The organism is Stutzerimonas stutzeri, assembly GCF_002890895.1.
Lineage (GTDB): Bacteria > Pseudomonadota > Gammaproteobacteria > Pseudomonadales > Pseudomonadaceae > Stutzerimonas > Stutzerimonas stutzeri_AB.
Genome location: NZ_POUL01000010.1, coordinates 112031 through 160363, shown reverse-complemented (window position 1 = coordinate 160363; position 48333 = coordinate 112031). Strand labels below are relative to the sequence as shown.

45 protein-coding genes and 1 pseudogene (1 of these 46 running past the window's edge) are annotated in these 48333 nt (G+C 61.2%); 19 read left to right on the top strand and 27 right to left on the bottom strand.

The features are described 5' to 3' along the window. Positions 1-108 (top strand): annotated as a pseudogene (locus CXK96_RS21025) (IS110 family transposase); the annotation flags it as partial. 102 nt (positions 109-210) lie between these two features. On the opposite strand, the gene CXK96_RS17465 reads toward CXK96_RS21025, so the two are convergent. From CXK96_RS17465 to pnuC, 3 genes are all read right to left on the bottom strand, one after another. Further along, a complete protein-coding gene (locus CXK96_RS17465) occupies positions 211-735 on the bottom strand; it encodes an AAA family ATPase (protein ID WP_102837702.1) in 525 nt (174 codons plus the stop codon). Between the two features lie 57 nt (positions 736-792). Continuing rightward, entirely contained in the window at positions 793-2628 is a 1836-nt protein-coding gene (locus CXK96_RS17460; protein ID WP_102837701.1) for an ABC transporter ATP-binding protein, read from the bottom strand. A 374-nt stretch (positions 2629-3002) separates the two neighbouring features. Further along, positions 3003-3590 carry a nicotinamide riboside transporter PnuC gene (gene pnuC / locus CXK96_RS17455; RefSeq protein ID WP_102837700.1) on the bottom strand — a complete coding sequence of 196 codons (588 nt, stop codon included), beginning with the start codon at positions 3588-3590 and terminating at the stop codon, positions 3003-3005. Positions 3591-3898: 308 nt separating this feature from the next. Here pnuC and CXK96_RS17450 point away from each other — a divergent pair, with 308 nt between their 5' ends. Then, complete coding sequence (locus CXK96_RS17450; RefSeq protein WP_102837699.1) at positions 3899-5080, top strand: patatin-like phospholipase family protein; 1182 nt, start codon at positions 3899-3901, stop codon at positions 5078-5080. A gap of 155 nt (positions 5081-5235) precedes the next feature. On the opposite strand, the gene CXK96_RS17445 is transcribed toward CXK96_RS17450, so the two are convergent. From CXK96_RS17445 to CXK96_RS17410, 8 genes are all read right to left on the bottom strand, one after another. Next, complete coding sequence (locus tag CXK96_RS17445; protein ID WP_102837698.1) at positions 5236-5802, bottom strand: DUF1993 domain-containing protein; 567 nt, start codon at positions 5800-5802, stop codon at positions 5236-5238. 110 nt (positions 5803-5912) lie between these two features. Further along, positions 5913-6296 carry an ACT domain-containing protein gene (locus tag CXK96_RS17440; protein ID WP_102837697.1) on the bottom strand — a complete coding sequence of 128 codons (384 nt, stop codon included), beginning with the start codon at positions 6294-6296 and terminating at the stop codon, positions 5913-5915. A 420-nt stretch (positions 6297-6716) separates the two neighbouring features. After that, a complete protein-coding gene (locus CXK96_RS17435) occupies positions 6717-8483 on the bottom strand; it encodes an ATP-dependent nuclease (RefSeq protein WP_102837696.1) in 1767 nt (588 codons plus the stop codon). 44 nt (positions 8484-8527) lie between these two features. Continuing rightward, complete coding sequence (locus CXK96_RS21020; RefSeq protein WP_256061705.1) at positions 8528-8695, bottom strand: 3'-5' exonuclease; 168 nt, start codon at positions 8693-8695, stop codon at positions 8528-8530. Between the two features lie 606 nt (positions 8696-9301). Further along, positions 9302-10300 carry an NAD(P)H-quinone oxidoreductase gene (locus CXK96_RS17425; protein WP_102837695.1) on the bottom strand — a complete coding sequence of 333 codons (999 nt, stop codon included), beginning with the start codon at positions 10298-10300 and terminating at the stop codon, positions 9302-9304. 281 nt (positions 10301-10581) lie between these two features. Beyond that, on the bottom strand, positions 10582-12627 hold the full coding sequence (locus CXK96_RS17420) for an ATP-binding protein (protein WP_102837694.1): 2046 nt from the start codon (positions 12625-12627) through the stop codon (positions 10582-10584). A 184-nt stretch (positions 12628-12811) separates the two neighbouring features. Next, the gene (locus CXK96_RS17415; RefSeq protein WP_064481111.1) at positions 12812-13006 is read right to left on the bottom strand and encodes a DUF2934 domain-containing protein; all 195 of its coding nucleotides are present in this window, start codon (positions 13004-13006) and stop codon (positions 12812-12814) included. Positions 13007-13163: 157 nt separating this feature from the next. After that, the gene (locus CXK96_RS17410; RefSeq protein WP_256061706.1) at positions 13164-15257 is read right to left on the bottom strand and encodes a hybrid sensor histidine kinase/response regulator; all 2094 of its coding nucleotides are present in this window, start codon (positions 15255-15257) and stop codon (positions 13164-13166) included. A gap of 379 nt (positions 15258-15636) precedes the next feature. On the opposite strand from CXK96_RS17410, the gene CXK96_RS17405 reads away from it, so the two are divergent. Then, on the top strand, positions 15637-17427 hold the full coding sequence (locus CXK96_RS17405) for a sensor domain-containing phosphodiesterase (protein ID WP_102837693.1): 1791 nt from the start codon (positions 15637-15639) through the stop codon (positions 17425-17427). A gap of 82 nt (positions 17428-17509) precedes the next feature. On the opposite strand, the gene CXK96_RS17400 is transcribed toward CXK96_RS17405, so the two are convergent. The 4 genes from CXK96_RS17400 to pbpG form a co-directional block, all read right to left on the bottom strand. After that, on the bottom strand, positions 17510-17692 hold the full coding sequence (locus CXK96_RS17400) for a hypothetical protein (RefSeq protein ID WP_102837692.1): 183 nt from the start codon (positions 17690-17692) through the stop codon (positions 17510-17512). A gap of 64 nt (positions 17693-17756) precedes the next feature. Further along, positions 17757-18371, bottom strand: a complete 615-nt coding sequence (locus CXK96_RS17395) for a DUF4157 domain-containing protein (RefSeq protein WP_272888607.1) — start codon at positions 18369-18371, stop codon at positions 17757-17759. Positions 18372-18495: 124 nt separating this feature from the next. Further along, entirely contained in the window at positions 18496-20565 is a 2070-nt protein-coding gene (gene treS, locus CXK96_RS17390; protein ID WP_102837690.1) for a maltose alpha-D-glucosyltransferase, read from the bottom strand. A 254-nt stretch (positions 20566-20819) separates the two neighbouring features. After that, entirely contained in the window at positions 20820-21761 is a 942-nt protein-coding gene (pbpG, locus tag CXK96_RS17385) for a D-alanyl-D-alanine endopeptidase (protein ID WP_102837712.1), read from the bottom strand. A 419-nt stretch (positions 21762-22180) separates the two neighbouring features. On the opposite strand from pbpG, the gene CXK96_RS17375 reads away from it, so the two are divergent. Together CXK96_RS17375 and CXK96_RS17370 are read left to right on the top strand one after the other, a co-directional pair. Beyond that, a complete protein-coding gene (locus CXK96_RS17375; RefSeq protein ID WP_102837688.1) occupies positions 22181-22492 on the top strand; it encodes a glycine zipper domain-containing protein in 312 nt (103 codons plus the stop codon). Between the two features lie 15 nt (positions 22493-22507). Further along, a complete protein-coding gene (locus CXK96_RS17370) occupies positions 22508-23119 on the top strand; it encodes an NAD(P)-dependent oxidoreductase (protein WP_102837687.1) in 612 nt (203 codons plus the stop codon). Positions 23120-23131: 12 nt separating this feature from the next. Here the strand turns inward: CXK96_RS17370 and aroE are convergent, their stop codons facing one another. Next, positions 23132-23950, bottom strand: coding sequence for a shikimate dehydrogenase (gene aroE / locus CXK96_RS17365; protein ID WP_102837686.1), 819 nt, complete (start codon positions 23948-23950; stop codon positions 23132-23134). Between the two features lie 79 nt (positions 23951-24029). Further along, positions 24030-24947: an oxygen-dependent coproporphyrinogen oxidase gene (gene hemF / locus CXK96_RS17360; protein WP_102837685.1), complete on the bottom strand. Its 918-nt coding sequence runs from the start codon at positions 24945-24947 to the stop codon at positions 24030-24032. Positions 24948-25100: 153 nt separating this feature from the next. On the opposite strand from hemF, the gene CXK96_RS17355 reads away from it, so the two are divergent. After that, positions 25101-26078 (top strand): quinone oxidoreductase family protein, encoded by a 978-nt coding sequence (locus CXK96_RS17355; protein ID WP_102837684.1) that lies wholly within the window; start codon positions 25101-25103, stop codon positions 26076-26078. A gap of 34 nt (positions 26079-26112) precedes the next feature. Here the strand turns inward: CXK96_RS17355 and CXK96_RS17350 are convergent, their stop codons facing one another. The 3 genes from CXK96_RS17350 to CXK96_RS17340 all read right to left on the bottom strand — a co-directional run bounded on the left by CXK96_RS17350 (position 26113) and on the right by CXK96_RS17340 (position 28937). Then, positions 26113-26670, bottom strand: coding sequence for an L-threonylcarbamoyladenylate synthase (locus CXK96_RS17350; protein ID WP_102837683.1), 558 nt, complete (start codon positions 26668-26670; stop codon positions 26113-26115). Positions 26671-26733: 63 nt separating this feature from the next. Then, the gene (gene dprA, locus CXK96_RS17345) at positions 26734-27825 is read right to left on the bottom strand and encodes a DNA-processing protein DprA (RefSeq protein ID WP_102837682.1); all 1092 of its coding nucleotides are present in this window, start codon (positions 27823-27825) and stop codon (positions 26734-26736) included. 86 nt (positions 27826-27911) lie between these two features. Beyond that, positions 27912-28937, bottom strand: coding sequence for a LysM peptidoglycan-binding domain-containing protein (locus CXK96_RS17340; protein WP_102837681.1), 1026 nt, complete (start codon positions 28935-28937; stop codon positions 27912-27914). A gap of 148 nt (positions 28938-29085) precedes the next feature. Here CXK96_RS17340 and def point away from each other — a divergent pair, with 148 nt between their 5' ends. The 4 genes from def (at position 29086) to trkA (ending at position 33350) form a co-directional block, all read left to right on the top strand. Continuing rightward, positions 29086-29592, top strand: coding sequence for a peptide deformylase (gene def / locus CXK96_RS17335; protein ID WP_102837680.1), 507 nt, complete (start codon positions 29086-29088; stop codon positions 29590-29592). A 42-nt stretch (positions 29593-29634) separates the two neighbouring features. Then, positions 29635-30576, top strand: a complete 942-nt coding sequence (gene fmt, locus CXK96_RS17330) for a methionyl-tRNA formyltransferase (protein ID WP_102837679.1) — start codon at positions 29635-29637, stop codon at positions 30574-30576. Positions 30577-30581: 5 nt separating this feature from the next. After that, a complete protein-coding gene (gene rsmB, locus CXK96_RS17325) occupies positions 30582-31904 on the top strand; it encodes a 16S rRNA (cytosine(967)-C(5))-methyltransferase RsmB (RefSeq protein WP_102837711.1) in 1323 nt (440 codons plus the stop codon). A gap of 72 nt (positions 31905-31976) precedes the next feature. Continuing rightward, entirely contained in the window at positions 31977-33350 is a 1374-nt protein-coding gene (trkA, locus tag CXK96_RS17320; protein ID WP_102837678.1) for a Trk system potassium transporter TrkA, read from the top strand. A 65-nt stretch (positions 33351-33415) separates the two neighbouring features. On the opposite strand, the gene CXK96_RS17315 is transcribed toward trkA, so the two are convergent. Together CXK96_RS17315 and CXK96_RS17310 are read right to left on the bottom strand one after the other, a co-directional pair. Then, positions 33416-34069 (bottom strand): 7-cyano-7-deazaguanine/7-aminomethyl-7-deazaguanine transporter, encoded by a 654-nt coding sequence (locus CXK96_RS17315; RefSeq protein WP_102837677.1) that lies wholly within the window; start codon positions 34067-34069, stop codon positions 33416-33418. A 196-nt stretch (positions 34070-34265) separates the two neighbouring features. Then, positions 34266-35675 (bottom strand): PLP-dependent aminotransferase family protein, encoded by a 1410-nt coding sequence (locus CXK96_RS17310; protein ID WP_102837676.1) that lies wholly within the window; start codon positions 35673-35675, stop codon positions 34266-34268. Between the two features lie 247 nt (positions 35676-35922). Here CXK96_RS17310 and ehuB point away from each other — a divergent pair, with 247 nt between their 5' ends. From ehuB to CXK96_RS17285, 5 genes are all read left to right on the top strand, one after another. Then, positions 35923-36777, top strand: a complete 855-nt coding sequence (gene ehuB / locus CXK96_RS17305; protein ID WP_102837675.1) for an ectoine/hydroxyectoine ABC transporter substrate-binding protein EhuB — start codon at positions 35923-35925, stop codon at positions 36775-36777. Positions 36778-37019: 242 nt separating this feature from the next. After that, positions 37020-37679: an ectoine/hydroxyectoine ABC transporter permease subunit EhuC gene (ehuC, locus tag CXK96_RS17300; protein ID WP_102837674.1), complete on the top strand. Its 660-nt coding sequence runs from the start codon at positions 37020-37022 to the stop codon at positions 37677-37679. Next, the gene (gene ehuD, locus CXK96_RS17295) at positions 37676-38335 is read left to right on the top strand and encodes an ectoine/hydroxyectoine ABC transporter permease subunit EhuD (RefSeq protein ID WP_102837673.1); all 660 of its coding nucleotides are present in this window, start codon (positions 37676-37678) and stop codon (positions 38333-38335) included. Before ehuC ends, ehuD begins: the two co-directional genes overlap by 4 nt. Further along, positions 38332-39165: an ectoine/hydroxyectoine ABC transporter ATP-binding protein EhuA gene (ehuA, locus tag CXK96_RS17290; RefSeq protein WP_102837672.1), complete on the top strand. Its 834-nt coding sequence runs from the start codon at positions 38332-38334 to the stop codon at positions 39163-39165. The genes ehuD and ehuA overlap by 4 nt, the downstream gene beginning before the upstream one ends. 65 nt (positions 39166-39230) lie before the next feature. Continuing rightward, the gene (locus CXK96_RS17285) at positions 39231-39548 is read left to right on the top strand and encodes a tetratricopeptide repeat protein (RefSeq protein ID WP_102837671.1); all 318 of its coding nucleotides are present in this window, start codon (positions 39231-39233) and stop codon (positions 39546-39548) included. A 32-nt stretch (positions 39549-39580) separates the two neighbouring features. Here CXK96_RS17285 and CXK96_RS17280 read toward each other — a convergent pair whose 3' ends face one another. The 3 genes from CXK96_RS17280 to CXK96_RS17270 form a co-directional block, all read right to left on the bottom strand. Then, a complete protein-coding gene (locus tag CXK96_RS17280; protein ID WP_102837670.1) occupies positions 39581-39856 on the bottom strand; it encodes a PilZ domain-containing protein in 276 nt (91 codons plus the stop codon). 28 nt (positions 39857-39884) lie between these two features. After that, complete coding sequence (locus tag CXK96_RS17275; RefSeq protein ID WP_102837669.1) at positions 39885-40772, bottom strand: lysophospholipid acyltransferase; 888 nt, start codon at positions 40770-40772, stop codon at positions 39885-39887. Between the two features lie 72 nt (positions 40773-40844). Next, on the bottom strand, positions 40845-41411 hold the full coding sequence (locus tag CXK96_RS17270) for a DNA-3-methyladenine glycosylase I (protein ID WP_102837668.1): 567 nt from the start codon (positions 41409-41411) through the stop codon (positions 40845-40847). Between the two features lie 140 nt (positions 41412-41551). Between CXK96_RS17270 and glyQ the strand changes: the two genes are divergently transcribed. Genes glyQ through CXK96_RS17250 form a run of 4 tightly spaced genes read left to right on the top strand, consistent with a single transcriptional unit; the run spans position 41552 to position 45831 of the window. Beyond that, positions 41552-42499, top strand: a complete 948-nt coding sequence (glyQ, locus tag CXK96_RS17265) for a glycine--tRNA ligase subunit alpha (protein WP_102837667.1) — start codon at positions 41552-41554, stop codon at positions 42497-42499. Next, on the top strand, positions 42496-44550 hold the full coding sequence (glyS, locus tag CXK96_RS17260; protein WP_102837666.1) for a glycine--tRNA ligase subunit beta: 2055 nt from the start codon (positions 42496-42498) through the stop codon (positions 44548-44550). The genes glyQ and glyS overlap by 4 nt, the downstream gene beginning before the upstream one ends. A 4-nt stretch (positions 44551-44554) precedes the next feature. Beyond that, positions 44555-45097 carry a D-glycero-beta-D-manno-heptose 1,7-bisphosphate 7-phosphatase gene (gene gmhB, locus CXK96_RS17255; protein ID WP_102837710.1) on the top strand — a complete coding sequence of 181 codons (543 nt, stop codon included), beginning with the start codon at positions 44555-44557 and terminating at the stop codon, positions 45095-45097. Further along, positions 45094-45831 carry a lysophospholipid acyltransferase family protein gene (locus CXK96_RS17250; RefSeq protein ID WP_102837665.1) on the top strand — a complete coding sequence of 246 codons (738 nt, stop codon included), beginning with the start codon at positions 45094-45096 and terminating at the stop codon, positions 45829-45831. The genes gmhB and CXK96_RS17250 overlap by 4 nt, the downstream gene beginning before the upstream one ends. 68 nt (positions 45832-45899) lie before the next feature. On the opposite strand, the gene ahpF is transcribed toward CXK96_RS17250, so the two are convergent. Beyond that, complete coding sequence (gene ahpF, locus CXK96_RS17245) at positions 45900-47465, bottom strand: alkyl hydroperoxide reductase subunit F (protein WP_102837664.1); 1566 nt, start codon at positions 47463-47465, stop codon at positions 45900-45902. Positions 47466-47681: 216 nt separating this feature from the next. Beyond that, positions 47682-48333, bottom strand: partial view of a DNA topoisomerase (ATP-hydrolyzing) subunit B gene (gene gyrB / locus CXK96_RS17240; protein ID WP_102837663.1) — the 3' portion only. It continues 1763 nt past the right edge of the window; the window shows 652 of its 2415 coding nt (coding positions 1764-2415); the start codon falls outside the window, past its right edge; its stop codon occupies positions 47682-47684.

Genomic DNA, 48333 nt, shown 5'->3' with positions numbered 1-48333 from the left:
TCCGGAAAACAAATCGTCTGTGCAGCGATGCGCAAGCTGCTGCACATCGCCTATGGGGTACTTAAATCGGGCCAGCGTTTCGACCCTCAACTGGCCCTTGCTCGGTAATGGGGAAGACGGTATCTACAACCGTAGGAGTGGATCACGCCTCACCAGTCCACCCTACGCCCCACGTCAGCGGTCATTTACCCGCGCTTCCTTGTGTATTGATCATTGCGCCAACAGCGCCTGGGCCTGAGCGATCGCCTGCTGCTCGCGGCTGGCCCAATCCCCGCCAATCTCCACGAAGGGTTGCTCGTTCCGCTGGAGCCAGCCCCGGCAAGCGTCATGAAAGCGCAGACGCTCGACAGGCTCCGGTTGGCAACGCTGGCCGTCTGCGTGCCATACGGCCCCTTCGGGCGAAAGCAGCAGGTGCTGGTCATAACGGCGGGCGAGCAGTTCATCTTCCAGCCACGCCGGGCAATCATCGAACAGCGTCCGGCTCCAGAGCATGTTGCTCAGCAGGTGAGTATCGAGGATTAGCAGCGCCGGGCGCTGACCTCGCGCGGCGTCTTCCCAGCCCAATTGCCCGCGGGCGATGGCCGGGATGTCGGCGAGGCAGGTATCGCGCTGTTCGCGGTCGATGAAATGCCGAACATACTCGCCCACCACCATGCCGCCGAAGCGCTGCTGCAGGCGCGCGGCGAGCCAGCTCTTGCCGGTCGATTCGGCGCCGGTGAGCACCAGCACCTTCATTGGCCCCGCGCCCCTCGCCTGTCTGGTGTTCCCGTTCATCTGCCCCTACCGTCCCGTTCAATCCACACCCACAAAGCCGCCGGTCTGATGCTGCCACAGCCTCGCATAGAGGCCGCCGCGCGCGATCAACTCGGCGTGGGTGCCGGTCTCGATCACCTGCCCCCCATCAATCACTACCAGCCGGTCCATGCGCGCGATGGTCGAGAGTCGGTGCGCGATGGCGATCACCGTCTTGCCCTCCATCAGCGTATCCAGGCTCTCCTGAATCGCCGCTTCGACTTCCGAATCCAGTGCTGAGGTGGCTTCGTCCAACACCAGAATCGGCGCATCCTTGAGCAGGACGCGGGCAATGGCGATGCGTTGACGCTGGCCGCCGGAGAGCTTCACGCCGCGCTCGCCGACCGTGGCCTCGAAACCCAGGCCGCCTTGGCTGTCGTCCAGCGTTTTGATGAACTCGTCCGCGCGGGCCTTGTGCGCGGCGCCCCAGAGGTCTTCTTCGGTGGCGTCGGGCTTGCCGTAACGCAGGTTGTCGCGGATGGAGCGATGCAGCAGCGAGGTGTCCTGGGTGACCACGCCGATGTTGGCGCGCAAGCTTTCCTGGCTGACCTCGGCGACGTTCTGCCCGTCGATGAGGATGCGGCCGCTCTCCAGGTCATAGAGGCGCAGCAGCAGATTGACCAGCGTGGACTTGCCGGCACCCGACGGCCCGACCAGGCCGATCTTCTCGCCGGGGGTAATGTCGATGGAGAGCCCGCTGATCACGCCGCCCTGCTTGCCGTAGTGGAAATGCACGTCCTCAAAACGCACACCGCCCTGCTCCACCGCTAGCGGCTTGGCGTCCTCACGGTCGAGCACGTGGCGCGGCTGGACGATGGTCTGCATGCCGTCCTGCACGGTGCCGACGTTCTCGAAAATGCCGTTGACCACCCACATGATCCATTCGGCCATGTTGTTGATGCGGATCACCAGGCCCAGCGCCAGGGCGATGGCGCCGGTGCTGATTAGCGCCTCGCTCCACAGCCACAGCGCCAGCGCGCCGGTGCCGACGATCAGCAGACCGTTCATGCAGGTGATCAGAAAATCCAGGCTAGTGATGGTGCGCGACTGCAGGCGGAACTTGCCGAGCAACTCCTGCATGGCCTCGCGGGCATAGCTTTCTTCTTCCTTGGAATGAGCGAACAGCTTGAGCGTGGCGACGTTGCTGTAACCGTCCACCACCCTTCCCATCACCTTCGAGCGCGCCGCGGAAGCAGCCGCCGAGCGCGCCCGGATGCGCGGCACGAAGTACCAGAGCGCCGCGCTGTACCCAATGATCCACAGCGCCAACGGCACGATCAGCCGCAGGTCGGCGGCGGCAAACAGGTACAGCGCGCTACCGGCGTAAACCACCACGTGCCAGAGCGCGTCGATCACCTGCATGGCCGAATCACGCAGCGACGGCCCGGTCTGCATGATGCGCTGGGCAATGCGCCCGGCGAAATCGTTCTGGAAGAAGTTCAGGCTCTGCTTGAGCACGTAGCGGTGGTTCTGCCAGCGGATCAGATTGGTCAGCCCCGGGTTGATGGCCTGATGGGTGAGCAGGTTGTGCAGGCCGAAGACCAAGGGCCGGATGATCATAGCCACCACCGCCATCCACAGCAGCTCATTGCGGTGTTCGGCGAAAAAACTCCGCGCATCGCCCGTGGTCTGCGCCATGTCGATCAACTGGCCAAGAAAGCTGAACAGCGCCACTTCGATCAACGCCGCAAAGAAGCCGACCACCAGTACAGCAGTCATCAATGGCCAGACCTGCTTCAGATAATGCGCATAGAACCGCAGCATGCCCGCAGGCGGCTCGACGTCCGGGCTGGGCTTGAAGACATCGATCAGGTTTTCGAAGCGGCTGAACAACATGGGGCACGGTCTGCTGTGGCGAGTGGGCGGGGTTGTTGCTGACAGGGGCATGTCGATCTTTTAGAGCGGCAACTGGGGTCTAGCTGAGCGTGGGTCGAGGCGCTCTGAAACGCGGGTTTTGCTGATGCAGCGTAGCAGTATCCGAAGTGCCTGGCGGCACCTTGGTCGGAACGAGCCTCGTGCCGAACGTGGACAGGCCTGCCAATTTAGACGTGCAAGAAGAGCTTAAAGTGCGCCGGCCAGCCTGGGACTAGTTGGGCCTATTCATCAGGTCTACGACACCGGGGCCGCCGGCCCTTATCCGTACGGTGGGCTTCAGCCCACCACCCTCGGCCCAACACCGTTCCGGTGGGCTAAAAGCCCACCCTACATCGTTAACTGTCTGCGGGCGCCGCGTGATCATGAACCGCGGCCCTCGCCTGCCGCCACTCGCGCAGGCCCATTACCGCCAGCAGGGTGAAAAAGCCGTACAACCCCGCGGTGAGCCAGTATTCCTGAAAGGCAAAGAACCCCACGTAGAGCGAGTCCACCACAATCCACAACACCCAGCACTGCCAGCGCTTGAGCGCCATCCACAGCTGCGCGAGCAGGCTGAAGGCCGTGAGTGTCGCATCCGGCCAGGGGTACGCCGCTTCGGTAACCGTCGCCATCAACAAACCCAACCCGACACTCCCCAGTGCCGCCACAGCGAGCCCAACGCCTACCTCTCTCGCTGTCGCCCCCACCACCGGCCGCCCTCCCTCACCGTTGCTGCCCCGCGTCCACTGCCACCAGCCATACAGCTGCATGGCGGCGAACACCCCGTTGAGCAGCACCTGCGAATACAACCGCACCTCGAAAAAGAACCAGGCATACAGCGACACCATCACCAACCCGATGGGCCAGCAAAGCGGGTTCTGCCGCACCGTAAGCCAGACGGAAAGGACGCCGAGGGCGGAGGCGATGAGTTCGAGGGAGGTCATGGGGTGGAGGTCAGAAGCAGCTACGGGGCGGGCATGATACGGCAAGCATGCGGAACGGTTCGAAGCGCACCGGGTGAGTGGGAATGGCTGGGCTATTCAGTTCAGGTTCACAAATATTGGTCAGCCACGCACGTACTCGTAGGGTGGGCTTCAGCCCACCGTCAAACCCCACCCCTCCGGTGGGCTAAAGCCCACCCTACGTTTACTGCCTTCGCCGGCGGGTGACTGCCCCCCTTTTTCAGTAATCTGTTCTTCGTTGTTCATGTGCGAGCCCTAGCTCTACCGAAAACCCCGAACTGGAATCATTGATGACCGAGGACACGGCAACCAACCCAGGTACCCCTGGGCTCATTCTCTCGGGCGGTGGCGCACGAGCGGCGTATCAGGTTGGCGTGCTTTCCGCGATTGCCGATCTGCTGCCCGATTCTTCACGCAACCCGTTCCCCGTGATCGTCGGCACCTCGGCGGGTGCGATCAATGCCGTCAGCCTGGCGTGTGGCGCCCTGCACTTTTGCGAGGCGGTGCGGCGGCTGAGCAACGTGTGGCGCAGTATTCATACCGATCAGGTGTACCGCAGCGACTGGCCGGGTGTGTTGCACCAAGCCAGCCGTTTCATTGGCCACAGCGTGCTCGGTATTGGCAAGCAAGTGCCCGTTGCGCTGCTCGATAGTTCGCCACTGGCCAGGCTGCTCGAACGCGAACTGGATTTCTCGGGAATCGCCGCGGCAATACGCCATCGGCAACTACGCGCAATAGCGGTGACGGCATTCGGCTACGAGTCGGCCGAGGCGGTGACCTTCTATCACGGCCATGGCGCCATCGACCCGTGGCTCCGCCATCGTCGGGTGGGTGTACCGACCCGCCTGGCTATTCCCCATTTGCTGGCCAGCTCTGCCATTCCGCTGATCTTTGAGCCGGTCAAGATCAACCGCGAGTATTTTGGTGATGGCGCGGTACGCCAGACCGCACCGATCAGCCCCGCCCTCCATCTGGGCGCTACACGTGTACTGGTGGTCGGGGTCAGTGGCAACCCGATAGATGACCAGACCAAGACTGCACCAACACCAAGGCCGACAGGCACCATCCCGAGCCTGGCGCAAATCGCCGGGCACATGCTCAACAGTACCTTCATCGACAACGTGGAGAGTGATATCGAGCTGCTGGAGCGCCTGAATCTACTGGGGAAACTGGTGCCTATCGAACAGCGCAAGCGCGCCTATGGCCTGACGCCCATCGAGGTGCTGGTGATTTCGCCCAGCCAACCGCTGGACAAGATCGCCGCCCGCCATCGGCACGAAATGCCTGCGGCCCTGAGACTTTTCCTGCGCGGCCCTGGCGGCACACGCGAAGGCGGCGGTGGGCTGTTGAGTTATCTGTTGTTCGAACCCGGCTACTGCAGCGAGCTGATCGAACTGGGTTACCAGGACGCCATGGCCAAGAAAAGCGAGCTCACGGCGTTTTTAAGGCTTGAGCGTCCAGAGTTCGCATAGCGCTTTACAGCGCCCTCGGCAGAAAGCGGTGGGTCTCGGGTGGCAAACGAAGCGTTGTCCACGCTACTTCACCCGCCTGCTCTGCCGAAGCCCGGACGCTGCGTAGGGTGGAAAACGGCGGAGCCTTTTCCACGCGCCACGTCCCAGCAACTCTGCTAGCTCTTTGGAATCGTTTCCGGACGCACATAGGGCAGCATGTGCGCCACGTAATCCGCCTTGCCGAGATTGATGCCTTCTTTACGCAGGATCGAATACGCGGTCATGACGTGAAAATAGAACTGACCCAGCGTCCAGTCACGGGCGTACTGGTCTGCGGTCAGATCCAGAACCATCCCGTTCGGAAGTTCATGGGCGATGGGCTTATCCCCATCCACATCGAGCGCATCGGCTGCAAGGCCGTCGAGCACCGCCACCGTCTCATTGATCCGGGCGTAAGCTTCAGCGAGCGATCCGGGGCTTTTGACAGCCTGACGTCCCTCATTGAGTAGCTCGTTGATAGCAGGCGGAAACGCCTCTCCCCTCAGCCGGCACATGGCTTCTCGCGCCTGCACACAGGCAAAGCGAACCTGCGTCGACAGCGGATACATGTCGGGCGCCAAACGTGCGGATAACAGTGCTTGTGCCTCTGTTTCCGGTAGCTGGGCATGGGCCTTCTTTAGCCAGCCTGCGAGGGTTTTGAGCATTTGCGTGTAGGTTGGGACGAGCAGTGTCGTTAGCTGCATGGCTTCGCACCTTGGGGAATTGGGAGGCAACGTCGAAGAAAGTGACAGGGTGTTATGAAGCAAGCTACCTGAAAGGTAGATAACCGTTCGCTTTTCCCAACTCAGAGTTATCAGTCCAGGAGGCGGTGACCCGCGTCTTTCAGGACCTGCACGGCATTTTCGAGATTCATCGACTTGACCAATATGTAGTCGGTATCGAACGTGCTCACCGCGAAAATGCCGATAGCGGCAGTCGCGAGCGGGTCAAGCAAAGAAGCCAGGACACCCGTCTGATCAAAGGCGAACGGCCCCTGCACCTTGATCGCGCGCCAATCGCTGTCCACTCGGGCTAAACCGGTTGCGACACCCTCAGCGCAGACAATCGAAAGCTCCTCATTCGTCCGAGTGATCGACATAAAGCCTGGAGACGCCAAAACCTCGTTCGGCAGGTCAGCATCCCGCTCCAACTGTGCAATCACGAAGCTTTGGGGGAGGACGGAAAAGGCGTGGTACATGTCAGGTCACCTTGTGAGTAAGCGAGCAGGCGCAAAGGTACGACATAGGCGACCCGGCGAATCAGCCGCAGTTAAATCTGTTCTTTTTCCATAGGCATTGCCATCAGGCAGTAGCGCGTGGACAAGCGAAGCGTTGTCCACCCTACGCCACCACCCTCGCCTGCTCCGCCGGACCTCGGCATCACGTAGGGTGGAAAACGGCGGAGCCTTTTCCACGCGCCAAGTCCGGGCTACCTCTGGACGGGGCAGCGATGAACCATTGAGTTATCGCGGTCATTTGTGCAGGGGTTAAAACAGATAACGGAGTTAGCGGACGGGAAAAGGGCCGAATAAATAAATCTGTCCCCTTTCGTTGTTAGACGGGACAGAAAACAAAATCCGCCTTTTTTCCATTGAAAATAAAAACGCTCTTTCCGTGATTTAAGATATACGGAAAGCTTCAAGTTGATCAAGCAGCCTAATAAGATCATCAGGTATTTCGGTGGCACTAAACTCATCAATGATCTGAACATCGGTCAAATTAACACTATAGTTTAACTGGACGGCCTCTCTCAGTAATCTCAACGTAGTCTTACCAGGCACGATAGCCATTCGTAAGTTAAGATCAGACCACGCTAGTTCAAAATTTTCTATTGCTGCTTTGCTTATCGTACTAGTATCGTGTTTTTTTCCTTGATGGTATCCAATACGGCGAGCTAAATATTGCGATTGCGCATCTATTTTAAGCGCAGCTGTAATGGTTACCAAGTAATCTTCTATAGATTTCGTAATATCTATCGGTTCACCGAGCCTTCGTTTTCTTGTTTCAATTTGTTTTACTAATACCCGCTGCAAAACAGGAACACAAAGAAGGTAGTTTTCTATTTCTTTTCTTTCATGAATATGAGCATCAGTAAGCTCTGATTTCAAGCTACCTATTATTTCCTCAATCTCTTCTTTACAAAAATAGTCACGATCATATATGGCAAATAGCTTCATATTTGCATCAATCGTATTTTTAACGCCCCTGGCAAACGATTTTATCTTGTCCCAAGACGCAAACCCACCCGACTCTAAAGCAGTTATTTCGTTGCCAGATGCTAAATCGTCTAAATTCAGTTTTTTTGCAAACCGCCTGATTATTCTATAATCTCCCATTCCCTCCACGAACAGAATTTTTTTAGTTCTAGCAAGATGGCTTAACGTTATATTTTGCGACGATCCAAGCTGTTCTACTGCTAACTGAACGCCCTCAACATCTCGTAATCGCTTTGCTGACCTAGCGCCTTTTGTGACAAGTAGAATCTCAGACGGGTCAGCTTCGCCCATTATTTCTACGGAATGGGTTGCTAATAGCACGTCGGTATTCAGAGACCGGAGGATGCTCAAAAGTTGCCGTTGTACGTCTGGGTGCAGATATATCTCAGGCTCGTCAATTACAACAATACTTGCGTCCTGTGCACGCGAAAGATGCGTTAAAAGTTGACACCAAATCTGGAAGCCGAAGCCCGACCAATATATCTCACGATCAATCCTGTCCTCCGCAACGAACATTCTAATAACTCTGTCATTAAGGTCCAATTCCGGAGGTTTCATATGCATACCTGGCCAGCTCTCTGCCACCATTGCGGAGAACTTTTCCCAATCTTCTGGAAAGTAATTCCAGTAGTTTCGGAAATGTCTGCAAGCTCTATGCGTATTGAGCGCATTTCTAACCGTATCTTCAGTGACGTAAGCTTCTTCGTGCTCTAGCGGACCTAGCACTGGCACAACTTGCACACTCACAGGAAAGTGCTTTTTGAATTGCAATGGAGTAGTTACTAGCGCACCAGCGCACTCCCAATGCAGTATGCAACCACCTTCATTCGGGAAGAACAATATCAACTTGTTCTTATTAGTCAACCTAAACTCAATCCTGCTGTCGTCGCCATTGTAATTAGTAGCGACATTTTCAAGAGATACACTGATTTGTGTCTCAGGTATCCGATGACCGAATCCTACCCCACCACTCGCCAACGGCACACGCTCTGCTTTTAACCGACGGGCCTTACGCAATGCAACATCTAGTATTCTAAAAGCGCTTATGATCGTAGACTTTCCAGCATTATTCGGGCCAACCAAAATGCTAATATCACTCAACGCCACTGAATAATTGCTTAAGGCTTTGAAGTTATTAAACTTAACTGAGCTAATTTTGATGTCTAACATTTCTTATCCTCAGCTCTCCACTGGTTAGCTAGAAGCATCTCTAACTATCGATAAACTATATTGGCTAGATAAACCATCACCCGCCGATCAATCTCTCTTGTCATAACCACATACAACAACCGCGCCTTATCCGCTTCGGCCTCCCGCTTCGGCATTTCGCCTAGGCCTGGGATCAGCACCAGCCCGAACTCCAGGCCTTTGCTGGAATGCATGCTGACGATCTTGCGCTGTGTTCACTGCCGTAGAGCTCTCCGCGGCCTTTTGAGCTAGTACCTGAAGCGTTGGCGATGCCGGCTTGGGTCAGGGCGCGTTCAGCGGATTCGGCCTGGAAGTTGTTGCGGTAGATGATCGCCTTGTCATGAGAATGCGGCCGTTAGCCTGTTCGTCGCGGATGCGGGTGACGAGGCATCCCATTCCTGTCGATGAACTTTGCTGTGGCTGAGTTCGGGGTCGGCGCCCGCAGAAGCTATGACGGGCACGCCGTCTTCACTGGCGTAGTGCCCTGATAGCGGGTAAGCGGAAAAGGCGAAGCGTTGCTCACCCGGCACATCGAACCGGCACCGAAAATGAGCGGAGAGAGAGCGGGCCATCTGTACCTTCCGTGGTGTTCGGGCGATTGCCCCATTGTTCTGACCGCTGGGCTTAAGCCAGGGCGGGGAGTGTGATCAGTTGCGCAAATCCTGCAGTGCTCGTCACGTTACCGGCGCGAACAAACCCCGTAAAGCGTTCGACAGGGTTAATCCGCACCTTTTGTCCGGTCATCGACTATCTGTGGCCACAGTAGCGCTCGAACCTAATCAGGACGAGCGCCGATCGGGTTACTGCCCAACCTCCAACATGATCTTGCCGATGTGCTTGCTGCTTTCCATCAGCCGGTGCGCTTCGGCCGCTTCGGCGAGGGGAAAGGTGGCGTGGATCACGGGGTGGCACAGGCCCTGGTCGAGCAGGGGCCAGACCTTGTCATGCAGCGCCTTGGCGATGTCGGCTTTTTCCTCGCGGCTGCGGGGGCGTAGGGTGGAGCCGGTGAAGGTCAGGCGCTTGCGCATGATCGGCATGGTGTCGAGTTCGACGCGGCTGCCCTTGAGGAAGGCGATCTGTACCAGGCGGCCTTCCACGGCGAGGGATTTGACGTTGCGGGGGATGTAGTCGCCGCCGACCATGTCGAGGATGACGTCGACGCCGTTGCCGTCGGTGGCTTGCTTGAGCACGTCGACGAAGTCTTCTTCGTGGTAGTTGATCACCCGGTCCGCACCGGCACGCCGGCAGGCGTCGGCCTTTTCGCTGCTGCCGACGGTGGTGAAGACGGTGGCGCCGAACTGCTTGGCCAGCTGGATGGCGGTCAGGCCGATGCCGCTGGAGCCGCCGTGTACCAGGAAGGCTTCGCCGGGCTGCAGGCGACCGCGCTCGAACACGTTGCTCCACACGGTGAAGTAGGTTTCCGGCAGGGCGGCCGCTTCCAGCAGCGACAGCCCGGCGGGCACTGGCAGGCAGTGTTCGGCCGGCGCCACGCAGTATTCGGCGTAGCCACCGCCAGGGGTCAGGGCGCAGACCTGATCGCCGACTTTCCAGCCGCGGACGTCAGCGCCAACGGCGACGATTTCGCCGGAGATTTCCAGGCCGAGCAGCGGCGAGGCGTCAGGCGGAGGCGGGTAGCTGCCGGAGCGCTGGAACACGTCCGGGCGGTTGATGCCGGCGTAGGCCACACGCACCAGCACATCCTGCGGGCCGGGCTCAGGCACGGGCCCTTCGGCCATCCGCAGGCACTCGGCGCCGCCGCCGGGACGGTGATCGATATGTCGCATGGTTTCTGCACTCATCAGCTGTTTCTCCTTTCGAGGGGCCGGACCCTGTGAATCTGCTGCGCTCAGCCATGCTGCGTTCCGAGCAGCCTGACGTTCGCTCGCTAGCGGTTCACTGGGGCTGTGTGGCCGCGTTGATTGAATGGTCTGGTCGGTACACGGTAGTGCCCGCGTGTCGCGGCGCCAACCTTGATTGTTCAGGGCAAGCGTTGCGCTTAGCTGAAACGTAGCGCAACGGCTAGGCGCCGCTGGCGCAATTCAGCAAACCCGTGCCCGAACCGCGCTGTAGCGAGCGCGGCTCAACGGCCATGCGGACTCAGCATTTCCCCGACCTTGAGGGCAAAGGCGTCGATGGCGAACGGTTTGGTCATCACAGCCATGTCAGGGCCAAGCAGGTCATTGGCGGCGAAGCTTTCGGCATAGCCGGTGGCGAAGAGCACTTTCAGCCCGGGACGTTGCTGGCGGACGATTTCGGCCAGCTGCCGGCCGTTCATGCCGGGCAGGCCAACGTCAGAAACCATCAGGTCGATCCGCTGCTGGCTTTCGGTGATCTCCAGCGCTTCGGAGGCTTCGCCGGCTTCAAGTGTTTCGTAGCCAAGGTCATTGAGCACTTCGACCACCAACGAGCGAACCACGGGCTCGTCCTCAACCACAAGGATGGTTTCGCCAGTGCCCTGTGGCGTGCGCTCAGGCTCCACTTTTACCGGGCTCATGGCGCCGTGGTGGACCGGCAAGTAGAGGTAAACGCTGGTGCCATCGAAGGGCTTGGACTCAAGCTGTATGTAACCTTTGGCCTGCTTGATGTAGCCGTACACCATGGAAAGCCCGAGGCCGGTGCCCTGGCCGATCGGCTTGGTAGTAAAGAAGGGCTCGAAGGCGCGCTCGACCACTTCCGGCGTCATGCCGGTACCGGTGTCGGTTACCGACAGCAGCACGTAGTCGCCTTCGGTCAGGCCGCGCCGGGCGGGATCCGGCTCGCTGCCGATCTGGACACTGCGGGTGGCCAGGGTGACCCGGCCGCCGTGGGGCATGGAATCGCGTGCGTTGATCACCAGGTTGATGACGGCGCTTTCCAGCTGGTTCATGTCCATACAGGCAGGCGGCAACCCGACGCTGAGCTGGGTGACCACTGCGATGTTCTCGCCGGTGGTGCGATGGAGCAGGTCTTCCAGCGAGGCGACCATCTGGTTGACGTCCACCGGCCTGAGGTCGAGAGCCTGCTGACGGGAGAAGGCCAGCAGGCGTTGCGTCAGCGCCGCGGCGCGCTGGGCGGAATTAACGGCGGCGTTGATGTAACGCTCGTGATCCTGCTCGCCGCGCGCGTGGCGCCGCTGCATGAGGTCAAGACTGCCGATGATGCCGGTCAGCAGGTTGTTGAAGTCGTGAGCAATGCCGCCGGTGAGCTGGCCGACGGCATCCATCTTCTGCGCCTGACGTAGCGCGTCCTCGGTCTGGCGGTGCTTGGCGACTTCCGCGGCCACGCGGGCTTCGAGGTCTTCGTTGAGTTGGCGCAGCCGGGTCTCGCTGATGCGCAGGGCGTCTTCGGCGTGTCTGCGGGCGCTGACGTCGGTGCAAGCACCGGCCATGTAGGCGACCATGCCGCTGGCATCGCGAAAGGTTTTGGCCTTGCAGGCCAGCCATTGCTGCGGGCCCGGCCGGGCCAGACGAAACTCCACGGCAACGTCCTGAGCCTGGCTTTGGTTGTTGAAGACGAAGCGCACCTGCGTGCGGTCATCTGGGTGCACCTGCTCGATAAAGCGCTCGATCGTGTCGAGCTTCATCCCCAGTGGCAACTGAAGAATCTGTTCCAGCGCACTGTCGAGGTAGAAACCGCCATCGTCCAGATACCAGGTGAAAGTGCCGGTACCTGAGGCCAGCAGGGCGGCGCGAAATCGCTCTTCGGAATGGCTCAGGGTGGCAGCGTCCTGCCTGAGCACCTGCTCGGTGACATCCTGCGTCTGGTGGATGATGCAGGTGACCTCTCCCTTTTCGTCCAGCACCGGCACGTTGATCGGATTCCAGTAACGCACCTCGAAACCACCGCCTTCGGACGCACGCCGGGGAATGTCGTACTTGGTGGTCGCCATGCGATCCGGCGCGCGGGTCTCCAGCACCCGCTCAAGCGATGCGCGCAATACTCCGGGCCCGGAGGCAGCCGTTTCGTCCGGGTTGTTGCCGAAGACCTCGAAAATCGAGCGACCGATGCAATCCTCGCGGCTGATATTGGTCGCCTGCAACCGTACTTCACTGGCTGCCAACATGATGAACTCCGGGTCTGCGGAGAGGATCAGGTTGATATTGGGAAGGGCTTCGAAGATTGCCTGAAAGTCGAGTGGCTGTTTCATCGGGACGGTCGGGCCTTATGGATGGTTTTGGCGCTGAGCGGCGAGTAAACCGACAAGGCGGAGAAGCGACCAAGTTTCCATCGGTCGCCATGACTGATCAGGGCCGACCCCACCGCATGGGCGTATGCCACGCCGTGTTCGGTGCTGGTCGGGGTGGCATCGGACCTGAGCCAGAGGCAAATCATTACCCGTCTTCACGCTTGGGCATTGGAATCGCGACGCTGCTCTCGACGCTGCCTGCGGTGGCATCGCCTTCCTTGTAGAAGGGCTCCAACTCGTCACGGGCCTGCGCCCAGTGCTCCTGCTCCTGACCTTCGGGACGGCCCTTGGCTTCCCATATTTCGTGGGCGCGTTCGCGGATACGCTGTTCGTCAGCCATCTAGTTACCCTCGCTGTGCTGGCCGAAGCGCCGTTGCAAGGCGTCTCGGTTCGGTTCGGTGCTTTCTCACCGGGTATTCAGCAGAGGCAAGGAGCGGGCAGATGGTTCCAGTGCAAAACAGGTTAGCCGACGAAAGCCCTAGCGAAAGGGTAGGAATTCAGCCGCGCAGCGCGGTCGACTGCCCGATGAGCTCGTGCATCCGCTCGGCCAAGTCGTTGACCGAGAACGGCTTGGTAAGTACCGCCATACCCGATTCAAGCCGACCGTTGTGGAACACGGCACTCTCGGCATACCCGGTGATGAACAGCACGCGCAGATCGGGCCGACTGAGGCGGCCGGCGTTGGCGAGCTGCAGCCCGTTCATGCCGCCGGGCAGACCGACATCGGTGACCAGCAAATCGATGTGTACACCCGATTGCAGCACTTCGAGCCCGGCTATGCCGTCCGCCACCTCAATAGCGCGATAACCGAGCTCTCCTAGGAGATCGGTGACCAATAAGCGCACCGTCGGCTCGTCATCGACTACGAGCACCGTTTCGCCTCGCTGCGCAGGCAGGATGGGTGGCAAGCCGGGTGAGCCGCTCTCGCCTTCGGCCGTGCCGAGGTAGCGCGGCAGATAAAGGCTGACCGTGGTGCCGGTACCCAGCTTTGAGTAGATACGTACCTGACCACCCGATTGCTGGGTGAAGCCGTAGATCATCGACAGGCCAAGGCCGGTGCCTTCGCCCATCGGCTTGGTGGTGAAAAACGGATCGAACGCCTTGGCCAGCACCTCGGGCGACATGCCGGTGCCGCTATCGGTGACCCGGATCGCCAGGTACTCACCTTTTGGAATGTCGTGCTGGCTGGCGCTCGCGGCATCGAAAACCCGGTTGCCGGTTTCAACCGTGATGCGACCGCCCTCGGGCATGGCATCGCGGGCATTGAGACACAGGTTGAGCAGCGCGTTTTCCAGTTGTGACGGATCGACCAGCGCTGTCCACAAATCCGCTGTGCAGAAGCTCTCCACCACCACGTTCGGTCCGACGGTGCGCTGGACCATGTCGAGCATGCCGCTGACCAGCTTGCCGGCATCTATGGCCTTGGGCGCCAGGGTCTGCCGACGGGAAAAGGCCAACAGACGATGAGTCAGCGCTGCGGCCCGCTTGGTGGCACTCTGAGCGACCAGCAGGTACTTCGCAACGTCGCCGAGGCGATCCTGCCTGACGCGGGTCTCGATCATTTCCAAGCTGACCGAGATGCCTGCGAGCAGGTTGTTGAAGTCGTGTGCCAGGCCGCCGGTGAGCTGGCCAACGGCTTCCATTTTCTGTGCCTGACGCAGCTGATCATGGGTCGATTCGAGCTGCGCCTGTCGCGCCCTTTCCTCGGTGATGTCTCGGCCGGTGGCGTACGTCCTGTCACCCGACGGGGCGGCGACCCATGAAATCCAGTGTTCAGTCCCGCTCTTGTGCCGGTAGCGATTGACGATCCGAACCTGGTCGCCAACGGCCGTGGCCAAGTAGGCATCAACGGTACGTGGATGGTCTTCTTCGGTGATGAACTCGTTGACGTGGTGTCCGATCAACTCTTCAGGCTGGTAGCCAAGCACGGTCGTCCATGCCGGATTCACACGCTGGAAGATCCCCTCGAAGTTGATCACCACCATCAAGTCGGGCGAGGTGTCCCACATCAGGTTGCGCTCCTCCGTTCGGATGGCAACCTCGTGGACCAACTGCTCGTTCATGTCACGCAATTGCTGTTTAACGACCAGGCGCTGCTGCTCGGCGATTACCTGACCGGTGATCTCGATGCCCTGGTTCAGCAGGCCGAGAATGCGGCCGTCTTCACCGAAAATCGGCGTAGCGCTGATGTTCCAGTAGGTGACCTCAGGCTGGCCGTTGCGCACCATTGGCAGCTCGACCCTGTTCTGTGCGAAGCCTTGTCCCGTGCGCATCGCGTGAAGAAAAGGTGGCGCCACGATATCCCAGACGTCCCCCCAGACCACCGACACCGGCTGGCCCAACGCTGCGGGATGACGATCGGCCATGGAAGGGATGTACGCGTCGTTATAGAGCATTCGCAGCTCTGGTCCCCAGAGCACGGTGCCCAGCAGCGGTGAATTCAGGCAGGCACCCACCATGGAGCGCAACGACTGCGGCCAATCCTCGATCGGGCCGAACGGCGTGGCCGCCCAGTCATGGCTGCGCATCAACGCCCCCATCTCCCCGCCACCGGAGAGAAAAGCAGGCACCTCATTTATCGCGTCAGGCATGTCCGGGCTTCGTCCTTTGGAGCCGCCACCTGGCATGTGAGCGGCATCCTGCTGATGGTTGTCGGCTGTTGAACCCCACCGGGGCTGCATTCACCTGCAAGGGATAAGGGTTGGAAAACGATGCGGCCAAGGCGTTCCAGAGCGACACCGAAGAGAGAATCCTACACATACGCGAGCGTGGATCCGAGACGAGGACGCCCACGCCAACACCACTGCACCTCTTGTCGGCACCTCGTCAAGGAACAAACGCACCGGTCGATATGTTGGCAAGAGGTTCTGTTGTGCTGACTCCTTGGGCTTGACCCTAATCTCCGTACAACCCCAATCCGGACGTCGCGCTGACGGTTCGGGCCCATTTGAATTTCCAGGCAGTGATCGTATGGCTGGTGCTCCAATCCCGATAAATGAAGCGCAGCGTCAGTTGCAGGTGACGCAGTTGTGCCGGCTGGACACAACGCCCGACGAGGTGTTCGAGCACATCGTGAGCATGGTGGCGGAGTATTTTCAGGCGCCGATCGCATTGATCTCGATCGTCGACGAACAGCGCCAGTGGTTCACCGCGCGGGTCGGGCTGCTGGCGCAGGAAACGCCGCGACAGGACTCCTTCTGCGCCTACGCCATTCTCGCCAACGAGCCGTTCCAGGTGCTCGATGCCACCCGCGACGCACGCTTCCAGGACAACCCGCTGGTCACCGGTGAGCCGGGCATTCGTTTCTATGCGGGTATGCCCCTGGTCACGCCGGAAGGGCTGGGCCTGGGCAGCCTGTGCATCATCGACACCCAGCCGCGGCGGGCGATGACCCCGCAGAAACTGTCGATGCTCGAACATTTCGCCAAGCTGACGATGGCGCGCATCCTGACCCTGCGTCGCACCAACTTCATCGACGCATCCACCGGACTGCTTAACCGCTCGCGGCTCGAGGATGACGTGGCGCGGGCGGCCTCGACCTCCCAGAGCAATGTATTGGTCGTGGCTGATGTGATCGGGCCGATGCTGCTGAACGACATCATCAAGGTGCTGGGTCACAGCTTTGCCCAAGCGCTGATGTTGCGCATGAAGCAGACGCTGCAAGCGCAGCTTCCCGACCCGTGCGGGCTGTATTGCATCAGCCCGAGCCGTTTTGCCTTTCTGATCCCGGACGGCCCGTCGGGTGAACTGACCCAACTCTACGACCGGATCATCGCGGCGTTCGACGCGCCGGTGCAGTGCAATTCGATTCCGATCAAGACCCAGATTGGGCTCGGCGTGCTGCCGCTGCACAGCGGGGTGCTGGAGCAGGACTGGCTGCGCCTGGCGATCACCTCGGCTGACGACGCGCGCGACCGTGACATCGGCTGGTCGCCTTACGAGTCCCGACTCGATGCCGTGCAGCAGCGTGCCTTCACCTTGCTCAGGGGGCTCGCCGAGGCGCTGCACGGCGACGGCCAGCTGCGGTTGGTCTACCAGCCGCGCATCAGCCTGAACGACGGGCGCTGCACCTCGGTCGAGGCGCTGCTGCGTTGGGATCACCCGACGCTTGGCGCCATCGGTCCAGCCGAATTCATTCCGCTGGCCGAAAAGACCGCGCTGATCCGCGAGCTGAGCCTGTGGGTGGCCGAGCATGCCGTGCTGCAGGCGGCAGCGTGGCAACGTCAGGGGGCCAGGTTCAAGGTGGCGATCAACGTGTCGGCGTCGGACCTGGACAGTCCGGCCTTTGCCAACCGTTTCATCCAGTTGCTGAACAGCCAGCATATCGACCCGACAAGCCTGGAGGTGGAGTTCACCGAAAGCGCGCTGATGCGAAACCCGAATGAAGTCAGCCACCAATTGCAGCGTTTGCGCTCATTGGGCGTAGAGGTGGCCATCGACGATTTCGGCACGGGCTACAGCAACTGGACCTATCTGCGCGACCTGCCGGCCTCGACGGTCAAGCTCGATCAGTCGTTCATCCGCCACCTGGGCGACGACGAGAAGGATCGGCGGCTGGTACGGACCATCATCGACCTGGCCAAGCGCCTGGAGCTGCGCGTCGTTGCCGAGGGCATCGAAACCCAGGCGATCTGCGATCTGGTGGCTCAGTGGGGGTGTGACGAGGGACAGGGTTATCACATTGCCCGACCCATGACGCCCGAGTTGCTACTGGGTTGGACTGCTCAAAACGCGCTGACAGCTCAGGGCAGCGCAGGCTGAATCACCGCGACAGACCATATCGGTCAGCCTCGGACGCTGACCGAGACTCAGGCGCCAGCGCGCGTTGCACTGGCCGCAGCGGTCACTCTTTCGCTGCATGATGATCATCACTGACGCGCACAGCAGTTTGCGCGGCCTCCACATCATCGAGCAGGTATTGCGTGTTGCCCTCATGGTCGGTGATGCGGAAGACCACCTGAACGTCGGGTCCACGCATCGCCTCGGGTATATCGTTGCCCCGGAGCTTGGTCACGGTCACAGACATGGCGGTCTCCTCATGGCGATAAGGTTGTGACCGGAGCCGATCCAAGGCGATCCCTCGGCCTAAATCATTCGGCTGAGTGGCGCCGAGCTGTGCTTTCGCCAGCTTGGCGCAGGGCCGCCTCGCGCTCGAGCTGCAGCTCCATGGCATAGCCCGGCTGCTCGACGCTGCCGTAGTCGCGGGTGTATCGCCGGGCAAACTCGCCCACGCCCCATTCGAGGTATTGCTCGACGTGCTTGAGCTCATGCGCCCAGAGCGCGACGCTGTCGAGGGCGTCGGCCTCGTTGCGGAAGACGATGATGTCGATCAGCGTTACCGCGACGATGTCCGGGTTACGCAACAGGGTATTGGCCGCGGTCAGCACGCCGTCGTCACCGACGCGGTAGCGCGCGGTCTCCAGCACCGCCAGGTCGAAATAGGGCTCCAGTTGCGAGCGAATGTGCAGCGGGATCGGCCGGCTCTCCTGCAACGCCAGCCTATCGCGCGACTGACGGATCCAGGTCTCAAGCCCCGCGGCCGCCAGCCATTGCATCTGCTCGTACAAGGTTTCGGACTGCTGCGCAGAGGCCGGCATGCAGACGCAGGCACCCAGGCAGAGCGGCTGCTGGCCGGCCGGGCAGGCGGTCTGCGCCTGGCTCGAAAAGATCGACGAACCGAGCACGCAGGCGAACACCGTGCGCAGGAAACGGAAGCGGGAGGAGGCGGACACGTAAGTACTCTTCGGATGAGCTAGGCGGCCCGCAGGGCCGGCCGGCGCGCACTATAGCTGCGCCGGCCGGCCAGGCGAAGAGGGCGCTGATGCCCGGTCAGAGCACCGGTGATGCGGCGCTGACCACGCGCAGGGCAAGGCCTTCGTAGGGGTCGAGATTGAAGGTCATCTCACCGTTCTCGGTCAGGTCGCCTTCGATGCTTTCATGAATGATGTCCACCACCGGCCCGGGCGCTACGCCGGGGAGGGTGACCGTCTCGCTGATGGTCTCGGAGCTGAAGTTGAGCGCCGTGATCTGCACACCTTTACCTGCGGGCAGTTCATGGACCATGACCAGTAACCCTGGCGCCTGCACGTCTGGAATCAGGATCTGCTTGCTGGCGGCGATGTCGTAGGCGCGGCGTACGCTGAGGATGCGCTTGAGCTGGCAGGCAAAGGAACCGCCATTCTGCAGCTGCTCGACCAGGCTGCCGTACAGCGAGCGCGCCTTGGGCAGGCCTTCGCTGGAGGTTTCCACCTCGGGTGCGATATCGGCCAGGTCGTAGCCGCCGCGATGCAGCCAGCGGGTGTCGCCTTCGGTCATCAGGTGTTCCACCTGCTCGGCTTCCAGCGGCAACGCGCCGACCAGATCCCAGCCGGAAAGGGCGAACACACCGGGCTGCATGGCGTTGAACATCACCAGCAGAATATGCAGGCGCTGGATCTGTTCGATATCGGCCGCGCTGATGGTGTTGAGGTCACGGATGCCCAGCGCCGCCGTGATGACGCTGACGGTGGTGCAGGACACGCCGTTGGTGACGAACTTGAGGTTGTAGGGCGCGTGCTCGCCTGTCAGGCGTTCGTACATCTCCTCGCGGATGTGCTCGCGCAGGACGCCGCCGGGCAGGGTCTGCCCGTGGTAGTGGTAATGGTCGTAGGCGTGCAATGTCCAGAAATGCACCAGTTCCAGGGTCAGCTCGTCGTGGTTCTGCATTGCGTGGATCAGCGAAGCCGGATCGATGCCGAACGCGTGGACCTCACGCAGCATCAACCGCAGGAACTCGGTATCCCCAGTCACGAGGGCGTGGTGATAAGCCGGACGAGTGATGAAGTCGTAGGACAGGTCGGCGCCACCGTGGGACATCGAGGCGATGTCGTCGATGGTCAGGTTCAGTTCCTGGAAGCTGAAGCCGCCGGCCTTGCGGATGGCGCCGGCAATCAGCTGGTTGCCGGTCACTGACAGCGGATGGCCTTCGGACCAGGCGGTGCCTTCAGCGCGACGCTCGACACCCAGGAAGCCGTTGGCATCCAGGCGCAAGACGCGCGCGCCCGAGACGTCGATGGCATGCAGCGCATCGCCAATGATCAGTTGCTGGGCGGCGAAGGTGGGGTCGAGCCAGTTCAGCGACGGCTGGCCTTCCTTGAAGTAGTGCAGATAGACCCAGCGGCGGCGTTTTCCGTCGACCCCAGTGACCACGTTGGTCACGCTCCAGTCGGTGTCCTTGATGCCGGGCTCGAAGAAGATTACCCGCTGCAGCTGGCCGACGATGTAGTGCTTTTCCTTGAGCTGATCGACCACCGGCGGCGGGAGGTTTACCGCATCCCGGCCCTTGGGCACGGCCGGCAACAACGGCCAGTCTTCCTCGTTGATCTCGACCATGTGGTAGAGGCCTGGATAATCGCCGTAGGCCATCTCGGCGAGGCGGAAATCCGCGCCCTTGCCGGTGTGCGCCGGGACGACGTCGTCGATGACGATGGCGTTGTGCGCGGCGGCCATGCGGCTGAGCTGCTGCATCTCCTGCTCGGTCCCGAGGTTGGGGTCGATGTCGAAGCTGATGCGGTCGAAGTTGCCGTCGATGGTCGGCGTGAACTCGCGCCCGCGCAAACCGCCGGAGCGCTTCATCGGGCCGTTGTGAATACCTTGCACGCCCACCTCGGACAGCGCGCTCCAGAGCCGATCGTCCCCCAGCGCCTGCAACACCGAGCCGCCTTCAGGGGTGATGATGGCGGCCGGGTAGGCGGTGAACCACACCGAGGAGATCGCACTGGCGTCGCGCGGGCGTGCCTGGGCGTAAGGCCGCTGCCAGAGCCGCGCCTGGCCGGCATAGAGTCGGGCCCGCTCGCGGGCGGCGTGAAGCATGGACTGGCTTTCCAGCCACTCGATGTAGGTATTGTCTGGCGTGCTCATAACGACCTTCGATTCCCGTTGCGCTGAGGGCGAATGTAGTCGTTTGAGTCGACTGCACCCGCATCGTTGCATCGAAAAGTCACGCCGTCGCCGGTTGCTCAGTGCAGCGCTGTGAGCGCGGCGGGTCTGAAGGCGCCCAGCCGGGGTGGGCAATGAGCCGGCTCGACGTGACGTCGGGAAGCACAGCAACCCGCCGCGTCACCTCTGCCGCCAGGCACGCACCCCGGCAGTGAAGCGCTTGCTTGCCGCCTCGGTCAGCGGGTGCCGATCACCGTAGCGGCGTCACCCGGCTGCCCGGCCAGCTGACGCTGCGCCATCTTCTGCTGCTTGTAGGCCAGGGCCGCAGGCGCGACCGGCGTGACCTTGCCGGTTTCCATCCACTTCTTCAGGCGGTTGGCATCAGCCATATGGGTGTACTTGCCAAAGGCGTCGAGCACCACAAAGGCCACCGGGCGCTTGTCCATCACCGTGCGCATCACTAGGCAATGGCCGGCGGCATTGGTGAAACCGGTCTTGGTCAGCTGGATGCTCCAGTCAGGCTTGCGCACTAGGGCGTTGGTATTGCGGAACCCTAAGGTGTAGTTGGGCTTGTGGAAAGCCACGGTTTTCTCGCTGGTGGTGCTGAACTGTTCGATCAGCGGGTAGGCCTGACTGGCCTTGAGCAGTTTGACCAGGTCATTGGCGCTGGAGACGTTCTGCTCGGACAGACCGGTCGGTTCGACATAGCGCGTATGGGTCATGCCCAGCGCCTTGGCCTTGGCGTTCATCGCCTGGATGAAGGCACCGTAGCCGCCGGGATAATGATGAGCCAGGCTCGCGGCGGCGCGGTTCTCGGATGACATCAGGGTCAGCAGCAGCATTTCCCGGCGGCTGATTTCGCTGCCGATGCGCACGCGCGAGTAGACGCCCTGCATCTCACGCGCATCGCGGATGGTGACGGACAGGCGCTGGTCGAGTGGCAACTTGGCGTCGAGCGCCACCATTGCGGTCATCAGCTTGGTCACCGAGGCAATCGGCACAACCACGTCTGGATTGCTGGAATAGAGGATTTCGTTGGTTTTCAGGTCGACCAGCAGCGCGCTGCCAGAAGCCAGTTCCTGCTGAGCAGGGGCTTTGGGTGCAGCGAGCGAGACGGGGGACGACATGACGCTGCTGCAGGCGAGCAGCAGACCGAGAAGGGTATGACGAAGCTTCAAGATGGACACCGATGAATTGGCAGTGAAAAAAGGCGCGCCGAAGCAGACGAACGCGGCGCGCATTATACGGAAAAGGCGAGCATAAACATGGCCGTCAGCCCTTATATTTCGGCGCTTCCAGCGGATCGACCGGGCGCAGGGCGCCGGCCGTTTCGCTCGTTTCGCCGTCCGGACCGCTCAGCGAAGCGGCCACAATACAAAGCGTAGATCAACCGACGCAGCGCTGCCGCAGGTGTACGGATTCGCCGTCAAACATGCTATCGGCCGCGCGGCTTTTCGCCACAACCGAGCCGACCAGCGGAACCAGGCTGCCATTGATAGGTCCGCTCATAGCAGTCTGGGTGTTTTGGTTGAGCACGGCCGAACGCACCTTCACGGCTTCGCAGAGTCCAAACCGTACATTCAAAGGGGAGAACGCTATGTCCCGCTTCAGCCGCACACCGACCACCCGCGACGAAATCGAACGCGAAATACAGAACCTGATGGCTGCACTCGATGACCTCAAGGACGACGCCTCGCGCGAATCGCGTAACCGTTTCAATGCGCTGCGCTCGCGCGCCGAAACGCTGTGGAACGAAAACCGATTGGACGAGCACTGCCACGACCTGTCCCGCCGCGGTCGTGACGCCGGGCGCATGGCCAAGGACTGTGCACGCGAGCATCCGCTGAGCACCGTCGCCCTGGCCGCTGGCGCAGTGGCGCTGATTGGCTATCTGGCCACCCGACGCTGATCCGGCCAGGCCATCATGCTCAACGCTGAAACGCCGCGGCTCAAATTCGCTCTGTACGGGGCGCATTCGAGCCTCGGCAATGCGCTGCTTTGCGAGCTGCTGACCCGCCAGCACGAAGCCGTGACCCTGGTCGACGATCTCAACTCGATGACCGTACGACCGGGCCTGCGCGCCAAAACCGGCGATCTGTTCGATGCCACCAGCGTCTCGCAGAGCGTGGCCGGGATGGATGCGGTGATCTGTCTATTCGACAGCCCTGCATTGGCGACAGCCTCCGGCTCGGCAGCCAACCACCAGCCGCATGATCTGTCTCAGGCGGTCGACGCTCTGCTGTCGGGGTTGCCCAAAGTCGGAGTCGATCGGTTGCTGCTGGTCGTGGACCTGTCCGCCAAGGGTGACAATCCAGCTGTTGCGGCAGCGCTGCAACGCATTGCAGCGCATCCGTTGAAGTGGACGCTGGTGGATGCCAAAGCCGATGGTGACGATCTGTCGATTGAGGATTTCAGCGTGATCGACGATCTCGACCCCGAGGATCGCCGCGTGCAGCTACGGCGTATCGCGGCCGGGATCGTCGACGAGCTGGAGACACCGCAGCACCTGCACGAGCAGATTCATTTCCGCCTCTGATTGCGCTGGCGTTCAGCCAGCGAGCTGAAGACGCAGTGCCGCCAGTACAATGGCCGATTCCGGCCGCACACCTCGCCAGAGTTCGAACGCCGCAGCCGCCTGCTCGACCAGCATGCCGAGCCCGTCGCGACTGGACGCCTCACGCGCGGCCGCCCACTGGCAGAAGGGCGTCGCCTGAGCGGCATACATCATGTCGTAGCAGAAGGTAACGCCCGGCTCGATCAGATCATCGCCCAGCGGTGGCAGCTCGCCGCCGAGGCTAGCCGACGTGCCGTTGATGATCACATCGAACGGGCCTTGCAGCTGCTCAAAGGCGCTGGCACTCACCGGCCCCAGCTCGGCAAATTCACCCGCCAGCTGTTCGGCCTTGGCCAGGGTGCGGTTGGCGATGACCAGCGCGGCCGGGCGCTGCGCCAGTAACGGCTCGAGTACACCGCGCACCGCCCCCCCGGCGCCCAGCAGCAGGATCCGCTTGCCTTGCAAGGCGACGCCGGCGTTATCCAGCAGATCGCGGACCAGACCGATACCGTCGGTGTTGTCACCCAGCAAGCTGCCGTCTTCGAGCTTTTTCAGGGTGTTCACCGCGCCGGCACGCTGGGCGCGCTCACTCAGCCTGTCAGCCAGGTGGTAGGCCTGTTCCTTGAACGGCACGGTGACGTTGGCGCCCAGACCCGTCTCGAAAAAGGCGTTGGCAAAGCCAGGAAAGTCATCCAGCGGCGCCAGCAAGGGTTCGTAGCTGAGATGCTGCCCGGTCTGTTCGGCAAACAAACGGTGGATCTGGGGCGACTTGCTGTGCCCGATGGGGTTACCAAAAACGCCGTAGCGGTCCATCAACAATTACTCCGCTTCAAATAGGTTCGAACGCCTCACGCGTAAGCGTCTGGCAGACGCAACGTGTGAGAAAGCCGCGTCAGCGCTGCTCGCCCAGCCAGTCTCGATCCTGCAGGAAATACTCGGTCAGGCGCGCCTCCGGCGAGCCGGGTTCGGGATGCTTGTCATAACCCCAGCGCACCAGCGGCGGCAATGACATGAGGATCGACTCGGTGCGTCCACCCGATTGCAGACCGAACAGGGTGCCGCGGTCGTACACCAGGTTGTATTCCACATAGCGACCGCGGCGCAGCTCCTGGAAGGCGCGCTCGCGTTCGCCGTACGGTATCGCCTTGCGACGCTGGACGATGGGCAGGTAAGCCTCGATGTAGGCATCGCCCACCGCCCGCATGAAGGCAAAGCTGGTATCAAAATCCCATTCGTTCAGATCATCGAAGAACAGCCCACCGACCCCGCGCGGCTCGTTGCGATGCTTGATGTGGAAATAGCGGTCGCACCATTCCTTGTATCGCGGGTAGACATCGGCACCGAACGGCGCGCAGGCATCCCGGGCCACGCGATGCCAGTGCACGCAGTCCTCTTCATTGCCGTAGTAGGGCGTCAGGTCGAAGCCGCCACCAAACCACCAGACCGGCTCCTCACCTTCCTTTTCGGCAATGAAGAAGCGCACGTTGGCGTGGGAGGTCGGCACGTAAGGGTTCTCCGGATGGATCACCAGCGACACGCCGAGCGCTTCGAAACCACGGCCGGCCAGTTCCGGACGATGGGCACTGGCCGAAGGCGGCAGACCGCTGCCGTGAACGTGGGAGAAGTTGACGCCACCCTTTTCGATCAGCGCACCGTTTTCGATGACCCGGGTCCGGCCACCGCCGCCTGCAGGACGCGTCCAGGCATCCTCGACGAAGCGCGCGCCGCCGTCCTCGGTCTCAAGGGTGGCGCAGATACGGTCCTGCAGATCGAGCAGGTAGGCTTTGACGGCTTCGGTACGCTCGTTCACGAATTCACCTTGGCAAGTGGGCTGCGTTGCCGCCGGGCATGGGCCCAGAGCGGCAGCGCTAGAACAGAAGGCCGGCAAGCATATCACCGGGCCAATTGACGGACGCGCCCGGGAAGCGTTGGATAGGCTCCTTTGTATTTGCCAGGAGTCGATATGTCGCAGCGCATCCAGTTCAGTCAGCACGGTGGTCCTGAAGTCCTCGAACAGGTCGACGTCCCGGTCGCCGCACCCGGTGTCGGTGAGGTCCGCGTGCGCAACCATGCGATCGGCCTGAACTTCATCGACACTTACTTTCGCAGCGGGCTCTATGCGCCGCCGAGCCTGCCGTCGGGCCTGGGCACCGAAGCTGCTGGCGTCGTTGACGCGCTGGGGGAGGGCGTCGATGATTTCGCGGTAGGTGATCGTGTCGCTTACGCGACCGGACCGCTGGGTGCTTACGGTGAACACCACACCCTGCCAGCGCGGCATCTGGTCAAGCTGCCCGAAAGCGTGAGCTTCGAACAAGCCGCCTCGGTGATGCTCAAGGGCCTTACGACACAATATCTGCTGCGCCAGACCTATGCGCTTAAAGCCGGTGAAACCATCCTGTTCCATGCGGCGGCGGGCGGTGTCGGATCGATCGCTTGCCAGTGGGCCAAAGCCATCGGCGCCAGACTGATCGGCGTGGTGGGCTCGGCGGAAAAGGCTGAGCGCGCCAAGTCGCTGGGCGCCTGGGCAACCATCGACCGCACGCAGGAAGACGTGGTGCAGCGCGTATTGGAGCTGACCGATGGCCAGAAATGTCCGGTGGTCTACGACTCGGTGGGCAAGAGCAGCTGGGACATCTCGCTCGATTGCGTTGCACCGCGTGGCCTGCTGGTCAGCTTCGGCAATGCCTCCGGCGCGGTGACGGGGGTCAACCTCGGTGTACTGGCGCAGAAGGGCTCGCTGTATGTCACGCGCCCGACCCTGGCCGGCTACGCCACCTCAGCCGAACGCCTGCGGGACATGGCGGCCGAGCTGTTCGAGATGATCGCCAGCGGAAAGATAAACGTGGAGATCGGCCAACGCTACCCACTCGCCGACGCAGCCGAGGCACAGCGCCAGCTCGCTGCAGGCAAGACAACCGGCTCGACCGTCCTCTTGCCCTGAGCCGGCCGGCGTGTACGCCCTGACGCCAGCGGCGTCAGGAGGCGCGAATCACCTCGCCGTTGCGTATGTCGCGGATGGTGGAGGGGTTTTTACGACCGCCCAGGCTGCCGCCCAGCACGCCGTCCAGATCGCCAGGGAAGTATTGCTCGACGCGCAGACGCGACCGTGCCGAAGGTCGGCCGGCCGGATTGGCCGATGTGGATACCAATGGGCCGGTCAGGGCGCATAGCCTGGCGACCAGCGGGTGATCGGTCACACGAAGCGCCACGCTGTCATGCTCGCCGGTGATCCAGTCAGGCAGACGGTCGCGGTGCGGGACCAGCCAGGTGTTCGGCCCCGGCCAGCTGCCAACCAACCGGTCCAGCCAGCGCTCAGGAAGATCGTCCAGCAGAAATTCGAATTGCTCAATGCAATCGGCGACCAGGATCAGGCCTTTCTCCACTGGCCGCTCCTTGAGAGCGAGCAACCGATGCACCGCATCGCTGTCCCAGGGATCGCAGCCCAGCCCCCACACCGCCTCGGTCGGATAAGCGATGACTCCACCACGTCTAACGACTCGCGCCGCCTGCTGCACACGCCAATTGCCGACCATTGCCAACTCCCCTGAGACTGATCGGCGAAGTGTACCCAAGCGCTGGTGGCAGCACAGCAGCCCTCAATCCGTACAGGCGATCCAGCGACCGTACTCGCAAGCGACGAGTCCCTCGATTTCCAGCTCGGTGAGCGCTGCGAGGGTTTCCGACAAAGGCTGGTTCACCGCACTGGCCAGCGCCTCGCTGCTCATGGGGGCGGCATGCAGCTGGGCGACTAGTGGATGCATCGGCTCGGATCGTTGCGCTTCGGGAGCGGCCGGGCCTTGCTGCCAGCCGCGCAAGGCTTGCAGCACATCTTCGACACTTTCCACCAGCGCCGCGCCCTGGCGAATCAGCTGATGACAGCCTCGGGCGCCCGGATGGTGGATCGAGCCGGGAATCGCATAGACCTCACGGCCCTGCTCGGCAGCCAGACGGGCCGTGATCAGCGAGCCGCTCGAAGGGCTTGCCTCGACCACCAGCACACCCAACGACAAGCCGCTGATGATGCGATTGCGACGTGGAAAGTTGGCGGCCTGCGGCGGGCAATCGAGCGGTAACTCGGATACCAGCGCACCACCGCCTTCAACGATGCGTGCAGCCAGCCCCAGATGGCGGCGCGGATACAGTTGTTCGAGCCCGGTACCCAGTACGGCGATGGTCTTGCCGCCGACGTCTAGTGCGCCCTGATGAGCCGCACCATCAATACCCAGCGCCAGCCCGCTGGTGATCACGAAACCACCGCGCGCCAAACTGCGAGCAAAGGCCGTGGCGTTATCCTGTCCCGGCCGTGAAGCGCGTCGGCTTCCGACCATGGCCAGCTGCGGTCGCTCCAAAAGGCTTGGATCACCTTCGATGAACAGCAACGGCGGAGCGTCCGGCAGCTCTTCCAGCAAACCGGGATAAGTCGGGTTATCCCACATCAGCAGATGTCGCGCCGGCGCTTCCAGCCACTTGAGGCTGGCAGCGGCTCGCTCACGAATTGCCGGACTGCGCCTGGCTTCGGCGCAACCAGCCGGTAAACCCAGCGAGCGCCAGGCGGACCCTGGCGCACTGAGCGCAGAAGACGCATCGGGAAACGCACTGAGCAGCTTACGCAGACGACGCGGGCCCAGCTCCGGCAACATGTGCAGGCGCAGGCGCGCTTCCAGTTCGGCGGGGGAAATCGAAGGCATGAGAACAGTCCTTGTCTCGTCGCACCGCATCCATGCAGTGCTTGTTCAGCAGAAATGACAAGCCCCGCAATGCGGGGCTTGGGGTCTCAGGGGTTGCGGACCTTGTCCATCACCGAGAGTGAGCGTGTCGCCTGCAGGACCAGGCCATAGCTGAGCTTGTCGTAGGTGCGGAAGACCATCAGCAGGCCCGAGCGCTCATCCGGGATCTTCACGTTTTCACCGGTGACCCTGTCGCGGACGGTTTCGCCGGTCTTGTACACCGCCAGCACATTGCCGACGCTCAGTCCGTCACGCGCGCCCCGGTTCAGGGTGACCACATCGAACTGACCGATCTGGGTCACGCCGCGCGGCACATCGAGGATCACGCCGTTGATTTCTTCTTTCGGCTCGCTCGGCATGAAGGTCGAATTAATCGCACGCTCTTCACTGGGGAACAGACGGTCGCCGATACGCGCTTCCTGGGTAACCCGGGTGAGCATCAGGGTTGCAATGTCGCCCTCCATGTCGAGAAGCTCGGCAGTGCCTACATCGTCGGCGTTAATACCGAGGAATTCCCCGCTCTCCGGGTCCACGTAGGTCTTGCCCTGACGGAAGATACCGTAGACGCCGATGTCATCCTGGAACTCGCCGCGGCCGTAGACGCGGTCACCAGAGCCACTGATCACGCGCTCGGCATTGCCGGCAACAATGTAGGGCGCGGCCTCGAATTCAGCAGCGCTGTCGACAATGCGGTTACTCAGCAGAAAGCTGTTGATGGCTTCCAGCGGGATGGTACTGATGGCCTCAGCCATGGGTGTTGTGCGAACAGTCGGCGAGAGTTTGATCGTCCCGCGCGAGGCGCCACGGTTGAGCATGAGGCGCGGTTGGCCTTCGATGTAGACCAGGCTGAGGCTGTCGCCGGGATAGATCAGGTGCGGATTTTCGACCTGCGGATTGGCGTGCCAGAGTTCGGGCCACTTCCAGGGCTCGCTGAGAAAGCGACCGGAAATGTCCCAGAGTGTGTCGCCTTTCACTACGGTGTACTGCTCCGGATGGTCATCCTTGAGCTGTACAGCGGCGTGTGCCATGCCGCCAACCGCCACCAACAGCAGGGCGAGTAGTGATTTCCTCATGTGGTGAATCCCTTTATGATGTGCCTTCACGTAAAGCGCCCTAGCGCCGCAGTAACCCTTGTGGAAAGCGGCGTTAAGCCGTTTACAAGCTGCTCGGCATCTTAGCAGCGGCTTTTGACTTTATTCCATAAGTGCATCACAAACGCATATGGCAATCCTGAACATCCTAGAATTTCCCGATCCACGCCTGCGCACCATCGCCAAACCGGTGGACGTGGTCGATGACGGCATTCGTCAGTTGATCGACGACATGTTCGAGACCATGTACGACGCACCCGGCATCGGCCTGGCCGCGACGCAGGTCAACGTGCACAAGCGGGTCGTGGTGATGGACCTGTCCGAGGACAAGACCGATCCACGGGTCTTCATCAATCCCGAGTTCGAGTTTCTCACCGACGAAATGGAGCAGTATCAGGAAGGATGCCTGTCGGTGCCCGGCTTCTACGAAAACGTCGACCGGCCACAGAAGGTGAAGATCAAGGCGCTGGACCGCGACGGCCAGCCCTATGAGCTGATCGCCGAAGGCCTGCTCGCAGTCTGCATCCAGCACGAATGCGATCACCTCAACGGCAAGCTGTTCGTCGACTACCTGTCCAATCTCAAGCGCGACCGGATCAAGAAGAAGCTGGAAAAGCTTCACCGTCAGCAGGCTTGATCTCCCACCCCGAAGGCTTGCAGCAGCAAGCCTTTTTTATTGATGAGTCCTTCTATGCGCATCGTTTTCGCCGGCACGCCGGAATTCGCCGCTCAGCATCTACAAGCCCTGCTCGACGGCAAGCGTCAGGTCGTGGCGGTGTATACGCAGCCGGATCGCCCGGCGGGCCGTGGCCAGAAACTGATGCCCAGCCCCGTCAAGCAGCTCGCGCTGCAGCACGAGATTCCGGTGTATCAACCCCAGAGCCTGCGTGACCCGGCTGCGCAGGCGGAGCTGGCGGGCTTGCAGGCGGACCTCATGGTCGTCGTCGCCTACGGCTTGATCTTGCCGCAGGCCGTGCTGGATATGCCGCGCCTGGGCTGCATTAACAGCCATGCCTCGTTGCTGCCGCGCTGGCGTGGCGCAGCGCCGATTCAGCGGGCTATCGAAGCAGGCGATGCCGAATCTGGCGTGACCGTCATGCAGATGGAAGCGGGGCTGGACACCGGGCCGATGCTGCTCAAGGTCCGCACACCGATCACAGCGGAGGATACCGGTGGCACCCTGCATGATCGGCTGGCCGACCTCGGCTCGAGGGCCGTGATCGATGCAGTCACTGCGCTGGAAGCCGGCACGCTCGTTGGTGAGGTTCAGGACGACAATCTGGCCACCTATGCGCACAAGCTGAACAAGGACGAAGCACGGCTCGACTGGAAGCGACCGTCGGTCGAGCTTGAGCGGCTCGTGCGGGCATTCAATCCCTGGCCGACCTGCCACAGCAGCCTCGACGGCGCTGCAGTGAAAATTCATGCTGCGTGTGCGTCCGCAGGGCAGGGCACGCCTGGACAGATCATCGAGGCAAGCAAGGACGGCCTGGAGGTCGCCTGTGGCGAGGGTTCGCTGATCATCACTCGCCTGCAACTCCCGGGCGGCAAGACGCTGGCCGTCAGCGACGTGTTCAACAGCCGCCGCGAACAGTTCGCTGTCGGCAAGGTGTTTGAATAATGTCGATGAACCCGCGTCTCGCCGCTGCCCGCGCATTGGCCGTGGTGCTGTCCGGTAAAGCCTCGCTGAACAGCAGCCTGCCCGACGTGCTGGCCAAGGTGGACGCGCGTGATCGTGGCCTGACCCAGGAGCTGGCGTTCGGCACCGCCCGCTGGCAGCCGCGTCTATCCGGTCTTGCCGAGCGATTGCTGCAAAAGCCATTCAAGGCAGCGGATCGCGATGTCGAGGCCTTGCTGCTGGTCGGCCTGTACCAGCTGTTCTACACCCGGATTCCGCCGCATGCCGCCATTGGTGAAACCGTGGGCTGCGCGGAGAAGCTGAAGAAGCCCTGGGCAAAAGGGCTGCTCAACGCCGTGTTGCGCAACGCCCAGCGTGACGGCGAAGCGCTGTTCGCCGAGCTCGAACGTGACCCGGTGATTCGCTTTGCCCACCCGCGCTGGCTGCAGAAGTCGCTCAAGGCTCATTGGCCGGAACACTGGGAGACGATCTGTACCGCAAACAACCTGCATCCGCCGATGATATTGCGGGTCAACCATCGCCGGGTCGGGCGCGACACCTATCTCGCCGAACTGCAGGACGCCGGCATCGAAGCGTTCCCCTGCAGCCACAGCGAAGACGGCATTCGACTCGCTGCGGCCTGCGATGTCACGCAGCTGCCGGGCTTTGCCGAGGGGCGCATCAGCGTACAGGACGAAGCCGCGCAGCTGGCCGCCAGCCTGCTCGATCTGGCTCCCGGCCAGCGGGTGCTGGATGCCTGCTGCGCCCCGGGCGGCAAGACCTGCCACATCCTCGAACGCGAACCTGCGCTGGCTGAAGTCATCGCCCTGGACCTTGAGCCGAAGCGCTTGCAGCGTGTGCAGGAAAACCTCGATCGCCTGCAGCTCGACGCCACGCTGGTGGCTGCCAACGCCCGCGCCACCGACGCTTGGTGGGATGGCCAACTCTTTCAGCGGATCCTGCTCGACGCACCGTGCTCGGCGACCGGCGTTATCCGTCGGCATCCCGATATCAAGCTGGCACGCCAGGCCGACGATATCGCCCCCCTGGCGGCGCTGCAGGGCGAGCTGCTCGACGCACTATGGCCGACCCTGTCTGTCGGCGGGGTTCTGCTGTACGCCACCTGTTCGGTACTGCCGACCGAAAACCGCGAGGTGATCGAAGCCTTTCTCACGCGCACACCCGGCGCCCGCGAACTGGACCTGCCCAAGGGGTTCGGCGTCGAACAGCCGCATGGACGTCAGCTTTTGCCTCAGGACAATGGCCACGACGGCTTCTACTACGCCAAATTGATTAAAGTCGCGGCCCAACCCAATGGCCGACAATCCTAAGGTGAGCCAGACGCCAACGTCTCGGCTACCTCATGCTGTGGCGGTTACAAGCCGCCTTTCAGGAGCGATCGCGTGAAGATCATCATTCTCGGCGCAGGGCAGGTGGGCGGTACGCTTGCCGAAAACCTCGCCAGCGAAGCCAACGACATCACCGTGGTCGACACTGACGTCGATCGCCTACGCGACCTCGGCGACCGCCTGGACATCCGTACGGTAGTCGGTCGTGGCTCATTCCCTACGGTGCTGCGCCAGGCGGGTGCGGACGATGCCGACATGCTGGTGGCCGTCACCAACAGCGACGAGACCAACATGGTCGCCTGCCAGGTCGCTTACACCCTGTTCCACACCCCGACCAAGATTGCGCGGGTGCGCGAGTCGGTGTACCTCACCCGTTCAGGTCTCTTCAGCAACGAGGCGATCCCGGTCGACGTGCTGATCAGCCCCGAGCAGGTGGTGACCAACTACATCAAGCGCCTGATCGAACACCCCGGCTCGCTGCAGGTGATCGACTTTGCCGAGGGTAAGGCGCAGCTGGTCGCCGTACGCGCCTACTATGGCGGACCGCTGGTGGGCCAGGAGCTGCGCCAGATCCGCAAACACATGCCCAACGTCGACACCCGCGTGGCAGCGATCTTCCGCCGCAATCAGGCCATCCTGCCGCAGGGCGACACGGTCATCGAAGCGGACGATGAGGTGTTCTTCATCGCCGCGAGCGGGCATATCCGTGCAGTGATGAGCGAGATGCGCCGGCTGGATGATAACTACAAACGCATCGTCATTGCCGGCGGCGGCCACATCGGCGAGCGCCTCGCCGAGGCCATTGAAAGCCGCTATCAGGTCAAGATCATCGAGATGAACCCGGCGCGCTGCCGCTACCTCTCCGACACCCTGGACAGCACCATCATCCTTCAGGGCAGCGCTTCTGATCGCGACCTTTTGGTGGAAGAGAACATCAACGATGCCGATGTGTTCCTCGCGCTGACCAATGACGACGAGGCCAACATCATGTCGTCGCTGCTGGCCAAGCGCCTGGGCGCACGCAAAGTGATGTGCATCATCAACAACCCGGCCTATGTGGACCTGGTTCAGGGCGGTGAAATCGACATTGCCATCAGCCCGCAACTGGCCACTATCGGCACGCTGCTGACCCACGTGCGCCGCGGCGATATCGTCAGCGCTCACTCCTTGCGCCGTGGCGCCGCCGAGGCCATCGAGGTGATCGCCCACGGTGACTCCCGTTCGAGCAAGGTGGTCGGCCGGGCCATCGGCAAGATCGCCCTGCCGCCCGGCACTACCATCGGTGCGGTGATCCGTGACGAAGAAGTGCTGATCGCCCATGACAACACGGTCATCGAGTCAGGCGATCACGTGATCCTGTTCCTGGTCGACAAGAAGCATATCCGCGACGTGGAACGCCTGTTCCAGGCCGGGCTTACCTTCTTCTGACAGGCAGCGCTAGCGCACCCCGCTCGATCTTTGCCCTGATCGAGCGGTGATGCGTCGCCCTTCGCTTATGCCGTCACCGTGCGCTGGCCGGGCAGCAGACGCACGATGGCGTTAAGCAGCATGCCGTAGAGCGGAACGAACAGCGCCAGGCTGATGATCAGCTTGATGACGTAGTCGACGCTGGCAATCTCCACCCAGTTCGCCGCCATGAAGGGGTCGTCGCTGTGCCAGAAGGCGATGGAGAAGAACAGGAAGGTGTCCAGCAGGTTGCCGAAGATGGTTGAAGCGCTTGGCGCGATCCACCACTGGCGCAAGCGCCGTAGTCGGTCGAACACCTGAATGTCGAGAATCTGACCGAACGCATAGGCAAGGAAGCTGGCGACCGCAATGCGGAACACGAACAGGTTGAATTCACCCAGCGCTGCGAACCCGCCAAACGCGCCCTGGTGAAACAGCACCGAGACCACATAGGAAGCGACCAGCGCCGGAACCATCACCTGCGCGATGACTCGGCGTGCCGGGCCTTTGCCGAGTAGACGCACGGTCAGGTCGGTGGCGAGAAAGATGAACGGAAAACTGAAAGCGCCCCAGGTGGTGTGCCAGCCGAACAGGGTGATCGGCAGCTGCACCAGATAGTTGCTGGCGATGATGATGAGGATGTGAAACGCGATCAGACCGGCCAACGTGGCGCGGCGGACCGATGGTGGGAGCTGCAACATGGCATTTCCTTTTTGAGGTGATGGGGTTAGGGAACCCATTGCCGTGCCGACATGGCCCGAGCGGCGCGCATTCTAGTGTCATTTCGACCTGGCGGATAGCGCGCCGGTCGGAACGCCCGGATGCATTTGTCTCCGTCTGTCCCAAGAGGCAACAGCATTCGTGGCTCAAAGCGCTTAGCGGCAGGCCGCCGAGTGGCTAACGAGCGCCGCGGAATTCATGGATTTCCGGGTACTGCTCGAAGACGTCTCGAATGTTTGCCAGGCCGGTGCGCAAGCGCTGATCGCTGCACTCCGCGCCGATGCATAGGCGCATGGCTCTGGGCCTTTGGCTGCCGGGCGGAAGGAACGGATCAGGCAGCGTCAGCGCTATACCGCGCGCGCGCAACTCGTGCTGCAGGGCGTCGAGATCCCAGTGCTCGGGAACATCCAGCCAGGCACTGAGCGAAGCCGGATGGCTGCCGCGCAGGTAATCGCCCAGTTCGGCGCTCACCGCAGCCTGCCGAGCCGCGATCAGCTCCCGCTGCAGGCTCACCAGCTCCTCGGCGCGGCCACGCTCGATCCAGCGCGTCGCGATCTCGCCAAGCAGGGGTGCTGCCATCCAGCTGTTCACCCTGAAAATGCTCTCGGTGCGCAACGCCAACCGCCGAGGCATCGCCAGGTAGCCGAGGCGCAAGCCTGTCAGTACGGACTTGGTCAGACTGGTGCAATAGAAGGCCAGCTCCGGCAGATAATGGCTCAGCGGCGGCGCCGGCCGGTCGTTACCGAGCAAGGGGCCGTACACGTCGTCTTCGATCACGTAGACGCCGTAGCGGCGTGCGATCTCGGCAATTTCTCGCCGACGGCTGTCTGGCATCAGGCTGCTGGTGGGGTTGTTCAGGTTCGGCGTGCAGACCAACGCGGTGACACGTTCGTTGGCGCAGATGTCTTCGAAATGCTCCGGATCGAGGCCGTCGCGGTCAGCCTCTGCGCCCTGAAGCTTGAAGCCCAACACCTGCGCGGTACCGATCACGCCGTGATCCGTACAGCTTTCACAAAGCACCAGGTCATCGGGGCCGGCCAACGAGGCAAGGGCAAGAAAGATCGCCTGGGAAGCGCCATTGGTCAGCAGCAGATCCTGTGGTTCAACACACAGGCCCAGGCCGGCGAGCCACTGCACCCCGGCTTCACGGTGATGTTCAAAGCCGGCAATCGGCCGGCAGGCATGGATCCAAGGCTGTTCGTGCTCGGCAGCCAGTTCTGCGCAAGCCTGCCGCCAGTAGCGATCATGGCGCTCGTTGCGGACGATGCGCGCCGTGGAGAAGTCGAGCAGCGAATGTTCGCCGCGGTCGAGCATGGAGGTGGCGACCCGCTCACTGATACGCCGACTGACAAAGCTGCCGCGTCCGACCTCGCAGCGCACCCAGCCCTGGCGCTCCAGTTCCTTGTAGGCGTTGGTCACCGTCTGCACGCTGATGTCCAGCTGCTCGGCCAGCAGCCGTTGCGTTGGGAGTCGTTGGCCATCCTGCAGCTCACCCCGCTCGATATCGGTCGCGATGGCCGTGACCAGCAGCTTGTACTTCGATCCGCCGCCATGCGCGGCGAGCAAGGCGTCTTTCCAGTTGTGCATGACGTTCCACCTCCGTCGAGCCAACAGGATCGGCCGAAGCGCAATGTCATGCAATTGTCCTAGTGCAATCCTATGAGGAAAACCGCTTTTGTATGCTCAGGCAGCGAAACGCGGCGCACCCTCCGGCAGAATGAAGGGGTCGAAAGCCGCGTTGAGGCAGGGAATGCCCTGTCCTGATGCTCTTGAAGCTGCCCTCTGAACTGCAGGTCTCGGCCCGCGAACGATAAAAAGCACAGGAGAATTCACGATGAATCGCGCACGTCCTTTCCGTTTCGGCAAACTTTTGCTGGCCTCCGCCGTAATGACCGGCCTATCCATCGGTGGCCAGGCCCAGGCGGATACCTTCGACGACATCAAGGCGAAGAGCAGCGTTCGTATCGGCTACGCCAACGAGACCCCCTTTGCCTACACCGATACTGACGGCAGCGTCACCGGCGAATCCCCTGAGATCGTCGAGAAGATTTTCCAGGCAATGGGCGTCGAAACCATCAAACCCGTGCTTACGGAATGGGGCTCCCTGATCCCTGGGCTGCGCGCAAGCCGTTTCGACCTGATCGCGGCCGGCATGTACATCACACCCGAGCGCTGCAAGCAGGTGCTGTTTACCGATCCGCACTACCAGTTGCAGGACACCCTGTTGGTCAAGGCCGGTAACCCCAAGCAGTTGCAGAGCTACGAAGACATCGCCAAGGATGAGTCGATCAAGCTGGCCATCATGTCCGGCACCGTCAATCTCAATTACGCCCGCAAGGCCGGCATCAAGGATTCGCAGATCGTTCAGGTGCCTGACACCACCTCACAACTGCAGGCCGTGCGCACCGGCCGCGCCGATGCAGCCGTGGGTACTCAGCTGACCATGCGTGGCCTGGCCGAGAAGGCCGGGGATCAGGTCGAAGCCACCGACAACTTCAAGGACGATCCGGCCAACACCGGTTATGGCGCCCTGGCGTTCCGCCCGGAAGACAAGGCACTGCGTGACGCAGTCAACGCCGAACTGAAGAAATGGCTCGGCAGCGAAGAGCATCTGAAGACCGTCGAACCCTTCGGCTTCGACCGCTCGAACATCACCGACAAGACCGCCGAAGAGTTGTGTAGCGCCTGATCAATGGAGCCGGTACGGCAGCTTGGCTGCCGCACCGGACTTTCCTCTGTGAATAGCCTTTTCATTGCTCTGCCACCTGCTCTCGGCTCTATCGCACTCATGCGATATGGCCCGCTCCCGGCTGGCTGCTGCCCGTTCCTCGACGCTGGCAGGCAAGTCTGTCACCGCGCTCACGCAGCCAAGCTTCGCGAGCCGCTTGTCTTCTCAGCGGCTACCGCCGCGCCGGCCACTGGAAATCCAAGATGACCGAACTCCTCCCCCTCCTGCTGCAAGGGGCCTGGGTGACCGTACAGATCACCTTTTTCGGCTCCCTGTTGGCAATTGTCGCCGCGCTGATCGGCGCTCTGGGCAGACTGTCGCCAATCAAGCCGCTGCGCTGGCTGGCCATCGTTTACATCGAAGTCTTCCGCGGCAGTTCGCTGCTGGTGCAGCTGTTCTGGCTGTACTTTGTCCTGCCGATGCCGCCTTTCAATATCGCCATGAGCGCGTTCAATGTTGCCGTGATCGGACTCGGCCTGAACATCGGCTCCTATGGTGCCGAGGTGCTGCGTGGCGCCATCCGCTCGGTGCACGAAGGGCAGTACGAGGCCTGCCAAGCGCTGAACATGACCGCCGGCCAGCGCTTGCGCCGGGTCATCCTGCCGCAGGCATTGCTGGCCGCGATCCCGCCCGGTACCAACCTGCTGATCGAACTGCTGAAAAATACCTCGCTGGTATCCCTGATTACGCTGTCCGATCTGGCCTTCCGGGCTCGCCAGCTTGATCAGGCCACCCTGATGACACTGGAAATCTTCGGCCTGGCACTGGTGATGTACTTCGTGCTCGCACAGATCATCAATTTTTCCATGCGCACCCTTGAGCGGCGACTGGCGCGCGGCCGCATGCGGGGAGGCATGTCATGAATTTCTTCGATTGGGAATTTGCCTGGGAGATTCTTCCCAGGCTGCTTGATGCCTCACTGAAAACCATCGGCATCACCATCGCCGGGTTTTCCATCGCCATCGTGCTGGGGCTGTTCCTGGCAGTAGGGCGTCGCAGCCGGCATCGCTGGTTGTCCTGGCCAATGACAGGTCTGATCGAGTTCGTCCGCAGCACACCGCTGCTGATTCAGGTGTATTTCCTGTTTTTCGTCCTGCCCAACTACGGTTTCAACCTGTCCGCGCTGCAGGCGGGCATCTTTGGTATCGCGCTGCACTACGCCTGCTACACCGCCGAGGTCTACCGCGCCGGGCTCGATGCGGTGCCGCGTGCGCAATGGGAGGCAGTCACCGCGCTGAACATGAAGCCCCTCAACGCCTACCGCAAGGTAATCCTGCCGCAAGCGTTGCGACCGATTCTCCCGGCGCTGGGTAACTACATGATTTCGATGCTCAAGGACACGCCGGTGCTTTCCGCCATCACGGTGGTGGAGATCATGCAGCGGGCCAAGAACATCGGCTCGGAACACTTCCGTTACCTTGAACCGATCACCATGGTCGGCCTGTTCTTCCTCATTCTCAGTCTCGGCCTTGCCTGGTTCGTACGCCGACTGGAAAACCGTATGGAGCTTGCCCGATGAACGCACCGATGCCTGCCGGCGACACACAGAACTCAGCCAGCACCGCCAACGAGCCGGAGCTGATGGTGCAGTTTCGCGATGTGAGCAAACACTTCGGCGATCTGACCGTGCTCAATCACCTCGACCTCGATGTCCGAACCGGAGAGAAAGTCGCCATCATTGGCCCCAGTGGGTCCGGTAAGTCCACGCTTTTACGGGCGCTCATGACCCTGGAAGATATCGACGAAGGCGTGATCATGGTCGATGACGAACCGCTGACCCACATGCCGGATGCCCACGACAATCTGGTGCGCGCCAACGCACGGCATCTTCGTCGCGTCCGCGGCAAGGTGGGTATGGTGTTCCAGAGCTTCAACCTGTTCCCGCACATGAGCACCCGGCAGAACGTGATGGAAGCACCGGTGCAAGTGCTAGGGCTGTCGAAAAAGGAAGCCCGTGAGCGTGCCGAAGAGCTGCTGGCCATGGTCGGTCTGGAAGACAAACTCGACCATTACCCCTCGCAACTGTCCGGTGGTCAGCAACAGCGCGTAGCCATTGCCCGAGCCTTGGCAATGCGGCCCAAGGTCATGCTTTTCGACGAAGTGACCTCTGCGCTGGATCCTGAACTCTGCGGCGAAGTCCTCAACGTCATCCGGCGGCTGGGTGATGCGCACAGCCTGACGATGCTGATGGTCACTCACCAGATGGGCTTCGCGCGGGAATTCGCCGACCGTGTATGCTTCTTCAACGAGGGCCGGATCCACGAACAGGGCACCCCGGACGAGCTGTTTGGCAATCCGCAGGAGACGCGCACGCAGGAATTTCTCAGCGCAGTCACCCAGGCGAGCTAGGCTGGTGGTGCAAGTACGCCACTGCTTTGGCGGCTACCGCAGGTTTGAATTTCCAGGGGAGTGCGATGATCGAATCACTGCAGAAGATGCTGGCCAAGGGCATGGACAACCCCATGCTGCGCTTCGGGCTGGGCAAGGGTTATCTGGACGCTGGTGACGCTGCAGAAGCCGCGATTCACCTGCAACGCAGCGTCGAACAGGATCCGAACTACTCTGCCGCCTGGAAACTGCTCGGCAAGGCACGACAGGCCAGTGGAGATCTAGACGGCGCGAGGCGCGCCTGGGAACAAGGCCTGCTCGCGGCACAAGCGCATGGCGACAAGCAGGCCGAGAAAGAAATGCACGTGTTTCTTCGCAAACTCAACAAACCGGCCGGCAGCTAGGCCAGCCGCTCAAGCCTGGGCGGGCTGCTGAATCAGTCTTCTTGCTGGACGAAGCGCAGCCCAACACCTTCGGCATCGACCCGCATCACTTCCATTTGCAGCACCGGCGCGGGAATCGGGAGATCCTGAACCTGCCCACTGACCGTCATGCCCGGCTGCAGCTCGGTCAGCTGCGGGTGTTTGACGTACACGCCGCCGTCGGAGAGATCGCGGGTGTGCGCGAACACTTCGCCAAATGTTTCGTGGGTGATGCGGATGCGGCACTTCATCGGTGCGCGTGGATGCTGTCGCTGATTCGGGTTGCTCATTGAAGTCCCTTTGCTGGATGAGCTGTCGTTAATACCAGCGTTTTTCGCCGGCGGGTCGCTTTTTGAAGCGCTTCATGGTCCACATGTACTGGCTCGGCCAGTTACGCACATAGCGCTCGATGACGCCGCTCATGGCCGCCACCGCGACCTCGACATCCTCGTCGTACATGGCAGGCGGCGCCGCCTCGAGGATCACCTTGTAGCCCGAACCGTCATCCAAGCGCAACGCATGAAGAAACACGCCCATAGCCTTGCCGCCCGTGAGCATGCCGGGCACGAACTTGCTCGTCAGCGCTTGCGTGCCGAGGAACGGCACGAACACGCCAGCGCCTTCGCTGGGTTCCGGATCCGCCGGTATGCCCACGGCGCCACCCTTACGGACTTCCTTGATGACGCTGATGATGCCCTCTCGAGTCGAGGGTGCGACTTTATTGCCCAGCTGGACACGCTGGCGTTGCAGAAGATCATCGACCGCCTTGAGCTTTGGTGGGCGATAAAAAATGATCGGTTTGCACTGTGCGCAGTAGAAGTGATTGAGCACTTCCCAGTTGCCGAGATGACTGGTGATGCCCACCACACCCTTGCCTGAAGCCAGCGCCTGCTCCAGGACCTCAAGGCCCTGGACTTCCTTGACCAGACGCAGCGTCTTGTCTGCTGGCCAGATCCAGGCGCAGGCACTCTCAGTAAAAGCCATGCCGATCTGCTGCAGGCTCTGTCCGAGCAAGCGCTCCCGTTCGGCAGCCTCGAGTTCTGGAAAGCATTTGGAAAGATTGATCCGGGCGACTTCGCGAGAGCGGTTGGGTAGCTTCCACATCAACCAGCCAATGAAGCGACCCGACCCCTGAACCGCGCGCCAGGGGAGTAGGGCGAACAGGCGCAGAAAACCAACCACCAGCGCACCTTTGAGCTTGTCCAAGGATCTCTCCCGAAAAATCAAAGACGCTAGTGTAACTGCTTCGTGCAGTTGGCAACTCCTGAAGCCGTCACGTCAGGCGTTGCTCGCGGTTGTTGCCAGTGCCGGGTATTGATCGCAGTCCGTGGTGTGGTCCATGACCATGCCGCACGCCTGCATAAAGGCGTAACAGATGGTAGGCCCGACAAAGCTGAACCCGGCCTTCTTCAACGCACGGCTCATCGCTTCCGCTTCGGCGGTTACTGCCGGAACCTGGCTGATCGAGTCGAAATGGTTGATCTTCGGTTCGCCACCCACAAAGGACCACAACCAACCGGCCGGATCGTCCAGCTCGAGCCAGCGCTGCGCATTGCACCGTGCGGCTTCCAGTTTTCGACGGTTGCGGATGATGCCGGCGTCGAGCATGCGTTCGTCGATTTCGGCATCGGTCATCTGTGCCAGACGCTTCGGATCGAAGCCGAACAGCACCTGGCGATAACGCTCTCGCTTGCGCAATACCGTGATCCAGGACAGCCCCGCCTGTGCACCTTCGAGAATGAGAAACTCGAAGAGGACCTGGGGATCACGGGTAGGCACGCCCCACTCGCGGTCGTGGTATTCGATGTACAACGGGTCGTCATTGCACCAGGCGCAACGCGGCATGTTTTCAAGTCCTTGAACGAGGCGAACGGCAGATCGGAAAATGGGAGTGGCGATACGCCGTAGAGCACCCGTCGCCACGGGTTCGAGCCGTTATCGGGTATACTCCGAGGCTTTCTGTCGAAGCCAGCACAGGTGAAATTTTGACTCAGCCTACGCCTGCCGTGCGCACCTTCCAAGACCTGATCCTTGCCCTGCAAAACTACTGGGCAGAGCAGGGGTGTGTCGTTCTGCAACCCTATGACATGGAAGTCGGCGCCGGTACCTTTCATACCGCCACCTTCCTGCGCGCGATCGGTCCCGAGACCTGGAACGCAGCCTATGTGCAGCCTTCGCGCCGGCCCACCGACGGCCGCTATGGCGAAAACCCGAACCGCCTGCAGCATTACTACCAGTTCCAGGTGGTCCTCAAGCCCAACCCGGAGAACTTCCAGGAGTTGTACCTCGGTTCGCTCAAGGCCATCGGGGTCGACCCGCTGGTCCACGATATCCGCTTCGTCGAAGACAACTGGGAATCCCCGACATTGGGCGCCTGGGGTCTGGGCTGGGAGATATGGCTCAACGGCATGGAAGTCACTCAGTTCACCTACTTCCAGCAAGTGGGCGGCATCGAGTGCTATCCGGTGACCGGCGAAATTACCTATGGCCTCGAGCGACTGGCCATGTACCTGCAAGGCGTTGACTCGGTCTACGACCTGATCTGGACGGATGGCCCATTTGGCACCGTCACCTACGGTGATGTGTTCCACCAGAACGAGGTGGAGCAGTCCACCTACAACTTCGAACACGCCAATGTGGAAAAGCTGTTCGAACTCTTCGACTTCTACGAATCGGAAGCCAACCGGTTGATCGAACTGGAGCTGCCGTTGCCCACCTATGAAATGGTGCTTAAGGCCTCGCACACCTTCAACCTGCTGGATGCGCGCCGGGCTATCTCGGTCACCGCACGGCAGCAGTACATCCTGCGTGTGCGGGCGCTGGCTCGCTCGGTCGCGCAGAGCTATTTGCAGGCGCGCGCCAAACTCGGCTTTCCCATGGCCACCCCGGACCTGCGTGACGAAGTACTGGCCAAGTTGGAGGCAGCAGAATGAGTGCACTGGATTTCCTGGTCGAGCTCGGCACCGAAGAGCTGCCGCCCAAGGCCCTGGGCAAACTGTCCGACGCGTTCCGCGCAGGCATCGAGAAGGGCTTGAAGGACGCCGGCCTCAAGCATGGTCGGGTGCAGGCCTTCGCCGCACCTCGGCGTCTGGCGGTATTGATCGAGCAGCTCGACACCGAACAGCCTGACCGCAGCACCAACCTCGATGGGCCGCCTCTGCAGGCGGCCTTCGACGCCGAAGGCGAGCCGACCCAGGCGGCCTTGGGCTTCGCTCGCAAGTGTGGTGTTGATCTGGCAGAAATCGACCGCAGCGGCCCGAAACTAAGATACAGCCGTTCGATACCCGGCCAGGCAACCTCTGAGCTGCTTCCGGCTATCGTCGAAACATCACTCAATGAGTTGCCGATCCCCAAGCGCATGCGCTGGGCCTCGCTTAGGGAAGAGTTCGTCCGGCCAACGCAGTGGCTGGTCATGCTGTTCGGTGATCAGGTCATCGATTGCACTATCCTTACGCAACGCGCCGGTCGCGAATCTCGCGGGCATCGCTTTCACAGCCCGAACCCGGTCCGCATTTCCAAGCCAGCGAGCTATCTGGAAGACCTGCGCGGCGCTTACGTCATCGCCGATTTTGCTGAGCGTCGCGAGCTGATCGCCAAGCGGGTCGAGCAGCTGGCCAGCGAGCAGAGCGGCCGCGCCATCGTGCCACCAGCGCTGCTGGACGAGGTGACGGCACTGGTCGAGTGGCCTGTGCCGCTGGTGTGTTCCTTTGAAGAACGCTTCCTGGAGGTGCCGCAGGAAGCCTTGATCACCACCATGCAGGACAACCAGAAGTATTTCTGTCTGCTGGACGCCAACGGCAAGCTGCTTCCGCGCTTCATCACGGTTGCGAACGTTGAATCCAAGGATCCTGCTCAGATCGTTGCAGGTAACGAGAAGGTGGTGCGCCCGCGCCTCACCGACGCCGAGTTCTTCTTCAAGCAGGACAAGAAACAAGCGCTCGACAGCTTCAACGAACGCCTGAAAAACGTGGTCTTCCAAGCTCAACTCGGGACCGTGTACGACAAAGCGGTGCGCGTCTCCAAGCTGTCCGCATTTATCGCCGAACGCACTGAAGGCAATGCGCAGTGGGCAGCACGCGCGGGCCTGTTGAGCAAATGCGACCTGGCTACCGAAATGGTGGCCGAGTTTCCCGAAATGCAGGGCATCGCGGGTTACTACTACGCTGTCAACGATGGTGAACCCACCGACGTCGCCTTGGCACTGAATGAGCAGTACATGCCCCGCGGTGCCGGTGCAGAGTTACCCAGCACCCATACAGGCGCCATCTTGGCTGTGGCCGACAAGCTCGACACCCTGGTGGGCATCTTTGGCATCGGCATGCTTCCCACAGGCAGCAAGGATCCCTACGCACTTCGCCGCGCGGCCTTGGGCATCCTGCGCATCCTGATCGAGAAGCGTCTGGATCTTGATCTGGTCGCCGCGGTGCGCTTTTCCATCAGTCAGTTCGCTGGCCAAGTCAAAACCGAGGGCCTGGCCGATCAGGTTCTCGAATTCATCTTTGATCGCCTGCGTGCACGGTATGAGGATGAAGGCGTCGAGGTGGCATCCTATCTGGCGGTTCGTGCCGTTCAGCCGGGCTCGGCCCTCGACTTCGATCAGCGCGTGCAAGCCGTACAGGCGTTCCGCAATCTGCCGGAGGCCGAGGCCTTGGCTGCAGCGAACAAGCGTGTCTCGAATCTGTTGAGCAAGTTCGAGGCGAAGCTGCCAGCCACCGTCGAGCCACGTTACTTCGACAGCGCTACCGAGTTCTCTTTGTATTCTGCGCTGCAGCAGGCCGAGCAAGCCGTGCAGCCTCTGGCTGCGGATCGACAGTATCGCGAGGCGCTTGAGCGTCTGGCGCACCTGCGCGGCCCGGTGGATGCCTTCTTTGAGGCGGTATTGGTCAACGCCGAAGACGCTTCGGTCCGCGCCAACCGCTATGCCTTGCTTGCCCGGTTGAGAGGATTGTTCCTTGGCGTTGCCGATATTTCCGCACTTGGCTAAGCCGGTGAAGCTGATCGTGCTGGATCGCGACGGCGTGATCAACGAGGACTCTGACGCCTATGTAAAGAGTCTGGATGAATGGATTCCGATTCCAGGCTCGATCCAGGCGATCGCAAGGTTGTGCAAGGCCGGCTGGACAGTGGCAGTCGCCACCAACCAGTCCGGCCTTGCCCGAGGTCTGTTTGACGCCACTACGCTCGGCGACATGCATTTCAATATGCAGCAGCTAGCAATGGAAGAGGGTGGTCGCATCGACTTGATCGTGCACTGTCCGCATGGTCCCGACGATGGTTGTGATTGCCGCAAACCGCTGCCCGGCTTGTTCCAGCAGATCGCAGAACACTTCCATCTGGACGATCTCAAGGGCGTTCCGGTGGTAGGTGACAGTCAACGCGATCTGGTTGCTGGCATGCGTCTTGGCGGCCTGCCTTATCTGGTTCGCACCGGAAAAGGCTTGAAAGCTTCAGACGGTACGCTGCCACCTGGCACCCAAGTGTTCGATGACCTGGCTGCCGTGGTCGATCATCTGTTGGGAGCGAAACGATGAGCGCCTTGCTGCCGATTCGCATCGTCCTGTTCTACCTGTTGCTGTCATTCACGGCGTTTGCCTGGTGTTTGGTCAGCCTGGTGTTCGCACCCTTCATGTCATTCCGCACACGCTACCGGTTCGTGGTCCAGACCTGGTGCCGCAGCGCCGTCTGGTTAGCCAAGACCGTTATCGGTCTGCGTTATGAGGTGAGCGGTGCGGAAAACGTGCCGGAGAAGCCCTGCGTGATTCTGTCCAAGCACCAGAGCACCTGGGAAACGTTTTTCCTTTCGGCTTACTTCGAACCATTGAGTCAGGTGCTCAAGCGCGAACTGCTCAACGTGCCGTTCTTTGGATGGGCAATCCGGCTGCTCAAACCCATTGCGATAGACCGTGAGAATCCCAAGGAGGCGTTACGTCAGGTCGCCAAGCAGGGACTGGAACGGCTCGAGCAGGGTGCCTGGGTGTTGATCTTTCCAGAAGGTACTCGCGTTCCCGTTGGCCAAGTCGGCAAGTTCTCGCGCAGCGGTGCGGCGCTGGCAGTCAACGCCAAGCTTCCGATTTTGCCTGTCGCGCACAATGCCGGTACGTTCTGGCCCAAGTCCGGTTGGGGCAAGCGACCTGGGGTCATTCAGGTGGTCATAGGTCCTGCTATGCATGCCGAGAGCGAAGGTCCCCGGGCTGCAGCTGAGCTCAACCAGCGCGCCGAAGACTGGATCAATTCGACCGTGGCGGAATTGGAACGCAACGTTTGACCTAAAAAAATAGGGCAATACAAAAGGGGAGCAGACTGATGTCTGCTCCCCTTTTTTTACCCCAACGTTCAGTCTTCGACCGAGCTGCGAATCAGATGATCGAAGGCACTCAGCGAGGCTTTCGCGCCTTCGCCAACGGCGATGACGATCTGCTTGTATGGCACCGTGGTGACATCACCTGCCGCGAAGATGCCCGGCAGCGAGGTCTCGCCACGCGCATCGACGATGATCTCGCCGCGTGAGGTCAGCTCTACCGTACCTTTCAGCCAATCAGAGTTGGGCAACAGGCCGATCTGCACGAAGATACCTTCCAGTTCCAGCTCATGGAATTCACTGGAGTTGCGGTCCTTGTAGGTCAGGCCGATAACCTTCTTGCCGTCGCCGATGACTTGACTGGTCAGCGCACTGGTGATCACGGTGACGTTGGGCAGGCTGTGCAGCTTCTTCTGCAGCACCGCATCGGCACGCAGCTGGCTGTCGAACTCGAGCAAGGTGACCTGAGCGACGATACCCGCCAGGTCGATCGCCGCTTCCACGCCCGAGTTACCGCCGCCAATCACCGCGACGCGTTTGCCCTTGAACAGCGGGCCGTCGCAGTGCGGACAGTAGGCCACGCCACGGCCACGGTATTCCTGCTCGCCTGGAACGTTCATTTCGCGCCAGCGCGCACCGGTCGCCAGGATCAGAGTCTTGGCTTTCAGCGAGCCACCATTTTCGAGCTTGATCTCGTGCAGACCGCCTTCGCTTGAAGCGGGGATCAACTGCGCCGCACGCTGCAGGTTCATGATGTCGACGTCGTATTCGCGTACGTGGTTTTCCAGTGCACGGGCCAGTTTCGGTCCTTCGGTTTCGTTGACCGAGATGAAGTTCTCGATGGCCATGGTGTCCAGCACCTGACCGCCGAAGCGCTCGGCGGCAACACCGGTACGGATACCCTTACGCGCCGCGTAGATGGCCGCTGCAGCGCCGGCCGGGCCACCGCCGACCACGAGCACGTCGAAGGCGTCCTTAGCGCTGAGTTTCTCGGCATCACGCGCCGAGGCGCCGGTGTCGAGCTTGGCGACGATTTCCTCTTCACCCATGCGGCCCTGACCGAACAGCTCGCCGTTGAGGTAGATGCTCGGCACCGACATCACCTGGCGGATCGTGACTTCTTCCTGGAACAACGCACCGTCGATGGCGACGTGACGGATATTCGGGTTGAGCACAGCCATCAGGTTCAGTGCCTGAACCACGTCGGGGCAATTCTGGCAGGACAGCGAGAAATAGGTTTCGAAGTTGTATTCGCCGTCGAGGTTCTTGATCTGCTCGATGACGTCAGGCGCGGTCTTGGACGGGTGACCGCCTACCTGGAGCAGGGCCAGTACCAAGGACGTGAACTCGTGGCCCATGGGAATGCCGGCGAAACGCAGGCTGATGTCGCCACCGATTCGGTTGAGCGCAAATGATGGCCGGCGAACGTCGTCACCGTCGGTACGCAGGGTGATCTTGTCGCTCAAGCTAGTGATGTCTTCCAGCAGGCTAAGCATTTCCTGGGACTTGGCGCCGTCACCGAGGGACGCAACGATCTCGAACGGCTGGGTGGCCTTTTCCATATAGGTTTTTAGTTGCGATTTTAGGTTGCTGTCGAGCATGTCGATTACCCCTTACTCATAGGCTTATTAAAGGAAGCGGTTGAATTTAGATGGACCTAGCTTAAGAGCTGGAGAGGAGTTCGGAAAATTGATTAAACGCAGCAGCACGATTAAATGAAACTATATGATCCAAATGGAGATGTTCCACGTGAAACAAAAAACCCGGCCTAGGCCGGGTTTCTTGCTATCGCTTACTGACGACTATCTCTTCTTCTATCAGAAGTCCAGATTGGAGACAGCCAGTGCGTTCGACTCAATGAAGTCACGTCGGGGTTCTACAGCATCCCCCATGAGGGTGTTGAAGATCTGGTCTGCACCAATGGCATCCTCAATCGTGACCTTGAGCATCCGACGTACTGCCGGATCCATCGTGGTTTCCCACAGCTGATCAGGGTTCATTTCACCCAGCCCCTTGTATCGCTGAACGCTGTGACGTCGCGTACCTTCGGTCATCAGCCAATCAAGAGCTTGCTTAAAGGTGGCAACCGGCTTTTTGCGCTCACCACGCTGAACATAGGCTCCTTCTTCGAGAAGGCTGTTCAGCTTGTCACCCAGCACTGTGACTGTCTTGTAGTCGTTACTGCCGAAGAAATCGCGGTTGAAGGTGATATAGCTCGCCAACCCGTGCGAAATGATCTCGACTTCCGGAAGCCACAGATTGCGCTCCTTGTCTTCGCGCAGGCTTGCCTTGTATGCCAGGCCAGATCGTTCGACGCCTTTCAGCAGCGCAGCGTAGGGCTCTAGCCAGGCCTGCATCGCTGCGTGATCACCCAACTGCTCGACAGTCACCCTGGGCAGATAGATAAAATGCTCTGTCAGCTCCTGTGGGTACAGACGCGATAGACGTTGAAGCGTTTTCATCACGGTA

Coding starts and splice junctions, on each gene's coding strand:
- fmt (WP_102837679.1), top strand. CDS start 29,635: ATGAGTCCTTCTATGCGCATCGTTTTCGCCGGCACGCCGGAATTCGCC.
- ehuC (WP_102837674.1), top strand. CDS start 37,020: ATGACCGAACTCCTCCCCCTCCTGCTGCAAGGGGCCTGGGTGACCGTA.
- CXK96_RS17410 (WP_256061706.1), bottom strand. CDS start 15,257: ATGCCTGACGCGATAAATGAGGTGCCTGCTTTTCTCTCCGGTGGCGGG.
- CXK96_RS17370 (WP_102837687.1), top strand. CDS start 22,508: ATGCTCAACGCTGAAACGCCGCGGCTCAAATTCGCTCTGTACGGGGCG.
- CXK96_RS17420 (WP_102837694.1), bottom strand. CDS start 12,627: ATGAAACAGCCACTCGACTTTCAGGCAATCTTCGAAGCCCTTCCCAAT.
- CXK96_RS17250 (WP_102837665.1), top strand. CDS start 45,094: ATGAGCGCCTTGCTGCCGATTCGCATCGTCCTGTTCTACCTGTTGCTG.
- def (WP_102837680.1), top strand. CDS start 29,086: ATGGCAATCCTGAACATCCTAGAATTTCCCGATCCACGCCTGCGCACC.
- CXK96_RS17435 (WP_102837696.1), bottom strand. CDS start 8,483: ATGTTAGACATCAAAATTAGCTCAGTTAAGTTTAATAACTTCAAAGCC.
- CXK96_RS17285 (WP_102837671.1), top strand. CDS start 39,231: ATGATCGAATCACTGCAGAAGATGCTGGCCAAGGGCATGGACAACCCC.
- CXK96_RS17460 (WP_102837701.1), bottom strand. CDS start 2,628: ATGTTGTTCAGCCGCTTCGAAAACCTGATCGATGTCTTCAAGCCCAGC.
- ahpF (WP_102837664.1), bottom strand. CDS start 47,465: ATGCTCGACAGCAACCTAAAATCGCAACTAAAAACCTATATGGAAAAG.
- CXK96_RS17405 (WP_102837693.1), top strand. CDS start 15,637: ATGGCTGGTGCTCCAATCCCGATAAATGAAGCGCAGCGTCAGTTGCAG.
- ehuA (WP_102837672.1), top strand. CDS start 38,332: ATGAACGCACCGATGCCTGCCGGCGACACACAGAACTCAGCCAGCACC.
- CXK96_RS17315 (WP_102837677.1), bottom strand. CDS start 34,069: ATGTTGCAGCTCCCACCATCGGTCCGCCGCGCCACGTTGGCCGGTCTG.
- CXK96_RS17415 (WP_064481111.1), bottom strand. CDS start 13,006: ATGGCTGACGAACAGCGTATCCGCGAACGCGCCCACGAAATATGGGAA.
- glyS (WP_102837666.1), top strand. CDS start 42,496: ATGAGTGCACTGGATTTCCTGGTCGAGCTCGGCACCGAAGAGCTGCCG.
- CXK96_RS17425 (WP_102837695.1), bottom strand. CDS start 10,300: ATGAGTGCAGAAACCATGCGACATATCGATCACCGTCCCGGCGGCGGC.
- CXK96_RS17270 (WP_102837668.1), bottom strand. CDS start 41,411: ATGCCGCGTTGCGCCTGGTGCAATGACGACCCGTTGTACATCGAATAC.
- ehuD (WP_102837673.1), top strand. CDS start 37,676: ATGAATTTCTTCGATTGGGAATTTGCCTGGGAGATTCTTCCCAGGCTG.
- CXK96_RS17445 (WP_102837698.1), bottom strand. CDS start 5,802: ATGCAGCTAACGACACTGCTCGTCCCAACCTACACGCAAATGCTCAAA.
- CXK96_RS17280 (WP_102837670.1), bottom strand. CDS start 39,856: ATGAGCAACCCGAATCAGCGACAGCATCCACGCGCACCGATGAAGTGC.
- CXK96_RS17355 (WP_102837684.1), top strand. CDS start 25,101: ATGTCGCAGCGCATCCAGTTCAGTCAGCACGGTGGTCCTGAAGTCCTC.
- CXK96_RS17375 (WP_102837688.1), top strand. CDS start 22,181: ATGTCCCGCTTCAGCCGCACACCGACCACCCGCGACGAAATCGAACGC.
- treS (WP_102837690.1), bottom strand. CDS start 20,565: ATGAGCACGCCAGACAATACCTACATCGAGTGGCTGGAAAGCCAGTCC.
- CXK96_RS17440 (WP_102837697.1), bottom strand. CDS start 6,296: ATGTACCACGCCTTTTCCGTCCTCCCCCAAAGCTTCGTGATTGCACAG.
- CXK96_RS21020 (WP_256061705.1), bottom strand. CDS start 8,695: ATGCATTCCAGCAAAGGCCTGGAGTTCGGGCTGGTGCTGATCCCAGGC.
- ehuB (WP_102837675.1), top strand. CDS start 35,923: ATGAATCGCGCACGTCCTTTCCGTTTCGGCAAACTTTTGCTGGCCTCC.
- CXK96_RS17450 (WP_102837699.1), top strand. CDS start 3,899: ATGACCGAGGACACGGCAACCAACCCAGGTACCCCTGGGCTCATTCTC.
- CXK96_RS17350 (WP_102837683.1), bottom strand. CDS start 26,670: ATGGTCGGCAATTGGCGTGTGCAGCAGGCGGCGCGAGTCGTTAGACGT.
- CXK96_RS17400 (WP_102837692.1), bottom strand. CDS start 17,692: ATGTCTGTGACCGTGACCAAGCTCCGGGGCAACGATATACCCGAGGCG.
- CXK96_RS17465 (WP_102837702.1), bottom strand. CDS start 735: ATGAAGGTGCTGGTGCTCACCGGCGCCGAATCGACCGGCAAGAGCTGG.
- dprA (WP_102837682.1), bottom strand. CDS start 27,825: ATGCCTTCGATTTCCCCCGCCGAACTGGAAGCGCGCCTGCGCCTGCAC.
- aroE (WP_102837686.1), bottom strand. CDS start 23,950: ATGGACCGCTACGGCGTTTTTGGTAACCCCATCGGGCACAGCAAGTCG.
- pnuC (WP_102837700.1), bottom strand. CDS start 3,590: ATGACCTCCCTCGAACTCATCGCCTCCGCCCTCGGCGTCCTTTCCGTC.
- CXK96_RS17310 (WP_102837676.1), bottom strand. CDS start 35,675: ATGCACAACTGGAAAGACGCCTTGCTCGCCGCGCATGGCGGCGGATCG.
- rsmB (WP_102837711.1), top strand. CDS start 30,582: ATGAACCCGCGTCTCGCCGCTGCCCGCGCATTGGCCGTGGTGCTGTCC.
- CXK96_RS17340 (WP_102837681.1), bottom strand. CDS start 28,937: ATGAGGAAATCACTACTCGCCCTGCTGTTGGTGGCGGTTGGCGGCATG.